The sequence below is a fragment of the Pseudarthrobacter sp. B4EP4b genome, assembly GCF_006680095.1.
GTDB lineage: Bacteria > Actinomycetota > Actinomycetes > Actinomycetales > Micrococcaceae > Arthrobacter.
The window spans coordinates 1-43,660 of sequence record NZ_VHIJ01000025.1 but is presented as its reverse complement, the minus strand read 5'-3'; the positions used below and the strand labels follow the sequence as shown (position 1 = coordinate 43,660).

General features: G+C 65.8%; 40 protein-coding genes, 1 tRNA gene and 1 pseudogene. 25 read left to right on the top strand and 17 right to left on the bottom strand.

The window, feature by feature from the left end:
* Positions 1-415: pseudogene (locus FNL14_RS09405) on the top strand (hypothetical protein); the annotation flags it as partial.
* Between the two features lie 70 nt (positions 416-485).
* On the opposite strand, the gene disA reads toward FNL14_RS09405, so the two are convergent.
* The 3 genes from disA to FNL14_RS09390 form a co-directional block, all read right to left on the bottom strand.
* Positions 486-1,562: a DNA integrity scanning diadenylate cyclase DisA gene (gene disA / locus FNL14_RS09400; protein ID WP_091420370.1), complete on the bottom strand. Its 1,077-nt coding sequence runs from the start codon at positions 1,560-1,562 to the stop codon at positions 486-488.
* A gap of 261 nt (positions 1,563-1,823) precedes the next feature.
* Positions 1,824-2,708, bottom strand: a complete 885-nt coding sequence (locus FNL14_RS09395; RefSeq protein ID WP_142059461.1) for a pentapeptide repeat-containing protein — start codon at positions 2,706-2,708, stop codon at positions 1,824-1,826.
* 178 nt (positions 2,709-2,886) lie between these two features.
* A complete protein-coding gene (locus tag FNL14_RS09390; RefSeq protein WP_142059459.1) occupies positions 2,887-3,117 on the bottom strand; it encodes a hypothetical protein in 231 nt (76 codons plus the stop codon).
* Between the two features lie 287 nt (positions 3,118-3,404).
* Between FNL14_RS09390 and FNL14_RS09385 the strand changes: the two genes are divergently transcribed.
* Positions 3,405-5,018, top strand: coding sequence for a peptide chain release factor 3 (locus FNL14_RS09385; RefSeq protein ID WP_142059457.1), 1,614 nt, complete (start codon positions 3,405-3,407; stop codon positions 5,016-5,018).
* A 5-nt stretch (positions 5,019-5,023) separates the two neighbouring features.
* A complete protein-coding gene (locus tag FNL14_RS09380; RefSeq protein WP_142059455.1) occupies positions 5,024-6,268 on the top strand; it encodes a beta-ketoacyl synthase in 1,245 nt (414 codons plus the stop codon).
* Positions 6,269-6,394: 126 nt separating this feature from the next.
* Here FNL14_RS09380 and FNL14_RS09375 read toward each other — a convergent pair whose 3' ends face one another.
* From FNL14_RS09375 to FNL14_RS09355, 5 genes are all read right to left on the bottom strand, one after another.
* Positions 6,395-7,747 (bottom strand): MFS transporter, encoded by a 1,353-nt coding sequence (locus FNL14_RS09375; RefSeq protein ID WP_142059453.1) that lies wholly within the window; start codon positions 7,745-7,747, stop codon positions 6,395-6,397.
* A gap of 157 nt (positions 7,748-7,904) precedes the next feature.
* Positions 7,905-9,233 carry an enolase C-terminal domain-like protein gene (locus tag FNL14_RS09370; protein ID WP_142059451.1) on the bottom strand — a complete coding sequence of 443 codons (1,329 nt, stop codon included), beginning with the start codon at positions 9,231-9,233 and terminating at the stop codon, positions 7,905-7,907.
* Positions 9,230-10,843 (bottom strand): aldehyde dehydrogenase (NADP(+)), encoded by a 1,614-nt coding sequence (locus tag FNL14_RS09365; protein ID WP_142059449.1) that lies wholly within the window; start codon positions 10,841-10,843, stop codon positions 9,230-9,232. The genes FNL14_RS09370 and FNL14_RS09365 overlap by 4 nt, the downstream gene beginning before the upstream one ends.
* Before the next feature lie 29 nt (positions 10,844-10,872).
* Positions 10,873-11,787, bottom strand: coding sequence for a 5-dehydro-4-deoxyglucarate dehydratase (kdgD, locus tag FNL14_RS09360; protein ID WP_142059447.1), 915 nt, complete (start codon positions 11,785-11,787; stop codon positions 10,873-10,875).
* 129 nt (positions 11,788-11,916) lie between these two features.
* Positions 11,917-12,801, bottom strand: a complete 885-nt coding sequence (locus tag FNL14_RS09355) for a LysR family transcriptional regulator (RefSeq protein ID WP_142059445.1) — start codon at positions 12,799-12,801, stop codon at positions 11,917-11,919.
* A 141-nt stretch (positions 12,802-12,942) separates the two neighbouring features.
* Between FNL14_RS09355 and FNL14_RS09350 the strand changes: the two genes are divergently transcribed.
* From FNL14_RS09350 to FNL14_RS09330, 5 genes are read left to right on the top strand one after another with little or no spacing between them, the layout of a single operon-like run.
* Positions 12,943-13,944, top strand: coding sequence for a tripartite tricarboxylate transporter substrate binding protein (locus FNL14_RS09350; RefSeq protein ID WP_142059443.1), 1,002 nt, complete (start codon positions 12,943-12,945; stop codon positions 13,942-13,944).
* Between the two features lie 23 nt (positions 13,945-13,967).
* A complete protein-coding gene (locus FNL14_RS09345; RefSeq protein ID WP_370455841.1) occupies positions 13,968-14,546 on the top strand; it encodes a tripartite tricarboxylate transporter TctB family protein in 579 nt (192 codons plus the stop codon).
* Between the two features lie 9 nt (positions 14,547-14,555).
* Complete coding sequence (locus FNL14_RS09340; RefSeq protein WP_091420386.1) at positions 14,556-16,088, top strand: tripartite tricarboxylate transporter permease; 1,533 nt, start codon at positions 14,556-14,558, stop codon at positions 16,086-16,088.
* The gene (locus FNL14_RS09335) at positions 16,085-16,489 is read left to right on the top strand and encodes a universal stress protein (RefSeq protein ID WP_091420388.1); all 405 of its coding nucleotides are present in this window, start codon (positions 16,085-16,087) and stop codon (positions 16,487-16,489) included. Before FNL14_RS09340 ends, FNL14_RS09335 begins: the two co-directional genes overlap by 4 nt.
* A gap of 23 nt (positions 16,490-16,512) precedes the next feature.
* Positions 16,513-16,791: a hypothetical protein gene (locus FNL14_RS09330; RefSeq protein WP_142059439.1), complete on the top strand. Its 279-nt coding sequence runs from the start codon at positions 16,513-16,515 to the stop codon at positions 16,789-16,791.
* A 104-nt stretch (positions 16,792-16,895) separates the two neighbouring features.
* On the opposite strand, the gene FNL14_RS09325 is transcribed toward FNL14_RS09330, so the two are convergent.
* Complete coding sequence (locus FNL14_RS09325; protein ID WP_142059437.1) at positions 16,896-17,420, bottom strand: NUDIX domain-containing protein; 525 nt, start codon at positions 17,418-17,420, stop codon at positions 16,896-16,898.
* A gap of 118 nt (positions 17,421-17,538) precedes the next feature.
* Between FNL14_RS09325 and FNL14_RS09320 the strand changes: the two genes are divergently transcribed.
* Positions 17,539-17,814 (top strand): hypothetical protein, encoded by a 276-nt coding sequence (locus FNL14_RS09320; RefSeq protein WP_091420394.1) that lies wholly within the window; start codon positions 17,539-17,541, stop codon positions 17,812-17,814.
* A 121-nt stretch (positions 17,815-17,935) separates the two neighbouring features.
* Here the strand turns inward: FNL14_RS09320 and radA are convergent, their stop codons facing one another.
* Positions 17,936-19,309, bottom strand: coding sequence for a DNA repair protein RadA (radA, locus tag FNL14_RS09315; protein ID WP_142059435.1), 1,374 nt, complete (start codon positions 19,307-19,309; stop codon positions 17,936-17,938).
* A 450-nt stretch (positions 19,310-19,759) separates the two neighbouring features.
* Between radA and FNL14_RS09310 the strand changes: the two genes are divergently transcribed.
* Genes FNL14_RS09310 through FNL14_RS09285 form a run of 6 tightly spaced genes read left to right on the top strand, consistent with a single transcriptional unit; the run spans position 19,760 to position 26,532 of the window.
* Positions 19,760-21,016: an extracellular solute-binding protein gene (locus FNL14_RS09310; protein ID WP_370455842.1), complete on the top strand. Its 1,257-nt coding sequence runs from the start codon at positions 19,760-19,762 to the stop codon at positions 21,014-21,016.
* Between the two features lie 57 nt (positions 21,017-21,073).
* Complete coding sequence (locus tag FNL14_RS09305) at positions 21,074-22,075, top strand: carbohydrate ABC transporter permease (protein WP_142059431.1); 1,002 nt, start codon at positions 21,074-21,076, stop codon at positions 22,073-22,075.
* Complete coding sequence (locus FNL14_RS09300) at positions 22,072-22,992, top strand: carbohydrate ABC transporter permease (protein ID WP_091420403.1); 921 nt, start codon at positions 22,072-22,074, stop codon at positions 22,990-22,992. The genes FNL14_RS09305 and FNL14_RS09300 overlap by 4 nt, the downstream gene beginning before the upstream one ends.
* On the top strand, positions 22,993-24,435 hold the full coding sequence (locus tag FNL14_RS09295) for a GH1 family beta-glucosidase (protein WP_142059429.1): 1,443 nt from the start codon (positions 22,993-22,995) through the stop codon (positions 24,433-24,435).
* Between the two features lie 46 nt (positions 24,436-24,481).
* Positions 24,482-25,498 (top strand): LacI family DNA-binding transcriptional regulator, encoded by a 1,017-nt coding sequence (locus tag FNL14_RS09290; protein WP_142059427.1) that lies wholly within the window; start codon positions 24,482-24,484, stop codon positions 25,496-25,498.
* Positions 25,498-26,532: a Gfo/Idh/MocA family protein gene (locus FNL14_RS09285; RefSeq protein WP_142059425.1), complete on the top strand. Its 1,035-nt coding sequence runs from the start codon at positions 25,498-25,500 to the stop codon at positions 26,530-26,532. Before FNL14_RS09290 ends, FNL14_RS09285 begins: the two co-directional genes overlap by 1 nt.
* Before the next feature lie 25 nt (positions 26,533-26,557).
* Here FNL14_RS09285 and FNL14_RS09280 read toward each other — a convergent pair whose 3' ends face one another.
* Positions 26,558-27,685: an aromatic acid exporter family protein gene (locus FNL14_RS09280; protein WP_142059423.1), complete on the bottom strand. Its 1,128-nt coding sequence runs from the start codon at positions 27,683-27,685 to the stop codon at positions 26,558-26,560.
* A 252-nt stretch (positions 27,686-27,937) separates the two neighbouring features.
* On the opposite strand from FNL14_RS09280, the gene pstS reads away from it, so the two are divergent.
* From pstS to pstB, 4 genes are all read left to right on the top strand, one after another.
* Positions 27,938-29,059, top strand: a complete 1,122-nt coding sequence (gene pstS / locus FNL14_RS09275) for a phosphate ABC transporter substrate-binding protein PstS (RefSeq protein WP_142059421.1) — start codon at positions 27,938-27,940, stop codon at positions 29,057-29,059.
* A gap of 112 nt (positions 29,060-29,171) precedes the next feature.
* On the top strand, positions 29,172-30,104 hold the full coding sequence (pstC, locus tag FNL14_RS09270; protein WP_142059419.1) for a phosphate ABC transporter permease subunit PstC: 933 nt from the start codon (positions 29,172-29,174) through the stop codon (positions 30,102-30,104).
* On the top strand, positions 30,105-31,217 hold the full coding sequence (pstA, locus tag FNL14_RS09265) for a phosphate ABC transporter permease PstA (RefSeq protein ID WP_091420416.1): 1,113 nt from the start codon (positions 30,105-30,107) through the stop codon (positions 31,215-31,217).
* An 84-nt stretch (positions 31,218-31,301) separates the two neighbouring features.
* Positions 31,302-32,081, top strand: a complete 780-nt coding sequence (gene pstB, locus FNL14_RS09260) for a phosphate ABC transporter ATP-binding protein PstB (protein WP_091420417.1) — start codon at positions 31,302-31,304, stop codon at positions 32,079-32,081.
* A 186-nt stretch (positions 32,082-32,267) separates the two neighbouring features.
* Here pstB and FNL14_RS09255 read toward each other — a convergent pair whose 3' ends face one another.
* From FNL14_RS09255 to FNL14_RS09240, 4 genes are all read right to left on the bottom strand, one after another.
* Entirely contained in the window at positions 32,268-32,627 is a 360-nt protein-coding gene (locus FNL14_RS09255) for a hypothetical protein (RefSeq protein WP_255470754.1), read from the bottom strand.
* A gap of 275 nt (positions 32,628-32,902) precedes the next feature.
* Positions 32,903-33,916, bottom strand: a complete 1,014-nt coding sequence (locus FNL14_RS09250; protein ID WP_142059415.1) for an inorganic phosphate transporter — start codon at positions 33,914-33,916, stop codon at positions 32,903-32,905.
* 1 nt (position 33,917) lies between these two features.
* Positions 33,918-34,535, bottom strand: coding sequence for a DUF47 domain-containing protein (locus tag FNL14_RS09245; protein WP_091420422.1), 618 nt, complete (start codon positions 34,533-34,535; stop codon positions 33,918-33,920).
* A 324-nt stretch (positions 34,536-34,859) separates the two neighbouring features.
* The gene (locus FNL14_RS09240) at positions 34,860-35,519 is read right to left on the bottom strand and encodes a hypothetical protein (RefSeq protein WP_091420424.1); all 660 of its coding nucleotides are present in this window, start codon (positions 35,517-35,519) and stop codon (positions 34,860-34,862) included.
* 180 nt (positions 35,520-35,699) lie between these two features.
* Here FNL14_RS09240 and FNL14_RS09235 point away from each other — a divergent pair.
* The 3 genes from FNL14_RS09235 (at position 35,700) to mmuM (ending at position 37,898) form a co-directional block, all read left to right on the top strand.
* Positions 35,700-35,772: transfer RNA gene (locus FNL14_RS09235), tRNA-Lys, on the top strand.
* Positions 35,773-35,872: 100 nt separating this feature from the next.
* Positions 35,873-36,889 (top strand): LacI family DNA-binding transcriptional regulator, encoded by a 1,017-nt coding sequence (locus tag FNL14_RS09230; protein ID WP_142059413.1) that lies wholly within the window; start codon positions 35,873-35,875, stop codon positions 36,887-36,889.
* 46 nt (positions 36,890-36,935) lie between these two features.
* Positions 36,936-37,898 (top strand): homocysteine S-methyltransferase, encoded by a 963-nt coding sequence (gene mmuM, locus FNL14_RS09225; protein ID WP_142059463.1) that lies wholly within the window; start codon positions 36,936-36,938, stop codon positions 37,896-37,898.
* 63 nt (positions 37,899-37,961) lie between these two features.
* On the opposite strand, the gene FNL14_RS09220 is transcribed toward mmuM, so the two are convergent.
* A complete protein-coding gene (locus FNL14_RS09220; RefSeq protein ID WP_142059412.1) occupies positions 37,962-38,462 on the bottom strand; it encodes a hypothetical protein in 501 nt (166 codons plus the stop codon).
* Between the two features lie 197 nt (positions 38,463-38,659).
* Between FNL14_RS09220 and araB the strand changes: the two genes are divergently transcribed.
* The 3 genes from araB to araA all read left to right on the top strand — a co-directional run bounded on the left by araB (position 38,660) and on the right by araA (position 42,726).
* Positions 38,660-40,441, top strand: a complete 1,782-nt coding sequence (araB, locus tag FNL14_RS09215; protein ID WP_142059411.1) for a ribulokinase — start codon at positions 38,660-38,662, stop codon at positions 40,439-40,441.
* Entirely contained in the window at positions 40,438-41,133 is a 696-nt protein-coding gene (locus FNL14_RS09210) for an L-ribulose-5-phosphate 4-epimerase (RefSeq protein ID WP_142059410.1), read from the top strand. Before araB ends, FNL14_RS09210 begins: the two co-directional genes overlap by 4 nt.
* A gap of 72 nt (positions 41,134-41,205) precedes the next feature.
* Entirely contained in the window at positions 41,206-42,726 is a 1,521-nt protein-coding gene (gene araA / locus FNL14_RS09205) for an L-arabinose isomerase (protein ID WP_142059409.1), read from the top strand.
* 1 nt (position 42,727) lies between these two features.
* On the opposite strand, the gene FNL14_RS09200 is transcribed toward araA, so the two are convergent.
* A partial coding sequence (locus tag FNL14_RS09200; protein ID WP_370455840.1) for an ANTAR domain-containing protein occupies positions 42,728-43,660 on the bottom strand: 933 nt, incomplete at its 5' end.

Below are 43,660 nucleotides of genomic sequence, written 5' to 3'. Positions count from 1 at the left end.
CACCCCGACGGCGTCACCCACCCCAACCTGCAACCAGAATCTGGTGACTGTCTCGGCGTCGACGGACAAAGCCGCCTACGGCCCCGGGGAAAACCCGATGCTGACACTCAAGGTGACCAACGGCGGCACCATGCCGTGCGAGGTGAATATCGGAACCTCACAGATGGAATTCCTGGTGACCAGCGGCGCCGACCGGATCTTCTCGTCCAGGGACTGCCAGGCGAAGAGCGAGGACCTGGTGAAAATCCTTGCACCGGGGGCCAGCGAAACCGCCAACTTCCCGTGGTCGCGCAGCCGCTCTGTTGAAGGCTGCCAGCCGGTGGAAGCCAAGCCCGGAGGCGGCGGCGCGTACTACATCTTCACCGCGAAGCTCGGCTCGAAAGCCAGCCCTAAGGCTGTTTTCCAGCTGAACTAACGGGTTCCTTTCAAGCGTCTGCTCCGTAACCGCCGTTCTGGCCGCGAAAAAGCGGCAGTAACCCCTGGCTTTAGAGGAAACGGTCCAGCAGGCTTGCTTCCGCCATCCGGCTGAGGCCTTCGCGCACGGTCCGGGCGCGCTGGTCGCCGATGCCGTCCACGGTCATCAGGTCATCGATGGTGGCTGCCATAAGGAACTGCAGGCCGCCAAAGTGGTCTACCAGACGGTCTGCAACGGCTTTCGGAACCGCCTTGAGGCCCGAAAGCAGGCGGTAGCCCCGAGGCTGCACCACGGCGTCCAGGTTCGCTTCGCCGCCGGCAAACCCCACGATGTTTGAGATCTTGCCCAGGTCAATCAGTTCTGTAGGTCCCAGGTTCACCAGTTCGTTGACGGCTTTTTCGATGTCATCGGCTGAAGCGTTGGGGCTGGCGTAATCGCGGATGATCACGTCGCTTCCGGGGCCGCGGCCCACCGTGAGCTCATCGAGCTGGAGCGACAGGAGCCGGCCGTCCTCGCCAAGTTCCAGCACGTATTGGGAGATTTCCTCCGAGATGCGGCGCACCATTTCCTGGCGCTGGAGGGTGACGGCGACATCCCGGACCGTGACCATCGCTTCGATCTCCAGGGCGGACAGCGAACTGGTGACCTGGTCCAGGCGGGACCGGTAGCGCTCAAGGGTGGCGAGGGCCTGGTTGGCGCGGGCCAGGACCTTTTCGGATCCTTCCAGGACGTGCCGCAAGCCGTTGACGTAGAGGGCGATGATCTGCATGGACTGGCTGACCGAGATAACGGGTACGCCCGTCTGGATGGCCACGCGTTCGGCCGTGCGGTGGCGGGTGCCCGATTCCTGGGTCTCGATGCTGGAATCGGGGACCAGTTGGACGGCTGCGCGGAGGATGTTGCCGGCGTCTTTGTCGCAGATGATGGCGCCATCCATCTTGGCGAGCTCACGGAGCCGGGTGGGGGAGAAGTCGATGCCGATGTCGAAACCACCCGAACAGATGGATTCGATGGTCCGGTCCATGCCCAGGACTATCAGTGCGCCGGTGCGTCCGCGGAGGATCCGTTCCAGTCCGTCGCGGAGCGGGGTTCCGGGTGCCACTCTGGCCAGGGTTGCCCTGAGAGATTCTTCGGGGCTCCGCGCCATTTATGTGTGTCCCTTCAAAGGTGCGGGCCGGACGCCCGCAGGAATGCCGGTTTGATGCTCCGCCGGCAGGATCAAAAAATGCTCATTCTCCCGCAAGCTCAATGATAGGGGTAAGAACCGGCAACTTCCGCACGGGCAAGCCCCAAAGTGCCCCGTTAGGGGGCAGCGCCAACAGGCGGAAAATGGGTTCGACGGCGGGTGGCCGGGCGGGCATTTCGCGGACTCGTAAACGCCTCCCGGCCCCCTGCACGGACGGTTCCTCTATGCGCCCCAGTGTGAAGGGGCGGCCACGTCAGCGGGCAAAAGCGTCCGGAGATCCCCCTGGGCCGCATTGATTTGCGGTTGGGTCAGGAACAGGGCCCGGGACAGGTCGGCGCCCTCAAACCTGGCGTTCCTGAGGTCCGCGCCCAGCAGGTCCACGGCCGTCAGATCGCTGTCGCGAAGGTCCGCTGCAATGAGGTAGCTGCTTCTGAGGTCCGCCCCGCACAACCGGCGGGACCGCAAATCCTTGCCGATAAGATCTGCCCCGGGCCGAAATTCCGGGTCCAGGTGGTCATTCCCCGTGGCGAAGTAGGACGCGCGGACTTCTTCACTGACGGCCATCAGCAACAACCTGACTTCGGCGTGCAGCTCCTGGACGTCCAGTGACAACAACCCGTCCGGATCGCCGCCGACCGCCTTTTTGATGATGGAGTGAAGGACTATCGCGCGTTGCGAGGCCTCCGGATCAAAGGTACGCACCTGTGCCTCTGCCAGGTACCAGAGCATCTCGTGCAGTTGCCTGGCAGCCTTGAAGGCCGAGAACATTTTCTCCTTGCTGGCCGGCCGCTCCAGCCAGCTTTTCCCGCCGAAGAGATCCTGGGACACCAACTGGCCCGCACCAAAGCAGTCAAACACCGTACAGCCTTTGAATCCGCGGGCACGCAGGCTGTGGTGGATGGTGCAGGAAAAGTCTGCGGCGAGGTTGCTGCACGGGGTTCCTGCATCTTTATCGACGGCAAAGTCGGCGGACCTGGTGAACCCGAAGGCTGTACAGCAAAGGGCAAAACAGTTGGCGCAGTCAGGACGGAGCGCTTGCCGGTCAAGGGCGGGCGAAGACGGCGTCTTATAGGGAGCTTGGGGGTAAGGCGATGAAGGCTTGAGCATGTGATCTTCCAGGCGTAGGGATTCGATGTGGCCGGTCTTGGGGGGAACTGGAGTTCCCCCGGCGGGCGCACACAATCACGGCTCCTTCGAGGAGGAGCCGGCCGAAACCGCTGTTAAGGCTCTGGGTCACAGAGAAAAATGAAGTGTCACTGGGATCAAGAATACCGCGGCGAGGCGGTTAGCGCGCCCGCTCCCGCACCATCCGTTCCAACTCCCTGCTGACTTTCACCAGGGATGCGGCGCGCAGTGCTTTCTGCTCGGCGGCCGTCTGCGTAGGCCGCTGCCGGCGTGTACCCGCCGGAGCGTCCATCGATTCGCTCTCGCGAAGATGGGCAGCCGGGGCGGGCGTCGTCAGCCCTGTGGCCAGGGGATCAAAAAACAGGTTGCCCGGGAAGGAGATGCCGTGCATAACTGATCAGTTCCTTTCCCTGCCGGATATGGCGGTGCGGAGGGACACGGAGGCTCCACAGGAGGCGTTGCTGGGACACATCATGCGCTCACGGTAGCGGGCACTCATTTCGAGGCTTTGAACCAGTGGTTTCCGCGGCGTTAAGCGGACCGGCATTGATTTGCCGTGCTGCGATAAACTGGAACTTGGCTTTCCGCCAGTCCGTTTCCCGGCCCGGGCCGCAGCGCTCCGGCGCGCAGTGCCTTCAAAGGCGCCTGGACAGTCCCACCCGCAGCGAAAGTAGCACCGTGTCCCAAGATGTCCTCACCCCCGCCCGGATCTCGGAGATTCACAAAGAGGCGGGCCGTCGCAGGACCTTTGCTGTCATTTCCCACCCTGACGCCGGCAAGTCGACGCTGACCGAAGCGCTGGCCCTGCACGCCAAGGTGATCGGCACCGCGGGTGCCTCCAGCGGCAAGGCCAACCGTAAGGAAACCGTCTCCGACTGGATGCAGATGGAAAAGGACCGCGGCATCTCCATCAGTTCGGCGGCGCTGCAGTTCTCCTACCGGGACACGGTCATCAACCTCCTGGACACCCCCGGCCACGCCGACTTCTCCGAAGACACCTACCGGGTGCTGGCCGCCGTCGACTGTGCAGTGATGCTGGTGGACGCCGCCAAAGGCCTGGAAACCCAGACCATGAAACTCTTCGAGGTCTGCAAGCAGCGCAACTTGCCCATCATCACCGTCATCAACAAATGGGACCGCCCGGGCCTGGACGCGCTGGCGCTGATGGACGAAATCACCGAGCGCACCGGACTGCAGCCCATGCCGCTGACCTGGGCGGTGGGCATCTCCGGCGACTTCCGCGGTGTGTGGGACCTCCGCAACGACCGCTTCGCCCGGTTCCAGCGCAACAACGCCGGCGCCCAGATCGCCATCACCGAATACTTCACCCCGGAGGAAGCAGCTGAAAGCCAGGGCAGCAACTGGTCCGACGCCGTGGATGAAGCCGGCCTGGTGATCGAATCCAACCTTGAGTTCGACGTCGAAGCCTTCCACGCCGGCAAGGCCACCCCTATCCTGTTCAGCTCAGCGGCGCTCAACTTCGGCGTCAAGGAGCTGCTGGATGCGCTGGTGGACTTCGCTCCGCCGGCTGCTGCCCGGCCGGACATCGAGGGAAAACCGCGGCCGGTTGAGTCCCCGTTCTCGGGCTTCGTCTTTAAGGTCCAGGCGGGCATGAACAAGGCCCACCGCGACCACGTGGCCTTCATCCGCGTCTGCTCCGGCGTCTTCGAACGGGGCATGGTGGTCACGCAGACCCGCACCGGCAAGTCCTTCGCCACCAAGTACGCCCAGCAGGTTTTCGGCCGCGAACGCGAAGTCATTGACGAGGCCTACCCCGGGGACGTCGTGGGCCTGGTCAACGCATCATCCTTGCGCGTGGGCGACAGCCTGTTCCTTGACGAACCCGTGGAATACCCCGCCATCCCGCTCTTTGCCCCGGAGCACTTCCAGGTGGCACGCTCCAAGGACCCTAGCAAATTCAAGCAGTTCCGCCGCGGCATCGAACAGCTCGAACACGAGGGCGTTATCCAGCTGCTCCGCTCCGACCTCCGCGGCGACCAGGCGCCGGTGCTCGCCGCCGTCGGCCCCATGCAGTTCGAGGTGGTGGAGGACCGGATGGCACATGACTTCAGTGCGCCCATGAGGCTGGAACGCCTGCCCTACTCGCTGGCGAGGATTTCGACGGCGGATGCCATGCCTGCGCTGGCGAACGTGCCGGGCGCCGAGGTGCTGTTGCGGTCCGACGGCGAGTACCTCGCATTGTTCAACGACGTCTGGGCGCTGCGCCGCATCGAAAAGAACCACCCCGACCTCACGCTCGTGCCCATCGGCACGCACAACCCCGCAAAGTAGGAACCGTGAACGCAGTTCAATCCAGCGCAACACCACCACGCGCACTGGTAACCGGCGTTGGCACCATCAACCCGCTCGGCTCATCGGTCCCCGAAACCTGGGCCGCGCTGGTGGCGGGCAAGTCCGGGATTGCGCCGCTCGAAGCCGGGTGGGCGGAACAGCTGCCGGTGAAAATGGCCGGCCAGGTCACCGCTGACCTCAATGAACACCTGAGCACGCGCGAGATGAAGCGCATGGACCGCTGCGGGCAGCTGGCACTGATCGCGGCGCGGGAAGCCTGGAAGCAGGCGGGCGCGCCCGATGTTGACCCGGAGCGCTTCGCCGTGGTGATCGGCTCGGCTTACGGCGGACTCGGCTCCACGCTGGAACAGGACCGGACGCTCGCCGCATCGGGCCCGCGCAAGGTTTCCCCGCACACCCTCACCCGCCTGATGGTCAACGGACCGGCGGCCTGGGTGTCCATCGACCTCGGCGCCCGCGGCGGCGCCCGGACGCCGGTCAGCGCCTGCGCCTCCGGGGCTGAAGCAATTGTTCAGGCGGCCGAGATGATCCGCTCCGGTGCTGCCGACGTCGTGATTGCCGGCGGCGTGGACGCCTCCGTCAACGACCTTGTGGTCACCGGCTTCTCGCAGATCAGGGCGCTGTCAACCCGCAACGACGATCCGCAGCGCGCGTCGCGGCCGTTCGACGGCGGCCGGGACGGCTTTGTGCTCTCAGAGGGGGCCGGCGTGGTGGTGCTCGAGAGCGAAGAGCACGCCCGCGCCCGCGGCGCAGCAATCCTGGGGGCGGTTGCCGGGGGAGCAGTGACCTCCGACGCCAACGACATTGTGGCCGCCGATCCCGCCATGCAGCGGCGCGTGATGCAGAAGGCACTCGACTCCGCCGGCCTGCAAGCGGAGGACATCGGCTTTGTACACGCCCATGCCACGTCCACCCCGGTGGGCGACCGGCTCGAGGGCCAGGCCATCAACGCGATCTTCGGTGCCGGCATCCCGGTGACGTCCACCAAGGGCCACACGGGCCACCTGCTGGGCGGCGCCGGGGCCCTGGCTGCCGTTGTGGTAGTGGAGGCGCTGCGGACCGGAATGTTGCCTGGGACCCTTAACGTAGAGGCGTTGGACCCGGAAGTGGACCTTAACGTCGTTACCGAAGACGTCCGCCATCTCCAGCCGGGTACTCCGCAGGCCGGGCTGGTGAACGCCTTCGGTTTCGGCGGGCACAGCGTTGCCCTGGTGATCACGGGTTCATAGCCGCACAGCGTCCGGGCGGTTTCCCGGCCCGGACGCTGGAACAGTGCAGTGACGCCGGAACGCTGACGCCGGAACGTTACAGCGCCCGGGCGCCGCTGCGGCGATCGCGGCTTAACCGCGTCATCACTACGCCCGGCTGGGCACCGGAGCCTCCACACTGCGGTCCGCCGCTTCGGCGACTGGCTCCGTGTCGTTGCGGCGTTCCTTCAGGAAATACACCAGGCCTGCGGCGATCGTGGACGCGGCTGCGAGGGCAAACAGGCCCGGGATGACGCTTCCGGTCTGCTCCTTGATGATGCCGAAGCCGAACGGCGCCACGAATCCGCCGAGGTTGCCCAGCGAATTGATGATGGCGATGGCCGGAGCCAGGACCAGCGGATGCAGCCCTGACTGCGGGATGGTCCAGAACAGCGGCGAAGCACTCTTGAAACCCATCGCGGCGATGGCCAGGAACATCAGCGCCATCACAGGGGACGCGACGGCGGCTGCGAACGTGCCGATTGCGGCGACCAGGAGTGCGGCCACCAGCAAGGGACGTTTGGACTTGGCCTTGTCCTGCCACTTGGCGGCGAAGTACATGGCGAACACGGCACAGATCCAAGGAATCGAAGACAGGAAGCCCACCGTGAGGTCGGTGGTGCCGGGGATCTGCTTGATGATGCTGGGGAGCCAGAATGTGTTGGCGTAGATGGACAGCTGCACGGAGAAGTAGATGCCGCACAGCAGCAGGATCTGCGGGTTCAGGAGCATCTTCCAGCGGTTGATCTTTCCGCCGCCAGCAGTGGTGTGCTGGGCGTCCTCAGCGGCGATCGCCTGGGACAGTGCATCCTTTTCGGGTGCGGTGAGCCACTTGGCATCCCTGATCCTGGCGTCCAGGAGGAAGAACACCGTGATGCCCACAACTACTGACAGGGCGCCTTCGAAGCCGAACAGCCACTGCCAGCCGCGCAGGCCCAGCGCGCCGTGCAGGCTGAGCAGCATCCCGGCGATCGGTCCGGAAATGGCGGCGGCAATGGATGAGCCGGCGATGAAGATCGCGGTTGCCTTTCCGCGCTGCCCGGCCGGCACCCACCGGGCGAAGTAGAAGATGACGGCGGGGAAGAAGCCGGCTTCCGCGGCGCCCAGCAGGAACCGCAGGACGTAGAACATGGTTTCGTTCTGCACGAACGCCATCAGGAAGGAAACTATGCCCCAGCTGACCATGATCCTTGCCAGCCAGACCTTGGCGCCGTACTTCTCCATCATCACGTTGCTGGGAAGTTCAAAAATGGCGTAGGCGATAAAGAAGAGCCCGGCACCAAAACCATAGGCGGCGGCACCGATGCCAACGTCAGCCTGGAGGTGGTCCTGCGCGTAGCCGATGTTCGACCGGTTCAGCTGGTTGCACACCAGCATGACCAGCATGATGGGCAGCACGCGCTTGAAGAATTTCTTCGTGGCCGAGGCCACGTCCGTGACGGCATTGTCCACAGACATCATTGAATGTTTCCTTTGGGGGTTGGATAACGCAGGCCGGCTGCGGGGCACTGGAGAGCAGTGGGGCCCGTCACAGCGGACCCCACTACTTTACCGGACAGCTGCCGGCGGACTGCTTCTATCGGGCAGCTGCTACCTAACAGCTTCTACCTAACAGCTTCTACCTAACGAGGCACGGCCGCTTCGGGTCGAAGGACCAGCCGTCGATGTAGTACTGCATGCCCACGCTGTCGTCGCGGGCGTCGAGGCCGTGCTGCAGGTACAGCTGGTGGGCCTTGTCCAGGGCTTCGCGGTCCAGTTCGATTCCCAGGCCGGGAGCGTCGGGAACCTCGATCGCGCCACCTTTGATCTGCAGCGGCTCCTTCGTGAGGCCCTGGCCGTCCTGCCAGATCCAGTGGGTGTCCAGCGCCGTGATCTCACCCGGGGCTGCTGCCCCGGTGTGGGTGAACATCGCCAGCGAGATGTCGAAGTGGTTGTTCGAGTGCGAGCCCCACGTGAGGCCGAACTCGTGGCACATCTGGGCCACCCGGACCGAGCCGTGCATGGTCCAGAAGTGCGGATCCGCGAGCGGGATGTCCACTGCGTTGCTGCGGATGGCGTGCGACATCTCGCGCCAGTCCGTGGCGATCATGTTGGTGGCCGTTTTCAGTCCGGTGGCCCGGCGGAATTCGGCCATTACCTCGCGGCCGGAGAAGCGGCCCTCGGCACCGCACGGGTCCTCGGCGTAGGCAACGACGCCCTGCATCCGCTTGCCCAGCCGGATGGCTTCGTCCAGGAGCCAGCCGCCGTTGGGGTCCAGGGTAACCCGGGCTTCGGGGAAGCGCTTGGCCAGGGCGGTCACAACGTCCACTTCGTCGTCCCCGGACAGCACGCCGCCCTTGAGCTTGAAGTCGCTGAAGCCGTAGCGCTCCTGCGCCGCTTCTGCCAGCGCGACGACGGCGTCCGGGGTCATTGCCTCCTGGCGCCGAAGTTTCTCCCAGCGGTCAGCCGGGGCGTCCTCCACAAGGTAGGGCAGGTCGGTGCGGGCGTGGTCGCCAACGAAGAACAGGTAGCCGAGCATCGGCACGGAGGTCCGCTGCTGCCCGTCGCCGAGGAGTTCGGCCACGGGAACGCCGAGGAACTGGCCGTGCAGGTCCAGCAGCGCCGCTTCCACCGCCGTCACCGCATGCACTGTGGTGCGCAGGTCGAAGGTCTGCAGGCCGCGGCCGCCGGCGTCGCGGTCCGCGAACTCGGACGCAACCTCGCGCAGGAGCGAGCGGTAGCGGGCCACCGGCTTGCCCTTGATCAGGGCGCCGGCTTCCTCGATGGTGGTGCGGATCTTCTCGCCGCCGGGAACCTCGCCCAGGCCGGTGCGGCCCTCCGAGTCGGTAATGATCACAACGTTGCGGGTAAAGAAGGGGCCGTGCGCGCCGCTGAGGTTCATCAGCATGCTGTCATGGCCTGCAACCGGCACTACTTCAACGGCGGCAATGATGGGCTGGTTGCTCATGCACCCACCTCGGCCTTCTCCGCAGCAGCGACTGTTTCGCCGTCGATGCGCCGGTTCAGGTGCCAGGGGTTGTTGTCCTTCAGTGCTTCGGGGAGGAGTTCCTGGGGGAGGTTCTGGTAGGCGACGGGGCGGAGGAAGCGGTTGATGGCGAGGGTCCCCACGGAGGTGGTGCGGGAGTCGGAGGTGGCGGGGAAGGGGCCGCCGTGGACCATGGCGTGGCCTACTTCGACGCCGGTGGGCCAGCCGTTGACGATGATGCGGCCCACCTTTTGTTCGAGGACGGGCAGGAGGCGTGCCGCGGTCGGGTAGTCCTGTTCGGTGAGTTGCAGGGAGGCGGTGAGCTGGCCTTCGATGCGGCGGGTGGCCTGGAGGAGGTCCTCGATGGAGGAATAGCGGATTACCAGGGATGCTGCGCCGAAGATTTCCTCGTGCAGGACGGGGTTGGTGGTGAATTCGGTGACGCCGGTGCCGAAGATGGCCGGGGCCGGTGCGTTTTCGGTGGGGCCGGGGGTGCCTTGGCCGATGAGCTGGACGCCGTTGGCGCTGCCGAGGTTTTCGGTGCCGTTGTTCCAGGAGGTGGCGATGCCTTCGGTGAGCATGGTCTGCCCGGCGCAGGCGGAAACGGCGCGGCCGACGGCGGCTGCGAGTTTGTCCCCTGCCTCGCCTGCGGGGGCGAAGAGCAGGCCGGGGGAGGTGCAGAGCTGGCCGGAACTGCCGGTGACGGCGGTGACGTACTGCCGGGCGAGGGCGTCAATGTCTTCGGCGGTGCCGTTCAGGGCGCCTTCGAAGACGAAGACGGGGTTCAGGGAGGACATTTCGGCGTAGACCGGGATGGGTTCCGGGCGGTTGGCGGCGGTGCGCATGAGGGCGGTGCCGGCGGCCTGGGAGCCGGTGAAGCCGACGGCCTTGATGTTGGGGTCGGCCACGAGGGCCTGGCCGATGCTGGCGCCGGGGCCGTAGATCAGGGAGAACACACCCGGGTGCAGGCCCAGGTCCTTGACGGCCTTGGTGACGGCCTGACCGACGAGTTCGCTGGTGCCTGGGTGGGCGTTGTGGGCTTTGAAGACGACGGGGCAGCCGGCGGCGAGGGCGGAGGCCGTGTCACCCCCGGCGGTGGAGAAGGCCAGCGGGAAGTTGCTGGCGCCGAATACTGCGACGGGGCCGAGCGGGATCTGGCGCTGGCGGATGTCGGCCCGGGGCAGGGGAGTACGGTCCGGGATGGCGGGATCGATGCGGACGCCGCGGAAGTCGCCCTGCCGGACCACATTTGCGAAGAGGCGCAGCTGGCCGGTGGTGCGGGCTCGCTCGCCCTGGAGCCGGGCTGCGGGCAGGCCGGTTTCCTGGCCGGCGCGGGTGATGAGTTCCTCGCCGATGGCTTCGATGTTGTCCGCGATGGCTTCGAGGAAGCCGGCGTGGGTTTCGGGGTCAAGGGTGCTGAAGGAGGGGAAGGCTTCGGCAGCGGCGGCAGTGGCTGCCTTGAGCTGGTCCTCAGTGAGCAGCGTGTAGGTGGGGTCCAGGGCCTGGTTGGTGGCCGGGTTGAGACCGAAGGTGGTCTTGCCTTCGCCAACGGTGGGCTGCCCGGCAATAAGGGAATGTCCGGTAAGGGTCATGTGCTTTTCTCCTGTGTCTGCGGTGACGGCTAGGAAACGGTGGCGATCAGGGCTTTGAGGTCGGCGAGGTCCTGTTCGGCAAGGTTCTGCAGTGGCGGGCGCACGGGGCCGGCGGAGCGGCCGATAGCGTCCAGCCCGGCCTTGACGATGGATACCGAATAGCCTTTCACACGGTCGCGGATGTCCAGGTAGGGGATGACGAAGTCGTTCAGCTTCCTGTTGACGGCAACGCGGTCCTGGTTGCGCACGTCCTGGTAAAAGTCCAGCGCGAACTGCGGCACAAAGTTGTACATGGCGCTGGAGTAGGTGCTCATGCCGAGCTGCAGCAGAGGCAGGGCGAAAGTTTCAGCCGTGGGCAGGCCGCCGAGGTAGAACAGCCGGTCGCCGAGCTTGGCGTACACGCGGGCATCGTGCTCGAGGTCGCCCACGCCGTCCTTGAATCCGATCAGGTTCGTGTGCCGTTCAGCCAGGGTGGCCACCGTGGTGTCCTTGTAGATGGCATTGGCGCGGTTGTAGATGATGACGCCCAGGGATGTGGCGCTGCAGACGGCGCTCACGTGCTCGATCAGTCCGCCCTGGTCAGCCTCGGTCAGGTACGGCGGCAGCAGGAGGATGCCCTCAGCGCCGGCGGCCTCTGCTGCCTTGGCGTTCTCAATGGCCTGGGCGGTGGATCCGCCGGCGGAAGCGAGGACAGGGACGCGGCTGCCCACTTCGTCCACTGCGGTGCGGACCACGCGCTCGGATTCTGCCGGTGTCAGCGAGAAGCCTTCGCCGGTGCCGCCGGCCGCGAACAGGCCGGCAACGGGGAAGCTGGCCTGCCACGCGAGGTGCTTGCGGTAGTTTTCTTCATCGAACTGCAGCTGCGCGTCGAAGGCGGTAACGGGGAAGGAGAGCAGGCCTTCCTTGAGTGTGTCCGCCAGTTCCTGGGGTGAATGCTTTGCCACGGTGTGGTCCTCCGGTATGTGCGCCGCGGGCGGCGAAGGTGATGATTCCCTCCCAGCCTAGGAGCGCGTCTAATGCCTGTCTAAGTGCATTTTTATATGTATTGATACCTTCGGAGCATGATCCAGGACCTACTCCATCGAGAATTCGAGATCCTCCAGCAGACGTGCCAGCGCGGGATTGGTGATCCTTCGATTCCAGAGGGCGTGCAGTTCCACCTGTTCCCCCCTGCCTGCTTCCAGCGGCAGGAACTCCACCCCTTTGATGCCCAGCATGGTGGCGGAGTGGGGCACGAAGGCCAGCCCGCGTTTAGCGGCAACGAGCGAGACCATGGTGAGGATCTGGCTGACCGTGTGCACCACGTTCGTGTGCCGGATGGGCAGCATGCTGACCACGAGGTCATAGAAGTAGCGGGCCTGCGTGGGGGAGTGCATGATCAAGGGCTCGTCGCTGAAGTCCGCTGCGGTGATGTCCCGGCCGAGCAGGGTCAGGCGGTGCCCGGACGGAACGGCCAGCACCATGGATTCCCGGTAGAGCAGATGGGAATCGAAGGTTTCGCTGTCGAAGGGCGGGCGGGCGAAGCCAAGGTCGAGTTCACCGGTCAGCAGGCCGTTGAGCTGCTCACGGGTCACCAGTTCCTGAAGGTCGATATCCACGTCCGGCATGAGGCTCGAAACCTCTTCCAGTAACGGGCCCAGGATGCTGAAGCCGCTGGCCGCGGTGAAGCCGATGCGCAGCACGCCGGAACGTCCCGACGCGATCCGCCGTGCCGTCACCGGTGCACGCTCCGCCAGTGCCATGAGCCGGCGGGCTTCCTCAAGGAACATCCGGCCCGCCGAGGTGAGCTCCACCCGCCTGTTGTCCCGCTCCAGGAGCTCGGCACCGACGATCTTTTCCAGTTTCTGGATCTGCCGGCTCAAAGGAGGCTGCGTCATGTTCAGGCGCTCGGCAGCCCTCCCAAAGTGGAGCTCCTCTGCGACGGCGATGAATCCGGCCAGCTGGTCAAACGTAAACATGATGCCTTCCGGGTATCAGGTGATGCAGATTTGGGCTTAGACAGGCATCATAACCCGTCCCTAAACTCGTTCGAGCAAGCCGAAGTGATTCGGTTCACAGCACCGTCCGGGAGCATCCCGGAGTTTTTATGAGGAGTCCCAATGAAGCACTTCCCCACACGCCGCTCAGTCCTCGGCGCGGCTTCGGCCATCACGCTGCTGGCCCTGACAGCCTGCGGCAACGTCGCCGGCGGCCAGTCCAAAACGGCTGAATACCCTTCCGGGCCCATCAACCTCACGGTAGGCCAGGCGGCCGGCGGCAGCACGGACCTCATCGCCCGCGCCCTGGCCGAAGGCGCCTCGAAAACCCTTGGCAAGCCGGTGCCGGTCGTCAACAAGCCCGGTGCCAACGGCGCCCTCGCCACAAAGGAAGTTGCCGGCAAGCCCGCCGACGGGCAGGAACTGGTCCTGCTGACCGCTTCGCTGATCACCATCACGCCGCTGGCTGTCTCCGCCGACGAAGCTGTCAATATCGACGACCTCGACATCATCGCCGGCCTGTCCCAGGATGACTACGTCCTGGTAGCCAGCCCCGGCTCCGGCTTCAAGTCCTTCAAGGACGTCACCGATGCCGGCCGCAACGTAACGTTCGGCACCACAGGTGTGGGCACGGGAAGCCAGCTGGCCCAGACCGTCCTCTTCAAGCAGGCCAACGTCACCGGCACCGATATCCCGTTCGACAGCGGCAAGCCGGCACTGACGGCGGCGCTGGGCAACCAGGTGGAGCTCGCCACCATCCAGCTGGGCGAGGCCATGCCGCAGATCAAGGCGGGCAAGGTGTCCCCGCTGCTGGTCTTCTCGGAGGAGCGCAACAGCTTCCTGCCGGAGACCCCCACTGCCAAGGAAGCAGGATATGACGTTCCTGTGGCCCAGTACCGCGCGGTCGCCGCTCCCAAGGGAACGCCGCAGGAGGTCAAGGACAAGCTGTACGGGGCATTCCAGGAGACCTTCAAATCGGACGCCTACAAGGAGTTCAACGAGAAGAACATGCTGACGCCAAAGGAAATCTCCGGCGAGGAAGTGGTCACCGAATGGAAGGGCTACGCAGCAAAGTACAAGGAACTGGTGGAGAAGTATGACATCAGCCTGAGCGGAAATAAGTGATTCCTGTGAAAGGAACCCATGCAGTGGAGCCTGCCGGAGGAAGCAGCACGGCTGCATCCTCCGGCGGCACCGCCCCCCGCGCATCGGAGGACGGCCAGTCCGAACCCGTTGACGAACTGACGCCGGAGCAGCTGGCCGCCCAATGGGAGGAGGAGAAGCCCCCGGCGGCGGGTCCCTTGGCCAACATGGCCTCGTCCCTGGTGGTCCTCGGTGTGGGGATCGGCGCCGTCGTCCTGTCCATCTCCATGGGACTTGGCACACCGTCCAGCCCGCAGCCTGGCCTTTGGCCGTTCGTCATCAGCTGCGTGATGGCCGCCCTGGGCCTGTTCCAGCTCATCCTGGGCAGGCACAACCGTGACGCCGAAAAGTTCACGCGCATGTCACTTGCCCCGCTCACCGGACTGGTGACGCTGGCAGCCATGGTGGCACTGATGCCGCTGATCGGGTTCGAGATTCCTGCCCTGGTGCTGTGCATCATCTGGATGCGCTTCCTGGGCGGCGAAACCTGGCGCTCCACGCTGCTGGTCAGCGCCATCGTCGTCGCGGCGTTCTACGGCATCTTTGTCCTTGCGCTCGGCACGTCCATCCCCCACCTTTTCTAGGAGACCTCCGTGGATTTTCTGAATCCCGTCATTAACGGTTTTGCGGTGGTCCTGGAGCCTACCAACCTCCTCTACTGCCTGATCGGCGTCGTCATCGGCATGCTGATCGGTGTGCTGCCCGGCTTGGGGCCCGCGGCAACCATCGCGATCCTTCTTCCGCTGACCTATAACGTGGAGCCGGTCACCGCCATCATCATGCTCGCCGGCATTTTCTACGGCGCCCAGTATGGGGGCACCATCACCTCGGTGCTGCTCCGGCTTCCCGGCGAAGCCTCCTCCGTGGTGACCGTCTTTGACGGCTACCAGATGGCCCGGCAGGGCAAGGCCGGTACCGCCCTGGGCCTTGCCTCCATCGGTTCCTTCATCGGCGGCACGGCGGCCATCATCGGCCTGACCTTCCTGGCGCCCATCGTTGCCGGTTTCGCGCTGGATTTCGGGCCGCCGGAGTACACCGCCCTGGCGCTGCTGGGCATCCTCCTGGTGGCCACCATCAGCAGCGGCGCGAAAGCCAAGGCACTCATAGCCGCGGCCCTTGGCCTGCTGCTCGCCACCGTCGGCCGGGACATTTTCACCGGCGAAAGCCGTTTTACGTTCGGCAGCCTGCAACTGGCCGACGGCATCGACTTCGTGCCGATTGCCATGGGCATCTTCGGGCTGGGTGAGATCCTCTACAACCTGGAGGAACGGCACCGGGCCGCGAAGGCGCCGTCGAAAGTGGCCAACGTCTGGCCTTCCCGCGGCGATCTCAGGCAGGCCTCGGGCGCCATCGGCCGCGGCTCTGTCCTGGGCTTTTTCCTCGGCATTCTTCCAGGCGGCGGTGCCACTATCGCCTCCATGGCTTCCTACGCCATGGAGAAGAAGCGCGCCAAGCAGCCCGAGCGGTTCGGCAAGGGAGCGCCGGAAGGCGTGGCCGGCCCGGAAACGGCCAACAACGCCGCCGCCACTTCATCGTTCATCCCCCTGCTGACGCTGGGCATCCCGGCCAACGCCACCATGGCGCTGATGTTCGGCGCGTTGCTGATCCAGGGCGTAACCCCCGGCCCGCAGCTGGTGGAGCAGAACCCGGAGCTGTTTTGGGGCGTAGTGAACTCCATGTACATCGGCAACATCCTGCTGCTGATCATGAGCCTGCCGCTGGTGGGAATCTTTGTCCGGATCCTGCGGGTCCGTGCGGCCATCCTGGCGCCGGTCACTGCCCTGATCACGCTGCTGGGTGCCTACACCATCAACAACAGCATGTTCGATGTGACGCTCGTGGTGGTCTTCGGCATCATCGGGTACCTCATGAAGAAGTTCGGGTTCGAACCCGGGCCCCTGGTTCTGGCCTTTGTGCTGGGCGAACTGCTCGAAAGCTCCATGCGGCGTTCACTGCTGGTCTTCGGCGGCGACCCGCTGGGCTTCTTTGGCCGGCCCATTTCAGCCACGTTGCTCGTTGTTTTTGTCCTGGTGGCAGTACTGCCGGTCATCCGGACTTCCATCGCCAAGCGCAAGCCGCCCGTCGCTGCACCAGCAGCGCGGCAGGACATCAAGGAGAAAGTATGAGCATCGTCGTCGGATTCGTCCCCACGCCGGCAGGAGAAGCCGCCCTTACGGCCGGCATCGCCGAAGCCCGGCTGCGGAACGAGGACCTCCTGATCGTCAACTCCGCCAGGGAAGGCGCACTGGTGGACAAGTCCGTGGCGCCCGAGGAGCTCCTGGCGCAGGCCGCCCGCCGCGCCACCGAGGCAGGGGTTAAGGCGAGCGTCATCCAGCCGCCCTACCAGCATGACCTCGCGGATGAATTCCTGGACGTGGCCAGGGACGCTGATGCTTCCTTGATCGTCATCGGGCTTCGGCACCGCACCCAGGTGGGAAAGTTCATCCTGGGCAGCCACGCCCAGCGCATCCTCATGCAGGCAGACCGGCCGGTCCTGGCCGTCAAAGCCGACGGCGGAAACTTCTAGCAGAGAGTCCTTTGGAGAGGCGCATGTACGTTCACAAACCAGCCCACCGGGGAACGGTAAACGCGGCGCCGCCCGTTCCTGACTGGTCCAGGCTCTGCCGCAACGACCATGTGGAGCTCCATGCCGCCGGCCGTGCCCCGGTGTCCGGAATTATCGACATGATTGCCGCAGACCGAAGCGTCTTCTGGATCATCCGGGACGATGGGGCCGGCAGGACCATGCTGTGCTGCGGTGACGACGTGACGGTGGTCAAGATTGCGTCAGCCAACCCCCTGGCGGGGCGAACCCGCGCGGCAGCCTGAAGGACGCCGCATCTGGCGCGGCAAGGGCATGCAAGGCCGGGGATCCCAGAGGGTTCCCGGCCTTCCGCCGTCTGGGGGACAGGAGACGGTCTTCGGTGCCACCTTCACGAGGACCGGGGGTGGACATGTTCGGCGAGGGCGTCCAGGACCTGGACCTGGCCCTTCACCAGCTTGAGCCTTGCCTCTGGCTCCGCAAACCAGCGCGCGTCGTCAATTTCGGGAAAGTGCTGGATCCGGCCTGAACCCTTGGGCCACTCCATTGGGAAGGTATTGCTCTCGATGCGTTCCGGCTGGAAGTCCTGTTCGGCCGCGTAAACGGTGATGATCTTGCCGGAGGGCTGGCGGAATTCGCCGAGGTGTTCGTAGTCAGCAGCCGGTGCGGGTGTTCCCATTTCCTCGGCGAACTCCCGGATGGCGGCCGCCAGGGGATCCTCGTCCTCCGTGTACTCGCCCTTGGGAATGGACCAGGCGTGCGCGTCCTTTCGGGCCCAGAACGGACCGCCCATGTGGGCAATCCACACCTGCAGCTCGGCGGAAACACCAGGTGCGCTGCCTGGCTGTTGACCGGTGGCGGGCCCCGGCGTCGCGCCCATCCTGTACAGGAGGATTCCTGCGCTTCGGACCGGCATGTGTCCTCCATTTCCAGCAACAAACGAAAAGAAGCGAATTCGCCGTCCAGTGTTAACCGGCAGTTCACGGCCCTGCTTTAGGTTATTCCTTCAGGCACTTTCCTCGAAGGGACCGGTCATGGCCAATATTGCTGAGGTTTTGGGACGGCTTACGCCGGAAGAACTTGATGAGCTTCGCAGCCTTGGTCCGCAGGGCCACCTCCCGCGCCACCTGGTTGAGGCACTGGACCGCGCGGCCGGGGGCCCCGGTTCGGGCCGCGGCTATTACGTGCCCAACGGAAATGTCAGTGCCACCGGCGGCCCGCTGCTGGTGCTGCGCAGCGACGTTTCCGGCTGGCTCCTCAACTCCCACCGGGACGACCCCGACGCCTTGCCGCAACACGGCCAGCACTGAACGCGGCAGAAGGCGCCGGCGGGCCTGTCAATCAGCAGGCACCGGCCAGGCAGCGGCGTCAGCCAATCAATCGGACCAGCCGATCAACCGGTTTGCCAACCGGCCTGCCAATCAGCAGGCGCTAGCCGATCAACAGGCTCAGGGCTTCCGTCAGGTGCTCCACTTCCCGGACCGAAAAACCGGCCGGGACGGGCCCGGGGCCGGCATGGCTTGCCGGGACCACGGCATGGGTAAACCCCAACCGGTGGGCCTCCTGGATCCGCTGGTTGATGCCCGGAACCGGGCGGACTTCGCCGGCGAGTCCCACTTCGCCGAAAGCAATCAAGCGGATCGGGAGGGGTTTGCGCGCCTTGGCCGAGGCCACGGCGAGGGCGACCGCTAGATCCGTGGCGGGTTCGCTCAGCTTCACCCCGCCCACCGTGGCCACGTAGGAGTCGTCCTTGTGCAGCAGTGTCCCCGCGCGCTGCTGCAGCACCGCCAGCAGCATGGAGACCCGGGAACTGTCCAGGCCGCTGGTAGCCCGGCGCGGCTGCGAGTTGGGGCTCTCGGCCAGCAGCGACTGCACCTCGGCCAGCAGTGGGCGCCGGCCCTCCATGGTCACGGTGATGCAGGTGCCCGAGACCGGTTCCTTGGTGCGGCTGACAAACAGCCCGCCGGGATCTGCGAGGCCTTCGATGCCGTTCTCGTTCAGGTCGAAGCAGCCCACATCGTCGGTAGGCCCGTAGCGGTTCTTAACGGCGCGGAGCAGCCGCAGGCGCGAATGCCGTTCGCCCTCGAACTGGCACACCACATCCACCAGGTGCTCCAGCAGCCGGGGCCCGGCGATGGAACCGTCCTTGGTCACGTGGCCCACCAGCAAGGTGGTCATGTTCCGCCGTTTCGCCGCGGCAATAATGGATGCCGCGACCTCCCGCACCTGCGAAACACCGCCCGCGCTGCCGTCAACGTCCGCGCTGCTGAGGGTCTGGACCGAGTCCACGATCAGGAGCCGCGGCTCGATCTTCTCCACTTGCCCCAAGGCCTGGCCCAGGTCCGTTTCGGCTGACAGATAAAGCGACTCCGCGACGGCGTCGATCCGTTCCGCGCGCAGCTTCACCTGCGCCGCGGACTCCTCGCCCGTTACGTACAGGACGTCCTGCGCCGTGCGGGCGAATTTCGCAGCGACGTCCAGGAGCAGCGTGGATTTTCCGACGCCGGGTTCGCCTGCCAGCAGGATCACCGCGCCCGGGACCAGGCCCCCGCCCAGCACTCGGTCCAGTTCGTCCACGCCCGTGGGCAGGAAAGCGGCCGTGGTGGCGTCTACCTCGGCAATCCGGCGGGCCGGCTCGAGGACTGTTGTGGCCGCCGTCGTACGTGCAACCGCGGTGCCCGTCTCCTCCACGGTGCCCCACGCCTGGCACTCGCCGCAGCGACCCACCCATTTCACGGTGGTCCAGCCGCATTCGGCGCATTTGTAGGCGGGCGCCTTGGCGGCCCGGGAAGTCTTTGTTGCCATGCGTCCAACCCTAATGGCGGCCACCGACAATCCCCGCCCGCACCCTAACCTCGCACGCTCGGCCAGGGAACCCTGCGGGCGTGGGCCCACCGCCGCGCCCTAACCTCGCACGCTCGGCCAGGGAACCCTGCGGGCGTGGGCCCACCGCCGCGCCCTAACCTCGCACGGCCACACCGGCTCCCCACCCTCGCAAGCTCGGGTCGGGGCCCTCGCCGGAGCGGATCCACGGCCAGGGAACCCTGCGGGCGTGGGCCCACCGCCCGCACCCTAATCTCGCGCCAACAGGGCCCGAGAGAGCGCTCTCTTGACAGTGATCTGCGCCACCTCTACAGTTGAGGAACTTGCCAGAGAGCGCTCTCTCAGCGCCGGTAGTTCCCCCACAAAGGAGTGACCTTGAAATTCGCACGACGTACCGCGGCCGCAATTGCGGGCGCAGCGGCCCTGGCCCTGATGGCCACCGGCTGCAGCAGCAGCAAAGAACAGGCAGCAAGCGCAGACAACCCCGTGGAACTCACGGTCACCACTTTCGGAACCTTCGGTTACGACGATCTCTACGGTGAATACGAGCAGGCCAACCCCGGAATCAAGATCAAGGCCACGAACATCGACCGCGGAGCCAACGCCCGCACCGACGCGTTCACGAAACTTGCTGCCGGCTCCGGCCTCAGCGACGTGGTGGCCATCGAGGAAGGCTGGCTCGGATCCATCATGGAAGTTTCTGACCAGTTCGTGGACCTGAACGAGCATGGGGCTGCGGACATCAAGGACAACTGGGTGGACTGGAAGTTCAAACAGGGCACAGATCCGGACGGCCGCGTCATTGGCTATGGAACAGATATTGGACCGCAGGGCCTTTGCTACAACGGGAAACTGTTTGAGGCTGCCGGCCTGCCGAAGGACCGCGAATCGGTAGCGAAGCTGTTCGGCGGCGAGGACGCCACGTGGGAGACCTACTTCAAGCTCGGCGAGCAGTACAAGGCGGCCACCGGCAAGGCCTGGTATGACCAGTCCGGCTTCGTCTGGAACTCCATGGTGAACCAGATGGAGGAGGGGTACTACACCAAGGACGGAAAGCTGAACATTGACGGCAACGCGGAGATGAAAGCCAAATTCGAGTTGCTGGCGGCCGGAACGGCGGCGGGTCTGTCCGCCAACCAGACCCAGTTTGACTGGGGCACCGGCAAGGCATTCACTGACGGCTCCTTCGCCACCTTCGTCTGCCCTGGCTGGATGCTCGGCACCATCAAGGGCCAGCTTGAATCGGCAGGCGGCGGCGCGGACAGCGGCTGGGACTTCGCCGATGTCTTCCCGGGCGGGGCCTCGAACTGGGGCGGCGCTTTCCTCTCAGTGCCCAAGACCTCCAAACATCCGGCAGAAGCTGCAAAGCTCGCCGCCTGGCTGACTGCGCCTGAGCAGCAGGTCAAGCAGTCGGCCGCGGCCAACAACTTCCCCAGCACGCTTAAGGCACAGGAGAAGCTCGTGGCGGACGCCACCCCCAACGTGCTGTTCAACAACGCCCCCACCGGCGTTATCCTCGCCAACCGCGCCAAGGGAGTGGTGGCCCAGTTCAAGGGACCGGACGATTCCGTCATCCAGGAGAACGTGTTTGGCCCGGCCCTGAAAATGCTCGACGGCGGCACGGCCAACGCCGACAAGGCCTGGTCCGAAGCGCTGACCCTCCTCAACGACCTGGTCGTAAACAACTAGCACCACCCGCTGCGGGGCCTTCCGGAAGGGAGGCCCCCCGATGGAGGGCAAGAGCCCATGACAACCACCCTGAACCGGGCCGCCAAACCCGCGGCCATCAAACCGAAACCCACCTGGAAGCAGCGGCTGAACGTCTTCGACGTCAAAGCATCGCCCTACCTCTACGTCGCCCCGTTCTTTATCCTCTTCGCCCTCGTCGGGCTCTTTCCCCTGGTCTACACCTTCGTGGTGAGCCTCTTCGACTGGCACCTGCTCAAGGGCCAGGGGGACTTCGTTGGGCTGCAAAACTTCGTGGAAGTCCTGCAGGACCGTTTCTTCTGGAACTCCCTGTTCAACACGGTGAGCATCTTCCTGCTCTCCGCCATTCCGCAGCTCGCCATCGCGCTCTTCCTGGCGGCGATGCTTGACCAGAACCTCCGGGCAAGGACCTTCTGGCGGATGAGCGTCCTCCTGCCCTACATAGTGACGCCGGTGGCAGTGGCCATGATCTTCACCAACATGTTCGGTGAGCAGTACGGCCTGATCAACAACGTCCTGGGCAATATCGGCCTGGACCCCGTGATGTGGAAAAGCGAAACCCTGCCCAGCCACATCGCCATCGCCACCATGGTGAACTGGCGCTGGACCGGCTACAACGCGCTGATCCTGCTTGCCGCAATGCAGGCCGTTCCCCGCGACCTCTACGAGTCCGCCGCCCTGGACGGGGCCGGAGCGGTACGCCGGTTCTTCAGCATCACCCTGCCCAGCATCCGTCCCACCATGGTGTTTGTGGTCATTACGTCCACCATCGGCGGCCTGCAGATCTTCACCGAGCCGCGCCTGTTCGATCCCGCTACCGCAGGCGGATCACAGCGGCAATTCCAGACCACCGTGCTGTACCTCTGGGAAATGGCCTTCCAGCGCCAGAACTTCGGCAAGGCATCAACGATCGCCTGGCTCCTTTTCCTGATCATCGTGCTGTTCGGTCTGGTCAACTACCTCATCTCCCGGCGGATCGCCACCGCAGACGCCACCAAACCCTCCCGGGCTGCCCGGCGCGCCGAAAGGACCACGCGATGAGCACCATCGAAGGGGCAGCCCCGGCACCCCCTGAATCCCGCACTTCCGGAACGACTGCGCCAGGCCCCTCCACCCGACCCCGCAAGCGCTTCTTCGGTTCCGGAGAAAAACCCGGCTTCCTGACTTACGGACTGCTCCTGGCGTTCCTGCTGTCCTCGGCCTACCCGCTGTGGTGGTCCGCCGTAATCGGCAGCCGTTCCAATGAGGCCCTGAGTGAAACCTGGCCGCCACTGCTTCCGGGTGGAAACTTCTGGACCAACGTGGGTGAAGTCTTCGACACCATTCCCTTCTGGCTCGCCCTGGGCAACAGCGTGCTGATTTCCTGCATCATCACCGTTTCGGTGGTGGGCTTCTCCACCCTGGCCGGCTACGCGTTCGCCAAGCTCCGCTTCAAGGGCCGGGACGGGCTCATGCTGATGGTGGTGGCCACCATGGCCATCCCCACCCAGCTCGGAATCATCCCGCTCTTTATGGTGATGCGCACCCTGGGCTGGACAGGCGAAATCGGCGCCGTGGTGGTGCCCACCCTGGTAACGGCGTTCGGTGTCTTCTTTATGCGGCAGTACCTGGTGGACGTCATCCCGGACGAACTCATCGAGTCCGCCAGGATGGACGGGGCCAGCATGATTTCGACGTTCCGGCACGTCGCCATCCCCGCCGCGCGGCCCGCCATGGCCATCCTGGGCCTCTTCACCTTTATGACGGCCTGGACTGATTTCCTCTGGCCCCTTCTGGTGCTCGACGCCGGCAACCCCACCTTGCAGACGGCGCTCAGCCAGCTGCAGTCAGCCCGCTACGTGGACTACTCCGTGGTCCTCGCCGGCGCCGTGCTGGCAACCCTCCCGCTGCTGGTGCTGTTTGTACTCGCAGGGAAACAACTCATCTCAGGAATCATGCAAGGAGCAGTGAAGGGCTGAATGCAGCACTCAACATATAAGCGGCAATGGCCCGAGGGCTTCCTGTGGGGATCGGCGACGGCGGCCGCCCAGGTAGAGGGCGCCGGCCACGAAGGCGGCAAGGAAGATTCCATTTGGGACCACTTCGCCAGGATCCCCGGCGCCATCGCCAACGGTGACACCCTCGAGCAGGCAGTGGACCACTATCACCGGATGCCCCAGGACGTCCGGCTGATGAAGGAACTCGGACTGGATTCCTACCGGTTCTCCACCAGCTGGGCGCGGGTCCGTCCTGGAGACAGGACCGCGAACCGCGAGGGCCTGGACTTCTACTCCCGGCTGGTGGACGAGTTGCTCGAAGCGGGCATCCTGCCCTGGCTCACCCTCTACCACTGGGACCTGCCGCAAGCACTTGAGGAGAAGGGCGGGTGGGCCAACCGGGACACTGCGTACCGGTTCGTTGAGTACGCAGACGACGTGTATTCGGCGCTGGGGGACCGGGTCCGCCACTGGACCACGTTCAACGAACCCTTCTGTTCGTCGCTGTTGGGCTACGGGGCGGGCGTGCACGCGCCCGGCCGCCAGGAACCTGCGGCAGCCATCGCCGCCGTGCACCACCAGCACCTGGCCCACGGTCTGGCAGTCAATGCGCTGCGAAGCCGTGGAGCGGAGCAGCTGGGCATCACCCTTAATCTGAGCAATTCGATTCCGCGGGACAGCCAGGACCCGGTGGACCTTGACGCCGCCCGCCGGTTCGACTCCCTGCAGAACCGGATTTTCCTGGACCCCGTCCTGCGGGGGAGCTACCCGGAGGATTCGTTGCGGGACCTGGCACCCTTCGGCCTGCAGGAGGTGATCCGCCCGGGCGATCTCGAAATCATCAGCGCGCCCCTGGACTTCCTGGGCGTGAACCACTACCACGATGACCTCATCAGCGGCCACGCCGACGCCGCCGGGAGCGACGGCCACTCCGGCGGAGCCGAACGTCCCACCGCCTCACCTTGGATCGGTTCCGAGGACATCGCGTTCCCCAGCCGGGGGCTGCCGAGGACAGCAATGCGCTGGGAAGTGAACCCGGAGGGCCTGCGCACGCTGCTGGTCCGGCTGGGCGAGGAGTATCCATCCTTGCCGCCGCTGTACATCACCGAGAACGGCGCCGCCTACGAGGACACGGTGGATGCCGGCGGCGCAGTGCACGACGAGGACCGGACCCGGTTCATCCTGGACCATGTGGCCGCCGTCGGCCAAGCCATAGACCAGGGTGCGGACGTCCGCGGCTACTTCGTCTGGTCCCTGCTGGACAACTTCGAATGGTCGTGGGGGTATGGAAAACGTTTCGGGATTGTCCGAGTGGATTACGGCAGCTTCGAGCGCACCGTCAAGGACAGCGGGAAGGCCTACGCCGGGTTAATTGCCGCGGCGAAGCGGAACATTCCACGCCCCGCTGTTTCCCTGCCCGCCTAAACTGAAATCCCCGGCCCAGTGCCAGCTAGATCACGGAGCGAAGATTGTGAAGCAAGACCCCAGCGCAAGCAGGCCGGCGCCCACCCTTGAGATGGTGGCAGCGCTGGCCGGCGTTTCCCGCGCCACCGTCTCGCGGGTGGTTAATGATGTGCCGAGCGTGGATGAGGACATCGCTGCCAAGGTGCGGCAGGCCATTCGCGCCGTCAATTACACTCCCAACCGGGCAGCCCGTACCCTGGCCAGCAGGAAGCCCAACTCCGTGACCCTTATCGTGCCGGAGTCCACGTCCAAGGTCTTCGCGGACCCGTTCTTTGCCTCAGTGGTGGAGGGCGTGGCCCTGTATCTGGCAGACACGGACTACACACTGAACATGGTGATTGCTTCCGAGGCCAAGCCGGAAAAGACCCGGGCTTTCCTGCTCGGCGGAAGCGTGGCAGGGGCCCTGGTGGTGTCCCATCATGCGGGGGACACGTCCTGGACGCACCTGGGCGACTACATCCCCATGGTGTTCGCAGGCCGGCCCCTGCGCGAAAGCGGCAGCTACTACGTGGACGTTGACAACGAGGCCGCAGCCGCAGGGGCAACCCGGCTGCTGATCGAACGGGGACGGAGCAACATCGCCACCATCGCAGGCCCCCAGGACATGCCGCCGGGCATTGACCGCGTCAACGGTTGGCGAAAAGCCCTGGCGGAAGCGGGGCTGGATGATTCCATGGTGGAGTACGGGGACTTCACCCTCGCCTCCGGAGCCAAAGCGATGCGGCGCCTGCTGGGCAGCGGGCGGCCGGTGGACGGACTGTTCGTCGCCAATGACCAGATGGCCGCCGGGGCCTACACGGTCCTGCAGGAACGCGGGATCCGGATACCCGAGGACGTCGCCGTGGTGGGGTTCGACGACGACTCGTTCGCAGTTTCCGTGGACCCGCAGCTCACCACGGTGCATCACCCGATCATCGACATGGGAAAGAAAATGGCGGAAATCCTGGTGAACCTGATTGAGGGGAAGGACCCGGACCGGGTGACACAGATCCCCACGTCACTCGTGGTGCGCGGGTCCGCCTGATGGGCGCCGAGGAGGAAGGTTCCGGCCACAGTGGGCGCCTCCTGCGGTGGGGTGTTGTGGCCACCGGCCGGATCGCCCACCGCGTAACCCGCGACCTCGCCTGCCTTGAGGATGCCACGCTGTATGCGGTGAGTTCGCGGAGAGAGGGCTCCGCCCGGGGCTTCGCTGAGCAGCATGGCTTTGCCGTCAGCTACCACGACACACCCACCGCAACCGGCTACCAACAGCTGTTCGCCGATCCTTTGGTGGACGTGGTGTACGTGGCCACGCCGCACGCCCAGCACTTCGAAGTTGCCCTTGCCGCCCTCGACGCCGGCAAACATGTCTTGTGCGAAAAGCCCCTCACCATCAACGCCCGTGAGGCCCGCGAACTGACCGCGCTGGCGGGGGATCGGGGAGTGTTCCTGATGGAGGCGGTGTGGACCCGTTTCCTGCCGGCTACCCGCCGCGCCCTTGAGCTGGCCGGCAGCGGGGCGATCGGCACGGTCCGCTGGGTCCAGGCGGACCTGGGCTTTCCGGCTGTGTACGATCCCGCCGACAGGCTGTGGGATCCGGCTGCCGGCGGCGGCGCCCTCCTGGACCTCGCGGTGTACCCGCTGACCTGGGCCGTGGCTGCCCTCGGATTTCCCACCAGGCTCACCGCCACGGGGCACCTGAACCGGGACGGCGTGGACGTGCAGAACACGCTCACGCTCGAATATCCGGAAGGCGCCGCAGCCCAGCTGACCTCCTCACTCTCGTCGGCCGGCCCGGGCATGGCAACACTTAGCGGGACCGCCGGCTGGATCAGGACTGGCTCCCCGCTGTACAGCCCGAAAAGCCTCGAAATCTGCGGCCTGGACGGCCGTATCCGGGTTGAGGAATTTCCAGAGGAGACCGAGGGCTTCATCCACGAACTGCGTGAAACGGCACGGTGCATCCGCGCCGGTCTCGAGGAGAGTCCGCTGATGCCTTGGGCCGAAACCGTGCAGATGATGCAGCTGCTGGACGAAGCACGGCAGCAACTGGGGCTGCACTACCCCAACGACGTTTAGTTTCGGCAGGGCTCAACCATCGGAGCTAAAGCGCCGGGAGCACGTCCCGCGCCTCACGCGCGTCCATCCCCGTGGCCTCCAGGAGGTCCACCATCAGGGGCCGGTAGAGCATCACCACCGTTTCGCCTTCGAGCCGCTGCACTTCAAGCAGCTTCGGGTGCAGCCGCAGGGCAATCTCGCTCAGGTCCCGCCGGGCCGTGCGCAGGTGGGCGCGGCGGACGCCGTCGTGCGTTTCCGCCAGGCCCAGCGACAGCTCATCAATGGCGGCAGCGGTCTCCTGCAGCACTTCTGCGATGTTCTCCGTTGCCTCGTCCGAGAGCGCCGCGTGATTGATGGCGCTCGTCAGCCGGCGGGCGAAAACCCGGCTGTTCCGCAAAGCCAGATCAATAAAGTCCAGTGACACTTTCAGCTGGTCCAGCTCCTCCCGGTGCCGCCGGTAGGCGGGCGCAAGCCTGGCCACCTCCCCGGAAGAGCGCAGGGACTGGCGCATCGCGTCCACCAGCGGCTGGCAGTTCCGGCCCCGGATGAGCGCGTGCCATGCCTGCGTGGAGTCGCTGTCGGCCAAGGCGTCGGCACACTCGCGCAGCACCTCCGCCAGTTCGTGCAGCAGCTTCTGCACGTCCTTGCGTGGCTCCCGCCGAGGGTCCTTGGGGATCAGGATGGTCACCAGCAGAGCGCACAGGCCGCCCACCACGGCGTCGATACTCCGGGTGAAAGGCCCGCCGGCCGGCGCCGGGAGCAGCACCACCAGCAACGACTGAAGCCCCAGCTGCGTGGTAAAGATGGTGCCGCTGTCCAGGAAGCGGGCCAGCAGGATGGAGAAGAGCAGCACGACGGCGGCCTGCCAGATTCCGCTGCCCAGCCAGTGCAGGAGCAGGTCGCCCACGGCGATGCCGATGGTGCAGCCCAGTCCCACCTCCACCACCCGCCGCAGCCGCGGTTCGCGCGAGAAGCCCAGGGCGATCAGGGAGGAGGTGGCGGCGAACAAGGGCCCGGAATGGCCCAGCACGTACTCGGCGAAGGCATAGGCGCCCACTGCGCACAGGGTCATCTGGATGGCAGGAACCAGCGAATTCCGGCTCCGGATCAACCCGGTGCGGATACGGCCGTGCAGGAAACGCCTGCCCGCTGAGAGTCCTGCTGCCGAAGCCATGACGTCCAGTCTATTTGCTGCCCGTGTTTTATTTTTGCTGCCGCGCACTACGGCCGCAGATGTGATCTGCGCAATGGGAACCCGGCACTTGTCAGCAAATATCCCGCCGTCGTTAATATTCCGTTCACTTTGGACAGCCCATCCCGTTACCTGCGGCCCTTAACTTCGATGAAGGTACAAAACGTACGCATCGCGCTGCAGGGTTCTCCGCCCCTGTCCCGCAACTGAGAAACCCTGGAAGGGGTACACCTAGTGAAGGCACTTCGCTTCGGCCGCCACGCCGCTATTGCTGTTATCGCAGCCGGCGCACTCGCGCTCACCGCCTGCGGTTCAGACAACGCCACGGGCACCGCGCCCAGCGGCAACCAGACTTCAGCCGGGCCCAAGGTGACCGGCACGCTCACCGGCATCGGCGCGTCCTCCACCACCGCGGCCATGGACGCGTGGAAGGCCGGCTTCGCCTCGGCAAACCCCGGCGCCACCGTGCAGTACTCGCCGGACGGCTCCGGCGCCGGCCGCAAAGCCATCATCGACGGCTCGGCACAGTTTGCCGGTTCGGACGCGTACCTCAAGGACGAAGAACTTGAAGCCTCCAAGGCCAAGTGCGGCCCCGAAGGTGCTGTCAACATCCCGGTCTACATCTCCCCGATTGCCGTAGCCTTCAATCTCCCCGGCATCACCGAGCTGAAGCTGGACGCAGCCACCGTGGCCAAGATCTTCCGCGGCCAGATCACCACCTGGAACGATCCCGCCATCGCAGCCCTGAACGACGGCGTCACCCTGCCGGACCTCAAGGTCACCCCGGTGAACCGCTCGGACGACTCCGGCACCACCACCAACTTCACCGACTACCTGGCATCGGCAGCATCTGAGATCTGGACGGACAAGGCCGCCGGCGTCTGGCCTGCAAGCCTCCAGGGTGAGAACGCCAAGGGCACCTCCGGCGTGGTCAAGACCGTCACCGACACCCCCGGTGCCGTGACCTACGCTGACGACTCCGCCGTGGGCGGCAAGCTCGGCACCGCCTCCATCAAGGTGGGCGAAGACTTCGTGAAGATCTCCGCCGACGCCGCCGCCAAGGCAGTTGAAGCCGGCAAGCCCGTTGAAGGCCGCTCCGCCAACGACGGCGCCATCAAGCTGGACCGCAAGACCACCGCCTCCGGCGCCTACCCCGTGGTCCTGGTTTCCTACCACGTCGTTTGCACCACCTACGACAAGCAGGAAACCGTTGACCTGATCAAGGCCTTCGAGAACTACGTAGTGTCCGAGGAAGGCCAGCAGACGGCTGCGGATTCCGCCAAGTCCGCTCCGCTCTCCTCCACCCTCGCCGAGAAGGCAAAGGCGGCCATCGAGTCCGTCAAGGTCAAGTCCTAATTAGCGCACCAAATCCGGGTTCCCCGCCTGCCGGCAGGCAGTGCGGGGAACTTGGCATTGGATGCACGTTCTTCCAGTCTTTGAATAACCTCCACGATCGAAGGGCCGTCGAATGACCGCCACCCCCCTGACCAGCACCCAGGGCGCCGGCCGCGCCGGGGACAAAATCTTTTCGGGTGCCGCGCTGGCCGCCGGCTGCCTCATTCTCGCCGTCCTCTTCGGCGTCGCGCTCTTCCTGGTGGTCCAGGCCATCCCGGCGCTGACGGCACCTGCCGCCGAGATCCAGGGCGGTGCAGGCTTCTTCGCCTACATCTGGCCTATTGTGATCGGCACGCTCATCGCAGCAGTTATTGCGCTGGTGATTGCCACGCCCATCGCCATCGGCGTTGCCCTGTTTATCTCCCACTTCGCCCCGCGCGGACTCGCCGCCGGCCTGGGCTACGTGGTGGACCTGCTCGCCGCGATCCCCTCTGTGGTCTACGGCGCGTGGGGTGCAGCGTTCCTGGCCGGCCAAATCTCCCCGGCCTACAACTGGCTCGCCCAGAACATGGGCTGGCTGCCGATCTTCCAAGGCCCGGCCTCCGCCACCGGCAAAACCATCCTTACGGCAGGCATCGTCCTGGCCGTGATGGTGCTGCCCATCATCACCTCACTGTCCCGCGAAATCTTCCTGCAGACCCCCAAACTGCACGAGGAAGCCGCGCTCGCATTGGGTGCCACCCGCTGGGAAATGATCAAGATGTCCGTCCTGCCCTTTGCGCGGCCCGGCATCATCAGCGCCGTTATGCTCGGGCTCGGCCGCGCGCTCGGCGAAACCATGGCGGTGGCCCTCGTGCTGTCCTCCGGAGCCCTGACGGCCAGCCTGATCCAGTCCGGCAACCAGACCATCGCCGCGGAGATCGCCCTGAACTTCCCCGAGGCCAGCGGACTCAAGGTCAGCACGCTGATCGCCGCGGGCCTGGTCCTGTTCATCATCACCCTGGCCGTGAACATGATCGCGCGCTGGATCATCACCCGGCACAAAGAATTCTCGGGAGCCAACTAAATGACCTCCACCCTTACTCCCGTCCGCAGCAAGCGCTCGGCGCTCACCAAGGGCCAGCTGCCCAAGTACGCGCCCTACGTGGTCCTTGCCGCGGCCCTGATTCTCGGCGCGGCGGTCCTCGCGCTGGTGGGCTTTAACGCGTTCGGCTGGGGCGTGGTCTCCGCGATCCTGTTCGCCATTGGGCTCGTGTCCTGGAGTGCAGCGGTTGAAGGCTCCCGTAAGGCCAAGGACAAGCTGGCCACCTGCCTGGTGGTGGGGTCCTTCCTGGTTGCGCTGCTGCCGCTCGTCTCGGTCATCTGGACCGTGCTGGTCAACGGTATCCCCGGCCTCCTGACCCCGGGATTCCTCAGCAGCTCCATGAACGGCGTCACGGGAGTCTACGACAGGCGGGCCGTGGAGGAGGGCGCACCCGTCCTGGGCGGCATCTACCACGCGCTGCTGGGTACGGTGGAGATCACCCTGCTGGCCACCGTTATCTCCGTGCCGGTTGGCCTGCTGACCGCGATCTACCTGGTGGAATATGGCAGGGATGGCCGGCTCGCCCGCGCCATCACCTTCTTCGTTGACGTTATGACCGGCATCCCGTCCATCGTGGCCGGCCTCTTCGCGGCCGCCTTCTTCTTCGCGGTGGTGGGCCCGGGAACCAAGACAGGTGCCGTGGCCGCCGTCGCCCTTTCCGTGCTGATGATCCCCGTGGTGGTGCGGTCCAGCGAGGAAATGCTGAAGATCGTGCCCAACGAACTGCGTGAAGCGGCGTACGCGCTGGGCGTGCGCAAGTGGCGGACCATCGTCAAGGTGGTGATTCCGACGGCGATCTCCGGCATCGCTTCGGGCGTCACCCTGGCCATCGCCCGGGTTATCGGCGAGACGGCGCCCATCCTGGTCACCGCCGGCTTCGCCACCAGCATCAACTCCAACGTGTTCAGCGGCTGGATGGCATCGCTGCCCACGTTCATCTACACCCAGATCCTGAACCCAACGTCGCCGGCCAACCCGGACCCGTCCTCCCAGCGGGCCTGGGGCGCTGCCCTGGTGCTGATCATCCTGGTGATGATCCTCAACCTGGGCGCCCGGCTGATCGCCCGGGTCTTCGCCCCCAAAACGGGCCGCTGACCGCGGCTCCGGGCATGCGGCACCTACCGCCGCTTCCGGCCGGAACCTAGACTTCAATTCATCCCCAGTTAGTGAAGGAACACCATGTCTAAGCGCATCGACGTCAAGGACCTGAACGTGTACTACGGCGATTTCCTCGCCGTGGAGGACGTCACCATCAACATCGAGGCCAAGTCCGTCACCGCATTCATCGGTCCGTCCGGCTGCGGCAAGTCCACCTTCCTGCGGACCCTGAACCGCATGCACGAGGTACTTCCCGGCGCCCGCGTGGAGGGCGAAGTGCTCCTCGACGGCGACAACCTGTACGGCCCGGGCGTGGACCCCGTCACGGTCCGCTCGCAGATCGGCATGGTGTTCCAGCGGCCCAACCCGTTCCCCACCATGTCCATCCGGGACAATGTGCTGGCGGGCGTGAAGCTGAACAACAAGAAGATCTCCAAGGGCGAGGCCGACGTCCTGGTGGAGCGCTCACTGAAGGGCGCCAACCTCTGGAACGAGGTCAAGGACCGCCTGGACAAGCCCGGTTCGGGGCTTTCCGGCGGCCAGCAGCAGCGCCTCTGCATCGCGCGGGCCATCGCCGTGGAGCCGCAGGTGATCCTGATGGACGAGCCGTGCTCCGCGCTGGACCCCATCTCCACCCTGGCCATTGAAGACCTCATCAACGAGCTCAAGGACCAGTACACGGTGGTGATCGTGACCCACAACATGCAGCAGGCAGCCCGCGTCTCGGACCGCACCGCGTTCTTCAACATCGCTGGCACCGGCAAGCCCGGCAAGCTCATCGAAGTCGGCAACACGCACACCATCTTCAGCAACCCCACGCAGAAGGCCACGGAAGACTACGTCTCCGGCCGCTTCGGATAATCCCCAGCCGCGCCCCAGGCTCGCACGCTCGCCCGGGGACCCCCGCGGCCGTGGGCCCACAGCCGGCTGAACCAGGCTCGCACGCTCGCCCGGGGACCCCTGCGGCCGTGGGCCCACAGCCGGCTGAACCAGGGGCCCCCGTCGTACGCCCTGGCCCCGCCCTACTCCTGATCGGGGACTGTCCGCCTATTCGGGGACTTCCAGCTGGAAGCCGCACCGGCAGCGCAGCACCCGGGTGGGCAGCGAGACGGTGTTCAGTGCCCCGCCGGAACTGCTCCGGTAGCACAGGCGCTCTATCTCGAACTCGGCTTCCTCCATGGCAAATCCGCAATGGATGTACTCGTCACCGAGCAAAATAACCTTTGCCATCCACCGCACCTGGCCGAGCGCCGCGGCTACGTCGGCCGCATACGCGAGGTGCTCCTGGAACCGGCGGCATTCGTTGCACGTATAGGAGACGGTGACCAGGTCGCCATTGGCGGCACCCATCGCAATGATCGCGTGGATGGTCAGCTGCTGTTCCGTTCCGCAAAGCTCGCACTGCATATGGCGTGGCTGAGGGGGGTCGTGGCGGGGAGCCGGGGTAGACATGGCGCCTGGTCTTTTCCACGTTGTGCAGCCAACCCGCCGATATGCTGCAGCGGAACCATCCCCAGCCCTGCACCCGGCTGCGGATGGCAGGCCCGGCAGCGGTGCTGGGGGCCTACTTTTGAATTTACGTCACCAGCTTCCGGCTGTACAGGTCTTGCAGGGCAGGGCAGGGCAGTAGCAGACGACGGCGTGGTCCCCGGCTGTGAGCCGGCGGACCCGGTCCGCGCGGCTTATTCCGGCAGCGGGGAAAGTGCCAGCGCCAGCACAAAGGCGAGGGCGGCCGTGGCCAGCGGGGTGAGGATCCAGAGCCCCACGATGCGGATCACCAGTTTCCGGTTGGTGACCGAGAAGTGCTGGTTCTCTCCCGCGCCCAACACTGCAGAGGTGACGGTGTGCGTGGTGGACAGGGGCCAGTGCAGGCCGATGGCACCCACAAAAAGCATCACGGCACTGAAAATCTGGGCCACCGAGCCGCGCAGCGGGTCGATCCTGGTGATTTTATGGCCGATGGTGTGCGAGATGCGCCAGCCGCCGAACATCGTACCGGCGGCGATCATCACCGCTGAAAGCAGCGCAACCCACACGGGGATGCTGCCGCCGTCGGAATAGCCGCCCGCCAGCAGGGCAAGGAGGAGGACGGCGCTGATCCGCTGCCCGTCCTGCAGGCCGTGGCCGAACGCCACCGCCCCCGCGGCGATGGACTGGCTCCGGCGGAACCGCTGGTTCACCACGTTCGGCTGCGTGTGCCGTGCGGCCCAGGTGGCGGGGTAGACCAGCATAAACGCGCCGCTGTAGGCCACCAGGGGGGACAGCACCAGGGGCAGGATGACCTGGAACAGCAGGGAGTTGTCCACTCCGCCAACACCCGGCCCGCCCACGGCGAGGCTGGCGAGTCCCGCCCCGGCAAGGCCGCCCACCAGGGCATGGGTGGTGGAGGCCGGGATGCCCCGCCACCACAGGAAGATTCCCCACGCGATGGCGCTGGCCAGGCCTGCCAGGAGGATGCTGAGTCCGTCCGTCCCGGCAGGGAGGCTGATCCAGGCCTGGCTCACGGCCACCGCCAGTCCCGCGCTGAGCAGTGCGCCAATGAAGTTGAAGAAGGCTGCGAGCAGCACCGCCACGCTGGGCGTGAGTGCCCGGGTGCGGACGGCAAGGGCCACGGAGGTGGAGACGTCGCGGAACCCGTTGACGAAGGCGAACACGGCGGCCAGGAGGACCACTGCGCCGAAGACGACTGCCGTCACCTCAGGATTCCTTGACGATGATGCTGCCTACCTGGGTGGCGATGCGGCGCATGTCCTTGGTGACTTCCACGAGTTGGTTGGCGATGTCGCGGTTGCGGGAGTACTGCGCCCACTTCATATCGCTGATCATGTCCGCCACCCACACCCGGTGGGTCCGTTCGGCACGTTTGGCCAGGCGGAGGATTTCGATCCAGTAATCCTCGAGGTCGTCCAGGTTGTCGAGCCGCCGCATGGCATTCACGGTGAGTTCGGCCTGCCGGCTGATGATCTCCAGCTGGTCCGCGGCCCGTTTGGGGAGGCGCTCCAGCCGGTAAAGGGCCACGAGTTCCGCGGCGGCATCCAGTTTCTCGATGGCCTCGTTGAGGTACCGCGAGAGGGCATACATGTCCTCGCGCGGCAACGGGTTAACAAAGCTGGTGCGCATGTGCGTCAGAAGGGCGAAATGCAGTTCGGCGGACCGTGCCTCGTGGTTGTGCATGTCCTCCACAAGCCTGCCGTGCTCCGCCGCGGGGACACCGAGGATTTCGGCGAGGGTGGCGCTGCCCAGCACAATCTGCTGCGCCATTTGCGACAAGAGGTTCAGCCCGGCGGGCTCCTGGGGAAAAAGGCGCAGTTTCACGTAGTTACCGGTCTCCGGGAGTAGTTCAGGGCGGGAGTTGCCTGCCGTGTGACGTGACCCCGGCGCAACCAACGCTAACTCTACCGGCCCATAAAAGGAGGGTTGAAATGGGCTGACAGCAGGCGGCCAACGAACATCGGGCCTGCCGTAAGCGGGCATAAAAATGGTGCCGAACCGGATACGCCTCTCGGCGGTAGGCCGCTCTAGGCGGCTAAATGTTGAAGCCCGGGGGTTTCGCGGCTCGGCACCAGTTTCAGTGTTCTACGTTGGTTGGCCCAAGTCAACATTGACAGATCGCGCGTTCTGGGCCACAAAGCGGCCTTGTCAGTCCAGTTCGCCCAGCCGCCAGGCGTTGGCGGCGTGCTCAAGGTCTTCAGCGGTTTTGACCAGTTGGTTGGAGTTGCGGGTGAGCTTGCTGGCGTGGGCCTCGTTGCCGTGCTCGGCCCCGTCGGCAAGGGTGGCCTGGCCGAGTGCCACCACGCGGCAGAACGCCGCGGAACGTTCCAGCGCGACGTCGAACTCACCGTCGAACGCCCCGGACAGGATTGCGTCCGCCATGGTCTTCATCTCGTCTGCCCCGGGAGGCTCGGCCGCGCCGGCCACCACGTTGGAAACCTGGGCAGTGTCCTTTCCGGCGCGGAAGTAGACGGAAATGCGCTCCGGGTCCTGCACTGTGGCCGCCCGCAACGCATAGAGGCGCCAGAGGGCACCCGGCAGCGACCGGGCCGGGCTCTCCGCCCACATCTCCGCGATGGCCTCCAGGCCCTGCTCGTCAGCCAGCCTGACCAGCCGCTCGGTCACGGCGGGATCGTCGCTGTCGCGGCCGTGCCGGACCAGCGCCTGGGCGGCGAGGTGGGCGGCCTCGGACACGCGTGCGGGATCCGCGCCGCCGGCAAAAGGCTCAAAGTCCACGGGGGCGAAAGGCTTCGGCTTGTGGTGCCGGTTGGCGCCGCCGTAAGGACTGGGACCTGGTTGCTCGCTCATGCCACCCACGCTACTCCTGTGCCCTGCCGTAAATCGAGCATCGGAACCCTTTGCGCACGCGCCCGACGGCGGGTTCCGGCTTGCGTTCAACGGGGCCGGAACCATGGGTTAGAGTATTAAATGTCCAGAAATGGACTGGGCCGGGCAGGCCGGCACTTCGGTGCCCACACAGCCCGGCAGGGGCCTTTAGCTCAGTTGGTAGAGCATCGGACTTTTAATCCGTGGGTCGTGGGTTCGAGCCCCACAGGGCCCACTCTTTGTAAGAGCGGGAATCCCCCGGCAGCCTTTCGAAGCCGCCGGGGGATTTTTCGTGGGGCGCGTGGCAACCCGGGCCAAACGGGCACAATGGGGACATGACTAAAAGCAGCAGCGGGCGCCTGCCGCGCCTTGAGGACGTGGCTGAACTTGCTGGTGTTTCCCACCAGACCGTTTCCCGGGTGGTCAACGGCCACCCCAATGTCAGCAAGGCAACGCGAGAAAGGGTCGAGGCGGCCATCGCACAACTGGGCTACCGCCGCAATACTGCGGCCCGCAGCCTGGTGACCCGGCGCTCGCAGACCATCGGGGTGCTGGGCAGCGAGCTTTCACAGTACGGCCCCGCCAACACCATGCTCGGCGTCGAGCGTGCCGCGCGCGATGCCGGGTACTTCGTCAGTATCGCCGCGCTGCGTTCCATCGGCCGGGACGCCATCTTCGATGCCCTCCGGCACTTCATGGACCAGTCGGTGGACGGGATCGCCGTCCTGGTGCCGCACACCGAAACGCTGCGGATCCTGGAGGAGTTCAACCCCGGCGTCCCGGTGGTGGCCGTCGGCTCGGCGGGCAACGACGCCGTCAGCGGCGTGACGGTGGACCAGAAGAGTGGCGCCGGGATCGCCGTCGGGCATCTCATCGACCTCGGGCACCGCAGGATCGGCCACGTCGCCGGGCCGGCGGACTGGATCGATGGTGCCCTCCGGGCCGAGGGCTGGCGTGCGGCGCTCCAGCAGGCGGGTTTGCAGGACGACCTGGTGCTGGAAGGCGACTGGAGCGCCGAAAGCGGCTATGCGATCGGGCGGCGGCTGGCGGCCGAGCGGACGGCAACGGCCCTGTTCGTGGGCAACGACCAGATGGCCCTCGGTGTACTGCGCGCGTTTAATGAGGCGGGCGTGCGCGTGCCCGACGACGTCTCCGTGGTGGGGTTCGACGACCAGCCTGAATCGGGCTTCTTTACCCCGCCCCTCACCACCGTGCGCCAGGACTTCGAAGAGCTGGGCCGGCGCTGCATGGATGCCATGCTGAAGGAGATCGAAGCGGGCGCGCCGGTCAGTTCCACGGTGGTCATCCCGCAGTTGGTGCCCCGGGAGAGCACGGCAGCACCGCGCTCCTGACCCGCGCCCTTCCCTGTAGCCTGAAGTGATGCCCCTGCCTGACACCATGCCCCGCAACAACGCCCTGTCCCGCCTTCTTGATGCCGGAGAGAATGTGGTCCTGGACGGTGCCCTGGCCACGGAACTTGAAGCACACGGCTGCGACCTGGAGGACCCGTTGTGGTCTGCCAAAGTCCTGCTGGAGCAGCCGGAACTCGTCAGACGGGTCCACCTCGACTACTTCCGGGCGGGGGCGCGGGTTGCCATCACCGCCAGCTACCAGGCAACGCCGCTGGGGTTCGCGCGCCGGGGGATTTCCGAAGCCGAAGCCCTGGAACGGGTGGCCCTGAGCGTCAGCCTGGCAGACGAAGCCCGCCGCGAGCACCTGGCCGCAAACCCGGAGGCCGGCCCGCTGCTGGTGGCCGGATCTGTTGGACCGTACGGCGCCTACCTCGCGGACGGGTCCGAATACCGCGGCGACTATACCCTGAGCCGGAACGATTTTAAGGCGTTCCACCGGCCGCGGATCGCGGCCCTCGTGGACGCGGGAGCCGACGTCCTTGCCTGCGAAACATTGCCCTCGCTGCCTGAAGCTGCCGCGCTGCTGGAACTGGTTGCCGAGTTCGACGTCGAATCCTGGTTGACGTTCACGCTCCGGGATGGCGCGCACATCAGTGACGGCACTGCCCTCGAACGGGTGGCGGAGCTGTGCAACGACGAGCCGCGCGTCGCCGCGATAGGGGTGAACTGCGTCCCGCTGGAGTTGGTCACTCCGGCACTGGATGCCTTAGGGCGGGCCACCCGCAAACCGTTGATCGCTTATCCCAACTCCGGAGAAACCTACAACGCCACCACAAAGACCTGGGGGCCGTCCGCGGCTTCCGGTGACGCCACTGATGCAGGACGGGCGCCAGCCAGCCTTGTGGAAGGAGCCCCGGCGTGGCACGAACGCGGCGCGCGGATGGTGGGCGGCTGCTGCCGGACCACGCCGGCGGACATTGCCGCCTTGGCCCACTTCTGGCGGTCCTGATCCCGCAACAGCCGGCACTTCTTGCGAGCCCCGGCCGGACGTGAGCCTTATCCGGCGAAACCGCTAAACCACTGGGGATTTTGGCCGGGATGCGTGGAAGCGCCGGGACCAGCGGACAAAACCGGGCCAGTAGTACATAACGGCATAGGTTAAAAGCGCCGCTGCCATGTGCGCGTGGAGCATCAGGTGCGGCGAATACCCGGGCGGCGGTGCAGCCTCGGCCCCCGATGGTCGATCCTGCGCGGGGTACGGGACCTCCTGCCCGCTGCCGCCGTGCCCATGGCTGGGTATCCCTTCTCCGGAGCCGCCGGAAAACGCCGCAAACCCCAGGTGAAGCAGTTGCTGGGCCACCGCGCAGCCGAGCAGCACGGCCCAGCCGGGGACGCTGAAGCGCCCGATCATCGCTGCCGCCATGCCGAGCAGAGCTGCCAAGGCCGCAAGGATGATGAGCGTGGGCGCCGGGCCGCCGGCCGCCAGGTGCGCTGCCAGGCCGAAACCCGTGGAGAGCGGACCGGCCAGCCACGCGACAGTCCCAGTGCGCCCTGCCGGTTGAAGGGTTGCCACAATCTTCCTTCCTGCCGAGGGCGTCCGGTGTGACGTCCATCTGTCCCTACCCCATGTGGCAGCCGTCCCCACAGTTTCCGTGGTGATACTTGGCGCACCTCGATTTACAACGTTGCCTTTTGGGGCATTGACTTCATACTTGTTAGCGCTCACAATTGAAAGGTCGCGAAGCTGCGGCAGCTATTGGAGGAAGTTTTATGGACGTCAGAGTGGACACAGACAGCTACGTCATCGGTGTGGATTACGGAACCCTTTCCGGCCGGGCCGTGGTGGTCCGCGTGCGGGACGGCAAGGAGCTGGGCAGCGGCGTGTACGAGTACCCGCATGCAGTGGTGACTGATGTACTACCGGAAGACGTCGCCGGCCTGGGCGCCGATGGACGGTCCGTCCGGCTCCCAGGGGAATGGGCGCTCCAGGTGCCCAACGACTACCGGGACGTCCTGCGTTTTGCCGTCCCGGCAGCTATGGCTGAGGCAGGAATTGACCCGGCAGCCGTCGTCGGAATTGCCACGGACTTCACCGCCTGCACCATGGTGCCGGTAAAAGCGGACGGAACCCCGCTGAACGAGGTGCCGGGATTCGAAAACCGGCCGCACGCCTACGTGAAGCTCTGGCGCCACCACGCCGCGCAGGGCCAGGCCGACCGGATCAACCGGCTGGCTGCCGAACGCGGCGAAGAGTGGCTGCCCAGGTACGGCGGGCTGATTTCTTCCGAGTGGGAGTTCGCCAAGGGCCTGCAGCTGCTGGAGGAGGACCCCGAAGCCTACGCCGGGATGGACCACTGGGTGGAGGCTGCGGACTGGATCGTCTGGCAGCTGTGCGGCCAGTATGTCCGCAATGCCTGCACTGCCGGTTACAAGGGGATTTACCAGGACGGGCGCTACCCGTCGGAGGATTTCCTGGCTGCCTTGAATCCTGGGTTCAAGGACTTTGTCAGCACGAAGCTGGAACACACTATTGGACGTCTCGGCGACGCCGCGGGCTACCTCACGGCGGAGGCTTCCGGCTGGACAGGCCTGCCTGAGGGTATCGCCGTCGCGGTAGGCAACGTGGACGCGCACGTGACCGCTCCGGCGGCGCGCGCGGTGGATCCCGGCCAGCTGGTGGCGATCATGGGCACCTCCACCTGCCACGTGATGAACGGTAATGAACTCCATGAAGTGCCGGGCATGTGCGGGGTGGTGGACGGCGGCATCGTGGACGGGCTCTGGGGGTACGAGGCCGGCCAGTCCGGCGTGGGTGACATCTTCGGCTGGTTCACCAAGAACGGAGTGCCGCCCGAATACCACGCGGCCGCCCAAGCAGCAGGCGTGGGGATCCACGAATACCTCACCGAGCTGGCGTCCCGGCAGTCCATTGGCGAGCACGGCCTGATCGCCTTGGACTGGCACTCGGGCAACCGCTCGGTGCTGGTGGACCACGAACTGTCCGGGATCGTGGTGGGGCAGACCCTGGCCAGCCGCCCCGAAGACACTTACCGCGCCCTGCTCGAAGCCACCGCATTCGGCACCCGCACCATCGTGGACGCCTTCCGCAACTCCGGCGTTCCGGTCAAGGAATTCATCGTGGCCGGCGGCCTGCTCAAGAACCGGCTCCTGATGCAGATCTACGCTGACGTGACGGGACTGCAGCTGTCCACGATCGGCTCGGAGCAGGGCCCGGCCCTGGGCTCGGCAATCCACGCTGCCGTTGCGGCCGGGAAGTATGCGGACATCCGGGAGGCGGCCGCCGCCATGGGGGCGGAGCCGGGCGAGGTGTACGCGCCGATCCCTGAAAACGCGGCCGCCTACGAGGAACTGTTCCAGGAATACAGGACCCTCCATGACTACTTCGGTCGGGGCAGCAACGACGTGATGCACCGGCTCAAGGCTATCCAGCGGAAGGCTGCCGGTTCCCCCGGCGGGGCCGCCGCTTCCCTGGTGGGGACTGCAGGCCAGGATACTGCGGCTGTTGAGGCTGCTGTGGAGGTGTCCGCATGAGCACCGGAATCCTGGACACCATCGCCCGCGTCAGGGAGGAAGTCTGCGCCCTGCACGCCGAGCTGACCCGGTATGAACTGGTGGTATGGACCGCGGGCAACGTCTCCGCCCGGGTCCCCGGCCACGAGCTGATGGTCATCAAGCCCTCGGGCGTTTCTTATCAGGACCTTACGCCGGAGCAGATGGTGGTCACGGACCTGTATGGGGTGCCTGTGCCGGGAGATGGGACAGGTGAGTGGGGCAACCCGGCGCTCTCGCCGTCGTCCGATACTGCCGCCCATGCCTACGTGTACCGGCACATGCCGGAGGTGGGCGGGGTGGTGCACACGCACTCCACCTACGCCACCGCGTGGGCGGCCCGCGGCGAGTCCATCCCGTGCGTCCTGACCATGATGAGCGACGAATTCGGCGGATCCATCCCGGTGGGACCGTTCGCACTGATCGGGGACGATTCGATCGGGCACGGCATCGTGGAGACGCTGAAGAACTCGAACTCCCCGGCGGTGCTGATGCAGAACCACGGCCCGTTCACCATCGGCAAGGACGCCAAGTCCGCGGTGAAGGCTGCGGTGATGTGCGAGGAAGTGGCCCGCACTGTCCACATCGCCCGGCAGCTCGGCGAGCCCATAGCCATCGACCAGAGCCACATCGATTCCCTGTACGCCCGGTACCAGAACGTCTACGGGCAGTAATCCAGCGCCGCCGATCCAAGCAGCACCCCCCCAGAACTTACTCCCAACAAGACTTACTCCAAAGGAGAACCCATGAGTGGCGCAGCAAACACATCCCTTGACGGTTATGAGGTCTGGTTCCTCACCGGCAGCCAGCACCTCTACGGCGAGGACGTCCTCAAGCAGGTGGCCGCGCAGTCGCAGGAGATTGCCAACCAGCTCAACGCCAGTTCCGACGTTCCGGTAAAGATTGTCTGGAAGCCCGTCCTGACTGATTCGGATGCGATCCGCCGCACCGCGCTCGAGGCGAATTCGAACGATTCGGTCATCGGCGTCACCGCGTGGATGCACACGTTCAGCCCGGCAAAGATGTGGATCCAGGGCCTGGACCTGCTCCGCAAGCCCCTGCTGCACCTGCACACCCAGGCCAACCGGGACCTGCCGTGGGCGGACATCGACTTCGACTTCATGAACCTGAACCAGGCAGCCCACGGCGACCGCGAGTTCGGCTACATCCAGTCCCGCCTGGGCATCGCCCGGAAGACCGTCGTGGGGCACGTCTCCAATCCCGAGGTAGCCCGGCAGGTGGGTTCCTGGCAGCGCGCCGCGGCAGGCTGGGCCGCCGTGCGGACCCTGAAGCTGACCCGCTTCGGTGACAACATGCGTAACGTCGCCGTCACCGAGGGTGACAAGACCGAGGCGGAGCTGCGGTTCGGCGTCGCGGTTAACACATGGTCCGTGAACGAGCTCGCCGACGCCGTGCACGGTGCCGCTGAGGCCGACGTCGACGCCCTGGTTGCCGAGTACGAGGACCTTTATGACGTGGTGCCGGAGCTCCGCGCAGGCGCCGCGCGTCACGACTCGTTGCGGTACGGGGCCAGGATCGAGCTCGGCCTGCGCAGCTTCCTTGAAGCCAACGGCTCCGCCGCGTTCACCACCTCATTCGAGGACCTGGGCGCCCTGCGGCAGCTCCCCGGCCTGGCTGTGCAGCGGCTCATGGCCGCGGGTTACGGCTTCGGGGCCGAGGGCGACTGGAAGACCGCCATCCTGGTCCGTGCGGCCAAGGTGATGGGGGCTGGCCTGCCCGGCGGCGCTTCGCTGATGGAGGACTACACCTACCACCTGGAACCCGGTTCCGAGAAGATCCTCGGCGCGCACATGCTGGAGGTCTGCCCCTCCCTGACCGCCGGAAGGCCGCGACTGGAAATCCATCCGCTGGGCATTGGCGGCAAGGAAGACCCGGTGCGCCTGGTGTTCGACGCCGATGCCTCCCCGGGCGTTGTCGTCGCCCTTTCGGACATGCGGGACAGGTTCCGCCTGGTGGCCAACGCCGTGGATGTGGTCCCGCTGGACCAGCCGCTGCCCAACCTTCCCGTGGCCCGGGCGCTGTGGCAGCCCAAACCCGACTTCGCCACCTCCGCTGCCGCCTGGCTCACCGCCGGCGCCGCACACCACACCGTTCTCTCCACCCAGGTGGGCATGGACGTGTTCGAGGACTTCGCGGAGATCGCCAAAACCGAGCTGCTCACGATCGACGCCGAAACCACCATCCGCCAGTTCAAGAAGGACCTGAACTGGAACGCCGCCTACTACAAGCTCGCCGGCGGCATCTGACCTAGTGGCCGAAGTGCGCCTGCGGAGGACCCTCGGGCAAACGCTCGAGGATGTCCTCCGCCACCCGGCGCACCTTGATATTCCGGTGGCTGGAGGCACGGGCGAGGATCGAAAAAGCCTCGTGGTAGGAACACCTGTTCTGGGCCATGATCACGCCGCAGGCAACGTTGATGGACGTGCGGCTGTCCAGCGCGAACCGCAAATCCGATGCGGTTGACCGGGCGTTATGGAGGTCCAGGGCCATCTGAAGGCTCTTCGCGGCAAGGCCGGCGAAGGAGCGCGCCTCGGAAATGACCTGCAGCGGAAATGCCTTGGCGTCCTGGGCGAAGAACGAGAGCGCGGCCGTGGTTTCGCGCCCGGGTACGCTGCCGTCAGCGGTTGTCCCGCTGTCCTTGTCCACCCGGAGCCGCATTCCCAGGACGCTGCCAAGATTGGCCGCCTGTAACTCCTGGCAATACCGGGGCCAGCGGAAGTCGCCGCTGCGCTGCAGCACCGCCACGGGATGTCCGCCGGCGAGTACGTCGCACACCGGCCCTTCGCCTGCCTCCTGTTCCCATTCCAGGAGCCGGATGACCTCGGCGGATGTTCCGGTGATGACAGGGGCCCGCTTCGCCTGCCGGACCACCACCCCCGTTTCGATCACCAGGCCCGCCGTACCCACAACGGCCCGGGCTGATGCAGCGGCGAGCAGTTCCAGGGAGTCGGACAGCGTTTCGGCGCCGGTCACCAGGTCGAGCAGGATGGCGTTCTGTGTCCCGCTCTGCGGACCGGCAGGCCTGCCCTGCCGTGAATCACCCAAGGCGGCGTTTCCGGCCCCCGGGTTGCCGTGCGGAGCCCGTCCAACTGCCGGATTTCCGTGGATGGCGGGCCCGTGGGGGCGGTGGAGGGGGCCCTGCTGGGAAACCAGAGGGCCGGCGACGGCTGGGGGAGAGGC

Coding starts and splice junctions, on each gene's coding strand:
- disA (WP_091420370.1), bottom strand. CDS start 1,562: ATGGCGCGGAGCCCCGAAGAATCTCTCAGGGCAACCCTGGCCAGAGTG.
- FNL14_RS09395 (WP_142059461.1), bottom strand. CDS start 2,708: ATGCTCAAGCCTTCATCGCCTTACCCCCAAGCTCCCTATAAGACGCCG.
- FNL14_RS09390 (WP_142059459.1), bottom strand. CDS start 3,117: ATGCACGGCATCTCCTTCCCGGGCAACCTGTTTTTTGATCCCCTGGCC.
- FNL14_RS09375 (WP_142059453.1), bottom strand. CDS start 7,747: ATGATGTCTGTGGACAATGCCGTCACGGACGTGGCCTCGGCCACGAAG.
- FNL14_RS09370 (WP_142059451.1), bottom strand. CDS start 9,233: ATGAGCAACCAGCCCATCATTGCCGCCGTTGAAGTAGTGCCGGTTGCA.
- FNL14_RS09365 (WP_142059449.1), bottom strand. CDS start 10,843: ATGACCCTTACCGGACATTCCCTTATTGCCGGGCAGCCCACCGTTGGC.
- FNL14_RS09355 (WP_142059445.1), bottom strand. CDS start 12,801: ATGTTTACGTTTGACCAGCTGGCCGGATTCATCGCCGTCGCAGAGGAG.
- FNL14_RS09350 (WP_142059443.1), top strand. CDS start 12,943: ATGAAGCACTTCCCCACACGCCGCTCAGTCCTCGGCGCGGCTTCGGCC.
- FNL14_RS09335 (WP_091420388.1), top strand. CDS start 16,085: ATGAGCATCGTCGTCGGATTCGTCCCCACGCCGGCAGGAGAAGCCGCC.
- FNL14_RS09330 (WP_142059439.1), top strand. CDS start 16,513: ATGTACGTTCACAAACCAGCCCACCGGGGAACGGTAAACGCGGCGCCG.
- FNL14_RS09325 (WP_142059437.1), bottom strand. CDS start 17,420: ATGCCGGTCCGAAGCGCAGGAATCCTCCTGTACAGGATGGGCGCGACG.
- FNL14_RS09320 (WP_091420394.1), top strand. CDS start 17,539: ATGGCCAATATTGCTGAGGTTTTGGGACGGCTTACGCCGGAAGAACTT.
- radA (WP_142059435.1), bottom strand. CDS start 19,309: ATGGCAACAAAGACTTCCCGGGCCGCCAAGGCGCCCGCCTACAAATGC.
- FNL14_RS09310 (WP_370455842.1), top strand. CDS start 19,760: ATGGCCACCGGCTGCAGCAGCAGCAAAGAACAGGCAGCAAGCGCAGAC.
- FNL14_RS09305 (WP_142059431.1), top strand. CDS start 21,074: ATGACAACCACCCTGAACCGGGCCGCCAAACCCGCGGCCATCAAACCG.
- FNL14_RS09300 (WP_091420403.1), top strand. CDS start 22,072: ATGAGCACCATCGAAGGGGCAGCCCCGGCACCCCCTGAATCCCGCACT.
- FNL14_RS09295 (WP_142059429.1), top strand. CDS start 22,993: ATGCAGCACTCAACATATAAGCGGCAATGGCCCGAGGGCTTCCTGTGG.
- FNL14_RS09285 (WP_142059425.1), top strand. CDS start 25,498: ATGGGCGCCGAGGAGGAAGGTTCCGGCCACAGTGGGCGCCTCCTGCGG.
- FNL14_RS09280 (WP_142059423.1), bottom strand. CDS start 27,685: ATGGCTTCGGCAGCAGGACTCTCAGCGGGCAGGCGTTTCCTGCACGGC.
- pstC (WP_142059419.1), top strand. CDS start 29,172: ATGACCGCCACCCCCCTGACCAGCACCCAGGGCGCCGGCCGCGCCGGG.
- pstA (WP_091420416.1), top strand. CDS start 30,105: ATGACCTCCACCCTTACTCCCGTCCGCAGCAAGCGCTCGGCGCTCACC.
- pstB (WP_091420417.1), top strand. CDS start 31,302: ATGTCTAAGCGCATCGACGTCAAGGACCTGAACGTGTACTACGGCGAT.
- FNL14_RS09255 (WP_255470754.1), bottom strand. CDS start 32,627: ATGCAGTGCGAGCTTTGCGGAACGGAACAGCAGCTGACCATCCACGCG.
- FNL14_RS09240 (WP_091420424.1), bottom strand. CDS start 35,519: ATGAGCGAGCAACCAGGTCCCAGTCCTTACGGCGGCGCCAACCGGCAC.
- FNL14_RS09230 (WP_142059413.1), top strand. CDS start 35,873: ATGACTAAAAGCAGCAGCGGGCGCCTGCCGCGCCTTGAGGACGTGGCT.
- mmuM (WP_142059463.1), top strand. CDS start 36,936: ATGCCCCGCAACAACGCCCTGTCCCGCCTTCTTGATGCCGGAGAGAAT.
- araB (WP_142059411.1), top strand. CDS start 38,660: ATGGACGTCAGAGTGGACACAGACAGCTACGTCATCGGTGTGGATTAC.
- FNL14_RS09210 (WP_142059410.1), top strand. CDS start 40,438: ATGAGCACCGGAATCCTGGACACCATCGCCCGCGTCAGGGAGGAAGTC.
- araA (WP_142059409.1), top strand. CDS start 41,206: ATGAGTGGCGCAGCAAACACATCCCTTGACGGTTATGAGGTCTGGTTC.